Annotated in this window: 50 protein-coding genes, 1 tRNA gene and 1 pseudogene (1 of these 52 running past the window's edge); 31 read left to right on the top strand and 21 right to left on the bottom strand. The window is 66.5% G+C overall.

Annotated elements, in window-relative coordinates; all coding sequences use genetic code 11:
- The 4 genes from ileS to ndk all read left to right on the top strand — a co-directional run.
- Positions 1-2368 carry the 3' portion of an isoleucine--tRNA ligase gene (gene ileS, locus RTM68_RS02080; RefSeq protein ID WP_312167831.1) on the top strand. The gene continues 1016 nt to the left of window position 1, outside the view, so the window shows 2368 of its 3384 coding nt (coding positions 1017-3384); its start codon lies beyond the left edge, outside the window; the stop codon is at positions 2366-2368.
- Complete coding sequence (locus RTM68_RS02075) at positions 2368-3720, top strand: folylpolyglutamate synthase/dihydrofolate synthase family protein (RefSeq protein ID WP_312167830.1); 1353 nt, start codon at positions 2368-2370, stop codon at positions 3718-3720. The genes ileS and RTM68_RS02075 overlap by 1 nt, the downstream gene beginning before the upstream one ends.
- A gap of 77 nt (positions 3721-3797) precedes the next feature.
- Entirely contained in the window at positions 3798-4139 is a 342-nt protein-coding gene (locus tag RTM68_RS02070) for a DUF4233 domain-containing protein (protein WP_312167829.1), read from the top strand.
- Between the two features lies 1 nt (position 4140).
- Entirely contained in the window at positions 4141-4557 is a 417-nt protein-coding gene (gene ndk / locus RTM68_RS02065; RefSeq protein WP_194763357.1) for a nucleoside-diphosphate kinase, read from the top strand.
- Positions 4558-4644: 87 nt separating this feature from the next.
- Here the strand turns inward: ndk and RTM68_RS02060 are convergent, their stop codons facing one another.
- A complete protein-coding gene (locus tag RTM68_RS02060) occupies positions 4645-5262 on the bottom strand; it encodes a vitamin K epoxide reductase family protein (protein WP_312167826.1) in 618 nt (205 codons plus the stop codon).
- Positions 5263-5545: 283 nt separating this feature from the next.
- Between RTM68_RS02060 and RTM68_RS02055 the strand changes: the two genes are divergently transcribed.
- A complete protein-coding gene (locus RTM68_RS02055) occupies positions 5546-8035 on the top strand; it encodes an Rne/Rng family ribonuclease (protein WP_312167824.1) in 2490 nt (829 codons plus the stop codon).
- Here RTM68_RS02055 and RTM68_RS02050 read toward each other — a convergent pair.
- Complete coding sequence (locus RTM68_RS02050; RefSeq protein WP_194763354.1) at positions 8000-8266, bottom strand: DUF4031 domain-containing protein; 267 nt, start codon at positions 8264-8266, stop codon at positions 8000-8002. The genes RTM68_RS02055 and RTM68_RS02050 overlap by 36 nt on opposite strands.
- 212 nt (positions 8267-8478) lie before the next feature.
- On the opposite strand from RTM68_RS02050, the gene rplU reads away from it, so the two are divergent.
- The 11 genes from rplU (at position 8479) to RTM68_RS01995 (ending at position 16200) form a co-directional block, all read left to right on the top strand.
- Positions 8479-8787, top strand: a complete 309-nt coding sequence (gene rplU, locus RTM68_RS02045) for a 50S ribosomal protein L21 (RefSeq protein ID WP_028501602.1) — start codon at positions 8479-8481, stop codon at positions 8785-8787.
- A 19-nt stretch (positions 8788-8806) separates the two neighbouring features.
- The gene (gene rpmA / locus RTM68_RS02040) at positions 8807-9064 is read left to right on the top strand and encodes a 50S ribosomal protein L27 (protein WP_028501603.1); all 258 of its coding nucleotides are present in this window, start codon (positions 8807-8809) and stop codon (positions 9062-9064) included.
- A 110-nt stretch (positions 9065-9174) separates the two neighbouring features.
- Positions 9175-10677: a GTPase ObgE gene (gene obgE / locus RTM68_RS02035; protein WP_312167822.1), complete on the top strand. Its 1503-nt coding sequence runs from the start codon at positions 9175-9177 to the stop codon at positions 10675-10677.
- Positions 10674-11459: a glutamate 5-kinase gene (gene proB / locus RTM68_RS02030; protein ID WP_194763352.1), complete on the top strand. Its 786-nt coding sequence runs from the start codon at positions 10674-10676 to the stop codon at positions 11457-11459. Before obgE ends, proB begins: the two co-directional genes overlap by 4 nt.
- Before the next feature lie 9 nt (positions 11460-11468).
- On the top strand, positions 11469-12722 hold the full coding sequence (locus RTM68_RS02025; protein ID WP_312167820.1) for a glutamate-5-semialdehyde dehydrogenase: 1254 nt from the start codon (positions 11469-11471) through the stop codon (positions 12720-12722).
- A 65-nt stretch (positions 12723-12787) separates the two neighbouring features.
- The gene (locus tag RTM68_RS02020) at positions 12788-13012 is read left to right on the top strand and encodes a hypothetical protein (RefSeq protein ID WP_201470046.1); all 225 of its coding nucleotides are present in this window, start codon (positions 12788-12790) and stop codon (positions 13010-13012) included.
- A gap of 6 nt (positions 13013-13018) precedes the next feature.
- Positions 13019-13621: a nicotinate-nucleotide adenylyltransferase gene (nadD, locus tag RTM68_RS02015; protein WP_194763349.1), complete on the top strand. Its 603-nt coding sequence runs from the start codon at positions 13019-13021 to the stop codon at positions 13619-13621.
- Positions 13618-14733: a hypothetical protein gene (locus RTM68_RS02010; protein WP_312167816.1), complete on the top strand. Its 1116-nt coding sequence runs from the start codon at positions 13618-13620 to the stop codon at positions 14731-14733. The genes nadD and RTM68_RS02010 overlap by 4 nt, the downstream gene beginning before the upstream one ends.
- Positions 14734-14738: 5 nt before the next feature.
- Entirely contained in the window at positions 14739-15122 is a 384-nt protein-coding gene (gene rsfS / locus RTM68_RS02005; protein WP_312167815.1) for a ribosome silencing factor, read from the top strand.
- A gap of 1 nt (position 15123) precedes the next feature.
- Positions 15124-15813: an SDR family oxidoreductase gene (locus RTM68_RS02000; RefSeq protein ID WP_312167813.1), complete on the top strand. Its 690-nt coding sequence runs from the start codon at positions 15124-15126 to the stop codon at positions 15811-15813.
- Between the two features lie 129 nt (positions 15814-15942).
- Positions 15943-16200: a hypothetical protein gene (locus RTM68_RS01995; RefSeq protein ID WP_312167811.1), complete on the top strand. Its 258-nt coding sequence runs from the start codon at positions 15943-15945 to the stop codon at positions 16198-16200.
- 55 nt (positions 16201-16255) lie between these two features.
- On the opposite strand, the gene RTM68_RS01990 is transcribed toward RTM68_RS01995, so the two are convergent.
- From RTM68_RS01990 to RTM68_RS01965, 6 genes are all read right to left on the bottom strand, one after another.
- Positions 16256-16441 (bottom strand): hypothetical protein, encoded by a 186-nt coding sequence (locus tag RTM68_RS01990; protein WP_312167809.1) that lies wholly within the window; start codon positions 16439-16441, stop codon positions 16256-16258.
- Between the two features lie 123 nt (positions 16442-16564).
- Positions 16565-17695, bottom strand: coding sequence for an AI-2E family transporter (locus RTM68_RS01985; protein ID WP_312167807.1), 1131 nt, complete (start codon positions 17693-17695; stop codon positions 16565-16567).
- Between the two features lie 180 nt (positions 17696-17875).
- Positions 17876-18463: a hypothetical protein gene (locus RTM68_RS01980; protein ID WP_312167806.1), complete on the bottom strand. Its 588-nt coding sequence runs from the start codon at positions 18461-18463 to the stop codon at positions 17876-17878.
- Positions 18460-19320 carry an endonuclease/exonuclease/phosphatase family protein gene (locus RTM68_RS01975; protein ID WP_312167804.1) on the bottom strand — a complete coding sequence of 287 codons (861 nt, stop codon included), beginning with the start codon at positions 19318-19320 and terminating at the stop codon, positions 18460-18462. The genes RTM68_RS01980 and RTM68_RS01975 overlap by 4 nt, the downstream gene beginning before the upstream one ends.
- Complete coding sequence (locus tag RTM68_RS01970; protein ID WP_312167802.1) at positions 19317-20129, bottom strand: glycosyltransferase family A protein; 813 nt, start codon at positions 20127-20129, stop codon at positions 19317-19319. The genes RTM68_RS01975 and RTM68_RS01970 overlap by 4 nt, the downstream gene beginning before the upstream one ends.
- A 221-nt stretch (positions 20130-20350) precedes the next feature.
- Positions 20351-20423: transfer RNA gene (locus RTM68_RS01965), tRNA-Ala, on the bottom strand.
- A 120-nt stretch (positions 20424-20543) separates the two neighbouring features.
- Between RTM68_RS01965 and RTM68_RS01960 the strand changes: the two genes are divergently transcribed.
- The 4 genes from RTM68_RS01960 to RTM68_RS01945 all read left to right on the top strand — a co-directional run bounded on the left by RTM68_RS01960 (position 20544) and on the right by RTM68_RS01945 (position 24092).
- On the top strand, positions 20544-20984 hold the full coding sequence (locus RTM68_RS01960) for a GNAT family N-acetyltransferase (protein ID WP_312167800.1): 441 nt from the start codon (positions 20544-20546) through the stop codon (positions 20982-20984).
- A gap of 61 nt (positions 20985-21045) precedes the next feature.
- Positions 21046-22116, top strand: a complete 1071-nt coding sequence (locus RTM68_RS01955) for an NAD(P)-binding domain-containing protein (RefSeq protein WP_312167798.1) — start codon at positions 21046-21048, stop codon at positions 22114-22116.
- A 114-nt stretch (positions 22117-22230) separates the two neighbouring features.
- Entirely contained in the window at positions 22231-22884 is a 654-nt protein-coding gene (locus tag RTM68_RS01950; protein ID WP_312167797.1) for an SDR family oxidoreductase, read from the top strand.
- Positions 22885-22889: 5 nt separating this feature from the next.
- On the top strand, positions 22890-24092 hold the full coding sequence (locus RTM68_RS01945; RefSeq protein WP_312167796.1) for a glycoside hydrolase family 3 N-terminal domain-containing protein: 1203 nt from the start codon (positions 22890-22892) through the stop codon (positions 24090-24092).
- A 36-nt stretch (positions 24093-24128) separates the two neighbouring features.
- On the opposite strand, the gene RTM68_RS01940 is transcribed toward RTM68_RS01945, so the two are convergent.
- From RTM68_RS01940 to RTM68_RS01930, 3 genes are read right to left on the bottom strand one after another with little or no spacing between them, the layout of a single operon-like run.
- Entirely contained in the window at positions 24129-25004 is an 876-nt protein-coding gene (locus RTM68_RS01940) for a 3-methyladenine DNA glycosylase (protein WP_312167794.1), read from the bottom strand.
- 1 nt (position 25005) lies between these two features.
- Complete coding sequence (locus tag RTM68_RS01935) at positions 25006-26031, bottom strand: App1 family protein (RefSeq protein ID WP_194763334.1); 1026 nt, start codon at positions 26029-26031, stop codon at positions 25006-25008.
- A gap of 4 nt (positions 26032-26035) precedes the next feature.
- Positions 26036-26713, bottom strand: a complete 678-nt coding sequence (locus RTM68_RS01930; RefSeq protein WP_194763333.1) for a DedA family protein — start codon at positions 26711-26713, stop codon at positions 26036-26038.
- 41 nt (positions 26714-26754) lie between these two features.
- Here RTM68_RS01930 and RTM68_RS01925 point away from each other — a divergent pair, with 41 nt between their 5' ends.
- The 3 genes from RTM68_RS01925 (at position 26755) to RTM68_RS01915 (ending at position 31376) form a co-directional block, all read left to right on the top strand.
- Positions 26755-28068 (top strand): anthranilate synthase component I family protein, encoded by a 1314-nt coding sequence (locus RTM68_RS01925; protein ID WP_312167791.1) that lies wholly within the window; start codon positions 26755-26757, stop codon positions 28066-28068.
- 33 nt (positions 28069-28101) lie between these two features.
- On the top strand, positions 28102-30678 hold the full coding sequence (gene leuS / locus RTM68_RS01920) for a leucine--tRNA ligase (protein ID WP_396654171.1): 2577 nt from the start codon (positions 28102-28104) through the stop codon (positions 30676-30678).
- A 92-nt stretch (positions 30679-30770) separates the two neighbouring features.
- A complete protein-coding gene (locus tag RTM68_RS01915; protein WP_312167788.1) occupies positions 30771-31376 on the top strand; it encodes a ComEA family DNA-binding protein in 606 nt (201 codons plus the stop codon).
- A gap of 89 nt (positions 31377-31465) precedes the next feature.
- Here RTM68_RS01915 and RTM68_RS01910 read toward each other — a convergent pair whose 3' ends face one another.
- Positions 31466-32716, bottom strand: a complete 1251-nt coding sequence (locus RTM68_RS01910) for an NAD(P)/FAD-dependent oxidoreductase (protein WP_312167787.1) — start codon at positions 32714-32716, stop codon at positions 31466-31468.
- Between the two features lie 233 nt (positions 32717-32949).
- Positions 32950-34191, bottom strand: coding sequence for a Fic family protein (locus tag RTM68_RS01905; RefSeq protein ID WP_312167786.1), 1242 nt, complete (start codon positions 34189-34191; stop codon positions 32950-32952).
- A 498-nt stretch (positions 34192-34689) separates the two neighbouring features.
- On the opposite strand from RTM68_RS01905, the gene RTM68_RS01900 reads away from it, so the two are divergent.
- Positions 34690-34947 carry a hypothetical protein gene (locus RTM68_RS01900; RefSeq protein ID WP_312167784.1) on the top strand — a complete coding sequence of 86 codons (258 nt, stop codon included), beginning with the start codon at positions 34690-34692 and terminating at the stop codon, positions 34945-34947.
- 199 nt (positions 34948-35146) lie between these two features.
- Here RTM68_RS01900 and RTM68_RS01895 read toward each other — a convergent pair whose 3' ends face one another.
- A complete protein-coding gene (locus RTM68_RS01895; RefSeq protein ID WP_312167782.1) occupies positions 35147-35683 on the bottom strand; it encodes a hypothetical protein in 537 nt (178 codons plus the stop codon).
- Positions 35684-35945: 262 nt separating this feature from the next.
- On the opposite strand from RTM68_RS01895, the gene RTM68_RS01890 reads away from it, so the two are divergent.
- Complete coding sequence (locus RTM68_RS01890) at positions 35946-39722, top strand: hypothetical protein (RefSeq protein WP_312167781.1); 3777 nt, start codon at positions 35946-35948, stop codon at positions 39720-39722.
- A gap of 498 nt (positions 39723-40220) precedes the next feature.
- The gene (locus RTM68_RS01885; protein ID WP_312167779.1) at positions 40221-42461 is read left to right on the top strand and encodes a P-loop NTPase fold protein; all 2241 of its coding nucleotides are present in this window, start codon (positions 40221-40223) and stop codon (positions 42459-42461) included.
- A 285-nt stretch (positions 42462-42746) separates the two neighbouring features.
- On the opposite strand, the gene RTM68_RS01880 is transcribed toward RTM68_RS01885, so the two are convergent.
- The 4 genes from RTM68_RS01880 to RTM68_RS18960 form a co-directional block, all read right to left on the bottom strand.
- Complete coding sequence (locus tag RTM68_RS01880; protein WP_312167778.1) at positions 42747-44552, bottom strand: hypothetical protein; 1806 nt, start codon at positions 44550-44552, stop codon at positions 42747-42749.
- Positions 44553-44781: 229 nt separating this feature from the next.
- Positions 44782-45387: a hypothetical protein gene (locus tag RTM68_RS01875; protein WP_312167776.1), complete on the bottom strand. Its 606-nt coding sequence runs from the start codon at positions 45385-45387 to the stop codon at positions 44782-44784.
- A complete protein-coding gene (locus tag RTM68_RS01870) occupies positions 45387-45584 on the bottom strand; it encodes a hypothetical protein (protein ID WP_312167775.1) in 198 nt (65 codons plus the stop codon). The genes RTM68_RS01875 and RTM68_RS01870 overlap by 1 nt, the downstream gene beginning before the upstream one ends.
- A gap of 63 nt (positions 45585-45647) precedes the next feature.
- The gene (locus RTM68_RS18960) at positions 45648-46178 is read right to left on the bottom strand and encodes an HNH endonuclease (protein ID WP_396654172.1); all 531 of its coding nucleotides are present in this window, start codon (positions 46176-46178) and stop codon (positions 45648-45650) included.
- Between the two features lie 779 nt (positions 46179-46957).
- Here RTM68_RS18960 and RTM68_RS01865 point away from each other — a divergent pair.
- The gene (locus RTM68_RS01865) at positions 46958-50176 is read left to right on the top strand and encodes a hypothetical protein (protein WP_312167773.1); all 3219 of its coding nucleotides are present in this window, start codon (positions 46958-46960) and stop codon (positions 50174-50176) included.
- Here RTM68_RS01865 and RTM68_RS01860 read toward each other — a convergent pair.
- Both RTM68_RS01860 and RTM68_RS01855 read right to left on the bottom strand, forming a co-directional pair.
- Positions 50135-51418, bottom strand: coding sequence for a hypothetical protein (locus tag RTM68_RS01860; RefSeq protein ID WP_312167771.1), 1284 nt, complete (start codon positions 51416-51418; stop codon positions 50135-50137). The two genes, RTM68_RS01865 and RTM68_RS01860, sit on opposite strands and share 42 nt — an antisense overlap.
- A 446-nt stretch (positions 51419-51864) precedes the next feature.
- On the bottom strand, positions 51865-52173 hold the full coding sequence (locus RTM68_RS01855; RefSeq protein ID WP_312167770.1) for a hypothetical protein: 309 nt from the start codon (positions 52171-52173) through the stop codon (positions 51865-51867).
- A 377-nt stretch (positions 52174-52550) separates the two neighbouring features.
- On the opposite strand from RTM68_RS01855, the pseudogene RTM68_RS01850 reads away from it, so the two are divergent.
- The 3 genes and pseudogenes from RTM68_RS01850 to holA all read left to right on the top strand — a co-directional run.
- Positions 52551-53744, top strand: a pseudogene (locus RTM68_RS01850) (ComEC/Rec2 family competence protein); the annotation flags it as partial.
- Positions 53745-53829: 85 nt separating this feature from the next.
- A complete protein-coding gene (locus RTM68_RS01845) occupies positions 53830-54732 on the top strand; it encodes an MBL fold metallo-hydrolase (protein WP_312167768.1) in 903 nt (300 codons plus the stop codon).
- An 83-nt stretch (positions 54733-54815) separates the two neighbouring features.
- Positions 54816-55853 (top strand): DNA polymerase III subunit delta, encoded by a 1038-nt coding sequence (gene holA / locus RTM68_RS01840; protein WP_312167766.1) that lies wholly within the window; start codon positions 54816-54818, stop codon positions 55851-55853.
- Between the two features lie 113 nt (positions 55854-55966).
- On the opposite strand, the gene rpsT is transcribed toward holA, so the two are convergent.
- Positions 55967-56227, bottom strand: coding sequence for a 30S ribosomal protein S20 (gene rpsT / locus RTM68_RS01835; protein WP_312167765.1), 261 nt, complete (start codon positions 56225-56227; stop codon positions 55967-55969).
- Positions 56228-56399: 172 nt separating this feature from the next.
- Here rpsT and RTM68_RS01830 point away from each other — a divergent pair.
- The coding region (locus RTM68_RS01830) for an MFS transporter (RefSeq protein WP_312167763.1) at positions 56400-57671 on the top strand (1272 nt) is incomplete at its 3' end.

Raw genomic sequence — 57671 nt, 5'->3', positions numbered from 1 at the left:
CCGGCTCTTCGACTACTACGCCGACACCGAGACCTACGGCACCGAGAACGCCTGGCGCATCCTCGTCGACGACTACGTCACCGTCAGCGACGGCACCGGCATCGTCCACCAGGCTCCGGCCTACGGTGAGGACGACCAGCGGGTGGCAGGGGCCGCCGGCATCCCGACGATCCTGTCGCTCGACGACGGCGGAAAGTTCCTCCCGAACGTCACCGACGTCGCCGGCCAGCTCTGGATGGACGCCAACACGCCTCTCATCCGCCTGCTGCGCACCGAGGGCCGCCTGCTGCGTGAGCAGAGCTACGTGCACTCGTACCCGCACTGCTGGCGGTGCAGGAACCCCCTGATCTACAAGGCCGTGTCGAGCTGGTTCATCCGCGTCACCGACATCAAGGACGACCTGCTCGCGAACAACGAACAGATCACCTGGGTGCCCGAGAACGTCAAGCACGGCCAGTTCGGCAAGTGGCTCGAGGGCGCACGCGACTGGTCGATCAGCCGCAACCGCTACTGGGGCTCGCCGATCCCGATCTGGAAGAGCGACGACCCCGAGTACCCGCGCGTCGATGCGTACGGTTCGCTCGAGGAGCTGGAGCGCGACTTCGGCACGCTGCCGCGCAACCCCGAGGGCGAGATCGACCTGCACCGCCCGTACATCGACGACCTGACGCGTCCGAACCCCGACGACCCGACCGGCAACAGCACCATGCGCCGCATCGAGGACGTCTTCGACGTGTGGTTCGACTCAGGGTCGATGCCGTACGCGCAGGTGCACTACCCGTTCGAGAACCAGGAGTGGTTCGACACGCATGCACCCGCCGACTTCATCGTCGAGTACATCGGGCAGACCCGCGGATGGTTCTACGTCATGCACGTGCTGTCGACCGCGCTGTTCGACCGCCCGGCGTTCACCGGAGTGAGCTGCCACGGCATCGTCCTCGGCAACGACGGCTACAAGATGTCGAAGTCGCTGCGCAACTACCCGGACGTCTCCGAGGTGCTCGACCGTGACGGTTCCGACGCGATGCGCTGGTTCCTCATGTCGAGCTCCGTGCTCCGCGGAGGCAACCTCGCGGTGACCGAGGAGGGCATCCGTTCGGGCGTGCGCGAATTCCTGCTTCCGCTGTGGAACTCGTGGTACTTCTTCGCGACGTATGCGAACGCGGCGAAGCCCGGCGGATACGAGGCGAAGTGGAGCACGGATTCCACCGATGTTCTCGACCGCTACATCCTGGCCCGCCTCGGCGACCTCGTGCGCGAGGTGCGCGCCGACCTCGAGGGGCTCGACTCCACCACGGCCTCCGCGCGGCTGCGCGACTTCGCCGAGGTGCTCACCAACTGGTACATCCGCCGCTCGCGCGACCGGTTCTGGGAAGGGTCCAGCACCGAGGCGTTCGACACGCTCTACACCGTGCTCGAGACCTCGACCCGCGTCGCGGCTCCGCTCGTGCCGCTCATCAGCGAGCGCGTGTGGCAGGGGCTCACGGGCGGACGCAGCGTGCACCTGCAGGACTGGCCGGATGCCTCGGCATTCCCCGCGGCGGACGAGATCCGCGATGCGATGGATGCCGTGCGCGAGCTGTCGAGCGTCGGCAACGCCCTGCGCAAGAAGGAGAAGCTGCGCGTGCGTCTGCCGCTCGCGCGTCTCACGGTCGTGTCGCCGCTGGCGGCGACGCTCGGCCAGTTCGAGGACATCCTGCGCGAGGAGCTCAACGTCAAGTCCGTGGAGCTCGTGCAGCAGTCGGAGACGACGGCAGGGGAGTACGGCATCAGCCACCGCCTGAGCGTCAACGCCCGCGCTGCAGGTCCGCGCCTCGGCAAGAACGTGCAGACGGTGATCAAGGCCGCGAAGGCAGGCGACTGGTCGGAGTCCGACGGGGTCGTGACCGCCGGCGGGATCGCGCTCGAGCCCGCCGAGTACGAGCTCGCGTTCGAGACGACCGGGCGGCCGGAGGGCGAGGCGCTCGCCCTGGTGCCGACGGGCGGATTCGTGCTGCTCGACACGCAGACGACGCCCGAACTCGAGGCCGAAGGACTCGCCCGTGACGCGATCCGAGTCGTGCAGGAGGCGCGCAAGAACGCCGGTCTCGACGTAAGCGATCGCATCGTGCTGGCCCTCAACGCGACCCCGGAGGACGCTGCGGCGCTGACGGCCCACGCGGACCTCATCTCTCGTGAGACCCTGGCGATCGCCTTCGCCGCGCAGCCGACGGACGGACTGGACGCGGTCGTCGACGACGTCGCGAGCCCGGGCGACGGCGTGTTCCGCTCCGGCGCCCGCGCGCTCGGATCGGCGAAGGGACCGGTCATCGTCACGATCGACGCCACCGCTGTGGTGCGGGAAGCGACGAAGGGGGGAGCGGCCTGATGAGTGCACGGGACAGGGCGGATGCCGTCTACGAGACCCTTCTGAGCCGCGCAGGCGAGCGCTGGGTGCAGCCCCGCAAGGAGCGCACCGCGCGCATCCTCGCCTTCCTCGACGATCCGCAGCGCACCTATCGCGTGGTGCACATCACCGGTACCAACGGCAAGACGTCGACGGCGCGCATGATCGAGAGCCTGCTCCGGGCTCACGGACTGCGCACGGGGCTCTTCACCAGCCCGCACCTCGAGCGCTTCACCGAGCGCATCATGATCGACGGTGAGCCGATCGAGGACGCCGCGGTCGCTGACGCCTGGGACGAGATCGAGCCCTTCGTCGAGATCGTCGACGGCGAGCTCGAGGCCGCGGGAGAGGAGCCGCTCACGTTCTTCGAGCTGCTCACGGTGCTCGCCTTCGTCGCGGTGGCCGACGCGCCCGTCGACGTGCTCGTGCTCGAGGTCGGGATGGGGGGCGAGTGGGACTCGACGAACACGGCTGACGGCGATGTCGCGGTCTTCGCACCCATCGACATCGATCACGCCGACCGCCTGGGGAACACGATCACCGAGATCGCGACGGTCAAGGCGGGGATCATCAAGCAGGGTGCGGCCGTCGTCTCGGCGCAGCAGCCGGCCGAGGCGGCGGAGGTGCTTCGCCGCGTCGCCGCGGAGAAGAGCGCGACGATCGCCTTCGAGGGCGACGAGTTCGGTCTGACCGATCAGAAGCTCGCGGTGGGTGGCCAGCTCATCTCCATTCGCGGACTCGCGGGCGAGTACCTCGAGGAGTACCTGCCGCAGTACGGCGCACATCAGGGGCACAACGCGGCCCTCGCTGTCGCAGCCGTCGAGTCGCTCATCGGCGGGGCGGAGCAGCGGATCGCCGACGACATCATCTCCGAGGGTCTGCAGGGCGCGACCTCTCCGGGACGACTTCAACTGCTCGGCATCTCACCCACGGTGATCGTCGACGCCGCGCACAATCCGCACGGTGCCGCGGCGCTCGCGCAGGCGATGGACGACAGCTTCGACTTCGACGAATGGGGGGTCGTGCTCGGCATCCTCGCCGACAAGGACGCCGCAGGCATCGTCGCGAAGCTCGCTCCGGCTGCTGCGCACGTGTTCGCGACCGCGCCGGATTCGGATCGCGCGAGCGATGCGGATGCCATCGCCGACCTCGTCGAGGCAGCCGGTCACCGTGCGACCGTGCACCCCACGCTCGCGGATGCCGCGGATGCGGCACGCGAATGGGCGGCCTCGACGGACCGTCGCGCGGTCGTGATCGCCGGTTCGGTCGTGCTGGCCGGTGAGGCGATCGCCCTCTCGGAAGACGAGGACTGGAAGTCCGGGTGGCGCGCGTGAGCGACGGATCCGCACCCGCTCGGGCGCCTCGCCCGCCGCGTCCTCCGCGCACGCTGGTTCAGAAACTGGCCCCGATCGTGCTCGGCTTCGAGTCGATCGTCGTGTTCCTCGCCGGTCTGACGGTCTTCGGGCTGAAGGCGCTGCCTGCCGGAGTCCCGCCGTGGTGGGGGATCGTCGGCGGTGGCATCGTCGGTCTCGCATGCATCGCGGTCGCCGGCATGATCACGAAGCCCTGGGCGATCACTGCGGGGTGGGTGATCCAGGTGATCATCGCCCTCTCCGCGATCCTCGTTCCCGCGATCCTGCTGGTCGTCGTGATTTTCGGCGGCATGTGGGCGTATGCGACGATCATGGGGGCTCGATTGGACGCACGACGTCCCGCCGCGCCCGCCACCGAGACTCAGACAGAGAGTGAATGACATGGCCACTGAAGAAACCCTCGTCCTCGTCAAGCCCGATGGTGTCGCCCGCGGCCTCACCGGAGCGATCCTGGCGCGCATCGAGTCGAAGGGCTATGCGCTCGTCGACATCCGCCTGGTCGAGCCCGACCGCGACCTGCTCGCCGCCCACTACGCCGAGCACGAGGGCAAGCCCTTCTACGAGCCGCTCCTCGAGTTCATGCTCTCCGGGCCCTCGGTCGCGATCCGTCTTGCGGGCAACCGCGTGATCGAAGGCTTCCGCTCGCTTGCCGGTACGACCGATCCGACCACCGCCGCGCCCGGCACGATCCGCGGCGACTTCGGCCGTGACTGGGGTCTCAAGGTGCAGCAGAACCTCGTGCATGGCTCCGACAGCGTCGAGTCGGCCGAGCGCGAACTGGCGATCTGGTTCGACTGACCTGAAGAACGCCGCGCGCACCGCGCAGACGACGAAGCCCGCCCCACAGATTCGTGGGGCGGGCTTCGTCGTCGATCGACGATGCGATCAGAAGATCATGCCGACGACCTCGCCGAGCAGGTCGAGCCCGCGCAGCTGCGCGAGCAGGATCACGAGCGCATAGGCGAGGATCGTCGCGAGCGGCACCCAGGGCATCAGCTTCGCGCCCGCGTCCATGGCCTTGGGGTTGCGTGAGAATGTGCCGTTCCGCGCGAGATGCACCAGGGTGGCGAAGAAGGTCGGGATGGTCACCGCCCACGTGAGCATGCACCAGGGGCACAGCACGCCGAGGTTCGGGGCGTACAGGCTCTGCCAGATGAGCCAGCACACGAGGCCGAAGGCGAACGTGACGCCGACGCCGAACAGACCCCAGAACCAGCGCGGGAATCGCGCACCGGCCAGGATCGCGACGCCGATGACGAGCGGCGCCGTCCAGAGCGTGAGCCCGATCAGCGGGTTGGGGAACCCGAAGATCTCGCCCTGCCAGGAGCCGAGGTTCTTTCCGCACTGGATCATCACGCTGACATTGCAGCTCAGATCGGCGTCGGGATTCTCGAGCTGGATGAACTTGTCGATCGTCAGCTGGAAGGCGGCGAACCACCCGAGCACGCTGGCGATGATCAGCCAGACGGCGTAGACGACGGGGCGGGTGCGCTGCTCGCTCATATGTGGATTATCCCAGCGATCGCTATGGATCGGGCGAGAGCGCACCGGCAAAAATGAGGCGGAGACGGGGATGATGCCATGAACCGGGCCAGTTGGTGCGATAATGGCCTGTGATGCACCGCTCGACCCTGTCGAGGCCGGCATCGACGCAGACTTCGGGGCCGTATGCCCCTCGCGACCAGAGCCATGAGCCGGTCGCACACCGAGTGAGTTCGCAGCATCCACGGATGCCGCATGAGAATTCGCGGGGCACCAGGTGCACCGCGCGAGGAGTAAGCCAGAGATGGCCGATGAGAACAATGACTACGACGCCCCTACCCTCGACTTCCCTGCGGATGCTGACGCGCCCGCAGAGGTGACGACCGACGCTCCGCAGGAGCCCGGCACCGTCGAGGATTCGCCCGCTGAAGAGGCTCCTGCTGCTGAGGAGGCTCCTGCTGCTGAGGAGGCTCCTGCTGTCGAGGAGGCTCCTGCTGCTGAGGAGGCTCCTGCTGTCGAGGAGGCTCCTGCTGCTGAGGAGGCTCCTGCTGCTGAGGAGGCTCCTGCTGCTGAGGAGGCTCCCGCTGTCGAGGAGGCTCCCGCTGTCGAGGAGGCTCCCGCTGTCGAGGAAGCTCCTGCTGTCGAGGAAGTGAAGCCCGAGGTGCCTTCCGCTCCGGAGCCGCTGACCGCGGTGTCGCTCGGCCTGCTGCCTGAGGTGTTCGTGTCCCAGGTCTCGACCCAGCTGCACTTCTACGCACCCGAGATCGTTCCGCTTCCGGCACGTCCCGGGCGCGAACGCGTGTTCGATCGCATCGCCGAGCGCGAGCAGCAGGACGAGCCGGCATCCGGCCGTCGCGGCCGCCGCCGTCGCGGAGGATCCGACGAGGGCGAGCAGCGCGAACAGCGCGATGAACCCCGCCAGCCGCGTCAGCGCGTCGTCGAGTACATCACCGAGCCGAAGGCGATCAAGGGATCGACGAGACTCGAGGCCAAGAAGCAGCGTCGGCGTGACGGTCGCGATGCAGGGCGTCGCCGTCCGGTCGTGACCGAGGCCGAGTTCCTCGCCCGCCGCGAATCCGTCGACCGCAAGATGGTCGTGCGCTCGAAGAACGGACGCACGCAGATCGGCGTTCTGGAAGACGGTGTGCTCGTGGAGCACTACGTCGCACGCAACCAGGATGCATCGCTGATCGGCAACGTCTACCTCGGTCGCGTGCAGAACGTGCTGCCGAGCATGGAAGCCGCGTTCGTCGACATCGGTCGCGGACGCAACGCCGTGCTGTACTCGGGCGAGGTCGACTGGGACGGTGTCGAGACCGGCAACCAGCCGCGTCGCATCGAGCTCGCGCTCAAGGCGGGCGACCGCGTTCTCGTGCAGGTGACGAAGGACCCGGTGGGCCACAAGGGCGCTCGTCTGACCAGCCAGATCTCGCTCCCGGGCCGCTACCTCGTGTACGTGCCGGGCGGATCGATGAACGGCATCAGCCGCAAGCTGCCCGACAACGAGCGCGCGCGCCTCAAGCGGATCCTCAAGGAGGTGCTCCCGGAGTCGTCCGGCGTGATCGTCCGCACCGCCGCGGAGGGCGCCACGGAAGACCAGCTCACGCGTGACGTGCAGCGTCTCACGACCCAGTGGGAGCACATCCGCACCCAGGTCGAGAACCAGCAGGCGCCCGCGCTCCTGCATGCAGAGCCCGACCTTCTGGTGAAGATCGTCCGCGACGTCTTCAACGAGGACTTCACGAAGATGCTCATCCAGGGTGAGGAATCGCAGCGCACCATCCGCGCGTACCTCGAGAGCGTCGCCCCCGACCTTCTCGAGCGCGTCGAGTCCTACGAGGACGAGGCCGACCCCTTCGACGCGTTCCGCATCACCGAGCAGATCGAGAAGGCGCTCGACCGCAAGGTCTGGCTGCCTTCGGGCGGTTCGCTCGTGATCGACCGCACCGAGGCCATGACGGTCGTCGACGTCAACACCGGCAAGTTCGTCGGCTCCGGCGGAAACCTCGAGGAGACCGTCACCAAGAACAACCTCGAGGCTGCCGAGGAGATCGTCCGCCAGCTGCGTCTGCGCGACATCGGCGGCATCATCGTCGTCGACTTCATCGACATGGTGCTCGAGTCGAACCGCGATCTCGTGCTGCGTCGCCTCATCGAGTGCCTCAGCCGCGACCGCACGAAGCACCAGGTCGCCGAGGTCACCTCGCTCGGCCTCGTGCAGATGACCCGTAAGAAGCTCGGCCTCGGACTCCTCGAGACGTTCAGCGAGGCGTGCGAGGTGTGCGCCGGGCGTGGAGTCATCGTGCACCACGATCCCGTCGTGAAGCACCGTGCCAGCAACAACGGGAACGGCAACGGGAACGGCAACTCGTCGTCGAACCGTCGCCAGCGGGGCGGGAACAACCAGAGCCAGAATCAGGCTCCCGCATCCGTGACGACCCACAGCATCCCCGAAGGAGCCAAGTCGGCGCTCGCCCAGATCGCTGCGTCGACGCGCGCGCCGAGCGCGGACGATGCGGCGTCCGACGCCGTCGCGCCGGAGCAGTCTGTCGAGGCGCCGATCGTTCAGGAGCGCCCGAAGAAGCCTCGCAAGAAGCGCGGCTCCGATCGGAACTCTCCGAAGTCGCCCGCAGAAGCGCTTCTCGACTCGGTTCTCGACGCACTCCCGGAGCCGAAGGCGCCGGGTCAGGGGCGTGGCCGTCGCCGCGTCTCCACGGCGGCTCTGACGGGTACCCCGGTGTCCGTCAACTCCGAGCCGTCAGCGCCGGTCGCGGGCGGGGATTCGCAGTCCTGATGCGATGAGCCGCCGGACCAGCTCCTTGCCGTCGACGTGTTCCGCGCCGGCGGCGATGAGCCGGGGGATGAGCTCTTCGGGGACGTCGTAATGGTCGAGGTCGAAGGCGCGCGCAGGCACGTCGTGCGACCTCGCGAAGGCGTGCAGCTCGTCCAGGTTGTCGTCGCTCACGAGATGAGCCCAGAGTCGCCCGTGCGCGGGCCAGCGGGCGTCATCCACGAGAACGGTCATCCCGTCAGCCTACGGCCGGACACACCGGGCGGTACGTTTTGCCACAGTGTCCTGCATCCGGTAAAGTAGTCCCTTGGTGCGTATGCCGCGTCGTCCTGGACGGTCGAAGCGGAGAGTCTTGCGTTCGTGCCCGTCGCCCCCGCGATGCATGCAAGCAACAGTCTTCCCGTGAGATCTCGGAGCCGCGAGCTCCCCAACGAAACAGGTATGAAGTGGTTTACGCAGTAGTGCGCGCCGGTGGGCGGCAGGAGAAGGTCGAGGTCGGCACGATCGTTCAGCTCGACCGTGTCAAGGCTGCCCAGGGCGAGAAGATCGAGCTGGCCGCAGTGCTGCTCGTCGACGGCGCCACGGTGACCACCGACGCTGATTCGCTGGCGAAGGTCAAGGTCACGGCAGAGGTCATCGGCAACCTGCGCGGCCCGAAGATCATCATCCAGAAGTACAAGAACAAGACCGGCTACAAGAAGCGTCAGGGCCACCGCCAGGAGCTCACGCGCGTCAAGATCACCGGCATCAAGTAAAGACCGAGGAGACCAGGACATGGCACATAAAAAGGGCGCAAGCTCCACCCGTAACGGTCGTGACTCCAACGCTCAGCGACTTGGCGTCAAGCGCTTCGGTGGACAGCAGGTTCTCGCCGGCGAGATCATCGTCCGCCAGCGCGGCACGCACTTCCACCCCGGCGTGAACGTCGGCCGTGGAGGCGACGACACGCTGTTCGCTCTGGCCGCCGGCGCGGTCCAGTTCGGCGCGAAGGGCGGCCGCAAGGTCGTCAACATCGTCGCCGCTGCTGAGTGATCACAGCACGACAGTAGACATCCGATTCGGGGCGGGCTTCGGCCCGTCCCGAATTGCTGTATCAGGCCGAACCGCAGCGTCACGCGCGGTTCACTATCGAGGAGAGAGACATGGTCAGCTTCGTCGACACCGTGACGCTGCACCTGCGCGCGGGTAAGGGCGGCAACGGCTGTGTCTCGGTGCACCGAGAGAAGTTCAAGCCGCTCGGCGGACCCGACGGCGGCAACGGTGGTGACGGTGGCGACGTCGTCCTCGTGGCTGACACGCAGACGGGCACGCTTCTCTCGTACCACCACTCGCCGCACCGCAGCTCCGGCAACGGGGGCCCTGGAATGGGCGACCACCGCGCCGGCTTCATGGGCGAGGACCTCGAACTCCCGGTGCCCGTCGGAACCGTGGTGAAGAACACCGCCGGTGAAGTGCTGATCGACATGATCGAGCCCGGCGAGCGATTCGTCGTCGCGAAGGGCGGCCACGGTGGGCTCGGCAACGCCGCACTCGCCACGCCCAAGCGCAAGGCGCCCGGATTCGCGCTGCTCGGCACCCCCGGCTACGAGGGCGACGTCGTCCTCGAGCTCAAGACCGTCGCCGACGTCGCTCTGGTGGGCTATCCGTCCGCCGGCAAGTCGAGCCTCATCGGCGCGATCTCGGCGGCTCGGCCGAAGATCGCCGATTATCCGTTCACCACGCTGCACCCCAACCTGGGTGTCGTGCAGCAGGGTGACTTCCGCTTCACGGTCGCCGACGTCCCCGGTCTGATCGAAGGCGCCAGCGAGGGCCGTGGCCTCGGGCTCGAGTTCCTGCGCCACGTCGAGCGCTGCTCCGCACTGCTGCACGTGCTCGACTGTGCGACCCTCGAGCCCGGGCGCGACCCGATCTCCGACCTCGACGTGATCCTCGCCGAGCTCGCAGCGTACGAGGTTCCCGAGGGGCAGACCCCTCTGCTCGAGCGTCCGCAGCTCATCGCGCTTAACAAGGTCGATGTGCCCGAGGCCCGCGATCTCGCCGACCTCGTGCGCCCCGACCTCGAGGCGCGCGGCTTCCGGGTCTTCGACATCTCGACCATCTCGCACGAGGGGCTCCGTCCGCTCACGTTCGCGCTCGGCGAGATCGTCGACAAGTACCGTGCCGAGCTGGCGGCTGCAGAGCCCGTGCGCGAGCGCGTCGTCATCCGTCCTCGCGGATCGAAGAAGGAATTCACGATCCGTGTCGAGGGCGGCTCCTACGGCGACCTGTATCGGATCCTCGGTGAGAAGCCCGTCCGCTGGGTGCAGCAGACCGATTTCCAGAACGAAGAGGCCGTCGGCTACCTCGCGGACCGTCTTGAGAAGCTCGGTGTCGAGGATGAGCTGTTCCGCCTCGGTGCGGTACAGGGATCCACCGTCGTCATCGGCGAGGGCGACAGCATCGTCTTCGACTGGGAGCCGACCATGACCTCCGCGGCCGAGCTGATGACTGCTCCGCGAGGCACCGACCCGCGGCTCGCGCCGAACTCGCGTCGTACGACGTCCGAGCGTCGCGAGCAGTACTACGAGCGGATGGATGCCAAAGCCGAGGCGCGTGCCGAGGCCGAGACGCGTCGTCTCGCCACCCGCGACGAGGGCGAGGCGTGACGGCTCGCACGCGCGCGGACCTCGCGACCGCGTCGCGCATCGTCGTGAAGGTCGGCTCGTCGTCGATCAGCGGCGAGGCGTCGTGGCGCATCCCCGTGCTCGTGGAGGCTCTCGCGGCCGCGCATGCGCGTGGCGCAGAGGTGATCCTCGTCTCGTCGGGTGCGATCGCCAGCGGCATCCCCTTCCTCCGGCTCGATGCCCGACCGACGGATCTCGCGACGCAGCAGGCCGCCGCAGCCGTGGGCCAGAACATCCTGGTCTATCGCTATCAGGAGGCACTGCGGCCGTTCGACATCGTCGCGGGCCAGGTGCTGCTGACGACGGGGGATCTCGAGAATCCCACCTCCCGCAGCAACGCCCGTCGCGCCATGGAGCGTCTGCTGGGTCTGCGCGTGCTGCCGATCGTGAACGAGAACGACACGGTCGCGACGCAGGAGATCCGGTTCGGTGACAACGACAGACTCGGCGCTCTGGTCGCACAGCTCACACAGGCCGACGCGCTGGTGCTCCTGAGCGACATCGAGTCGCTCTACACGAAGCCGCCGTCGGACCCCACGGCCGAGCCGATCGATGTCGTGGCTCCGGATGCCGACCTCTCGGGCCTGGAGTTCGGCTCCACGGTCGTGAACAGCGTCGGCACCGGGGGAGCGGCCACCAAGGTCTCCGCCGCGCGCCTCGCCGCAGCATCCGGAATCGGCGTGCTCGTGACGAGCGCCGATCTCGTGGGCAAGGCCCTCGACGGGGCTGAAATAGGGACCTGGTTCGAGCCGGCCCTCTCCTAGACTGGGCGGATGACCGACCAGACTCCGCAGGTGCGCTTGGAGCGCGCGAAAGAGGCGTCCCGCGCCATCGCCGCGCTCACGAGCGACGACAAGGAACGCGCGCTCGAGGCCATCGCCGTGGCTCTGGAGCAGAACGCCACGTCGATCATCGAGGCCAACGGAATCGACATCGATCGGGGGCGGGCCGAAGGCATCGGCGAGTCGCTGATCGATCGTCTGCGTCTCGACGAGACGCGTGTCGCCGCTCTCGCCTCGGCGGTCCGTCAGGTCGCGACACTGGCCGATCCCGTGGGGCGGGTCGTGGGTGGCCACCGCATGCCCAACGGTGTGGCGCTCGAGCAGGTCCGTGTGCCGTTCGGCGTGGTCGGCGCGATCTACGAGGCTCGCCCCAATGTCACGGTCGACATCGCCGCTCTCGCTCTGCGATCCGGCAACGCCGTCGTCCTTCGCGGGGGCAGCGCGGCGAAGGAGTCGAACACCGTACTGGTCGAGGTGATGCGGAACGCACTCGAGGGCGCGGGCGTCACGGCGGAGGCCGTTCAGACCGTGGACGACTTCGGCCGCGACGGCGCGAAGGCGCTCATGCACGGACGCGGATTCATCGACGTGCTGGTGCCTCGCGGCAGTGCCGGACTCATCGAGACGGTCGTCACCGAATCGACCGTCCCCGTGATCGAGACCGGGGCGGGCAACGTCCACATCGTCCTCGACGAGAGTGCACCCGACGAGTGGGCGCGAGACATCGTCGTGAACGCCAAGGTTCAGCGCCCCAGCGTCTGCAACGCGGTGGAGACCGTGCTGGTGCTGCGCCAGGCCGCACCGCGTCTGATCCCGCTCGTCGCGAGCGCGCTGCAGAGCGAAGGCGTCGCGATCCACGGCGACGACATCGTCGCAGGTCTCGTCTCGAACGTGATCCCCGCGACCGAGGACGACTGGGCCACCGAGTACCTCAGCCTCGACATCGCGATGAAGGTCGTCGATTCGCTCGACGATGCGCTGGATCACATCCGCCGCTACAGCACGGGGCACACGGAGTCGATCATCACGACGGATGCGCGGAACGTGGAGCGATTCCTCGCAGAGGTGGACTCGGCCGTGGTGATGGCGAACACGTCGACCCGCTTCACCGACGGCGGCGAGTTCGGATTCGGCGCCGAGGTCGGCATCTCCACCCAGAAGCTGCACGCTCGGGGGCCGATGGGGCTTTCCGAGCTGACCAGCACGAAGTGGCTGGCGCGTGGAGCGGGGCAGACCCGCGGCTGAGGGCTAGACTAGGTGGCGCTGAGGCGTCATGCGCGCCCGCCCACCAGCCACGAAACGGAGTCAGGATGAACCTCGTCGCACAGATCGCGATGGTCGCCGCCGAGACCGAACACCACGGCAACGTCCAGGCAGAGACGCTGATCTTCGGGGTGATCGCCATCATCCTGTTCGCGTTCCTCGGTCTGGTCACGCTGTCGTACAAGAACGTCGCCAACCGCCACTCCGCGAAGGCCGAGGCATGGGCAGCGCAGCACGGCAAGGACGGTCACGAGGCAGGGCACGGCCACTAGGCCCCTATGAACGACACGACCTCGCGTCCGGCGCGCATCGGAGTGATGGGCGGCACCTTCGACCCCATCCACCACGGGCACCTGGTCGCCGCCAGCGAGGTCGCGCACTCCTTCGATCTCGACGAGGTCGTGTTCGTGCCGACGGGACGACCGTGGCAGAAGGCCGAAGTCACGCCGAGCGAGCACCGTTACCTGATGACGGTCATCGCCACCGCATCCAACCCGCAGTTCACGGTCAGCCGCGTCGATGTCGATCGTGAGGGACCGACGTACACGATCGACACGCTCCGTGACCTCAAGAAGGCTCGGCCCGATGCGGAGCTGTTCTTCATCACCGGAGCGGACGCCGTAGCGCAAATTCTCAGTTGGAGGGACCATGATGAGTTGTGGGAACTGGCCCACTTCGTCGCGGTCTCACGTCCAGGTCACATCCTGAGCACAGACGGCCTCCCGAGCGACAACGTCAGCCAGTTGGAGGTGCCGGCCCTGTCGATCTCGTCGACGGCGTGCCGCGCGCGGGTTCGCGAGGACGAGCCGGTCTGGTACCTGGTTCCCGACGGAGTCGTTCAATACATCGCGAAGCATCATCTGTATCGGAGCAAGGCATGAGTACATCGGATCGGCATGAGCAGGGTCCGCTGACGCGAAAGCAGCTGCGTGAGATCCGGCTGACCGGTTCCACGCCGGTGATCACGCCCGAGGAGGCCGCCGCGGCGGCTGCATCGGTGCCCCCGGCCCCACCTGAGCCGCGCGCCGCCGAGCCGGCCGATCCGACGCCTGTGCCCGCCCCGTCCGATGCCGGTGCCGGAGCTGCCACTCGGCTGACCCGTCGCCAGGTGCGCGAACTCGAGCGTTCGCGATCCGGCTCGGACTCAGAGTCCGACACCGATGCGGATGCGGATGCGGAGCCGAACTCGTCGAACGATGTGGACGGTGCGCATTCCGACGAGTCTCCTGCAGACGTCGCATCGACCGATGCTCACGCCGACGAACCGGCGGCTGAGCAGGACACGCATTCGGTGCCCGCGGATGACGTGGACGACGCCGATGACGACATCGACGAAGAGATCGTCGCCGCGCCCGTGAGCGCTGCAGCGCGTGCCGACCAGATCTCGGACGTCTCCGTGGTCCCTGAGCCGAACGACGGTTCGGACGAGTCCGATGCAGCCGTCTCTGACGCCGAGCCTGCCACCGAGGACGACGCCGAAGAGGCGCGTCCCGTGGTCAGCTCGACCTTCGGGCAGGGCGTTCTGGAAGACCAGGCTGAGCCTGCGAAGCCGTTCACCCCGTCGTTCGACGAGCTCCTCACGGTGGGCGATTCCACCGGGTCGCAGCATCGCGGCGGAAACACCCTGATCTTCAACCCCGCGCCCGGCGACGGTTCGCTCTCCGGACCCGTCGCGTCGACGGGTGAGATCCTCGTCACGGGCTCGTACGAGCTTCCCAAGGGTCTCGGCTCGCAAGGACACGCTCATGGAACGACCGACGGCAAGGAGGTGGACGCCGTCCTCATCGACGGCGAGCTTCCCCCCGCATCCTCGCCGACGCCGATCGCAGCGAGCGCCGCGGTCAGCACCATCAAGCCCGCCGGAGAGGTCATCCGCCCTCCGGCCCCCGAAAAGGGCAACAAACTCATGCTCATCCTCGCGATCGTGGCGGGTGGTCTCGCGCTCGCGCTGGGCGTCGCCCTGATCGTGGCCTTCACCGGAAATGTGTTCTGAATCTGATGCAGTCACCTGAAACCGCCGTAGAGATGCTGCAGCTCGCAGCCGACGCAGCCGTCTCGAAGGGCGGTGAAGACCTCGTCGCCCTGAACGTGTCGGAGCCTCTTCCGCTCGTCGACATCTTCCTGCTCGTCACCGGGAACAGCGAGCGCAACGTCGCCGCGATCGCCGATGAGATCGAAGACAAGCTCATCGAGTCGGGCCACAAGCGCGTGCGCCGCGAGGGCCGCGCGGAGGCTCGATGGGTGCTGCTGGACTTCGGCGACCTCATCGTCCACGTCTTCCACCAGGAGGAGCGGGTCTATTACGGTCTCGAGCGCCTCTGGAAGGACTGCCCCGTCGTTCCGTTCGAGACCGCTGACCCCGCCCCTGCGGATCACGCCTGACGTGCCGGTTCATCTGATCACCGGCGCCGGCTCCGGCATCGGGGCGGCTGTGGCTCGACGCCTGCTCGATCGCGGTGATCAGATCGTCCTGCTCGCGCGTGACGCCGGTCGGGCGCGGGAGATCGCAGGGTCCTTTCCCGGTGCCTCCACGATCGTGGGCGACCTGGCACAGCCGGGGCGTCTCTCCTGGGCGCTGTCGAAGCAGGCTCTGCCCGATCGCATCGACTCGATCGTGCACGCGGCGGGTGTCGTAGACCTCGGGCCCGTGGCTGATCTGCCCGCGACGCTCTGGGAGCGGCAGCTCGCCGTGAACCTCGTCGGTCCTGCCGAGCTCACGCGGCTCCTGCTTCCGCTCCTGCGGATGCAGAAGGGACGGGTCGTCTTCGTGAACTCGGGGGCAGGCCTGCACGCGCATGCCGACTGGTCGGCCTACGCGGCGTCGAAGCACGGTCTGAAGGCGCTGGCCGATTCCCTGCGCGCCGAAGAGGCGGAGCACGGCGTGCGGGTCACATCGATCTATCCGGGTCGCACGGCGACCCCGATGCAGGAGCGCGTCCACCAGCAGGAGGGACGCGACTACGACGCGTCCCGGTTCATCACGGCGGATTCCGTGGCGACGACGATCCTGACCGCGCTCGATCTGCCGGATGACGCGGCACTCACCGACCTCACGATCCGGCCCCGGGGCTGACGACTGCGGCACTGCCTGAGTGCCGCGAGCTGTCAAGGCCCTATCGGCATCCCCTCTTCTCGCCCAGTATTCGTGTGGGGGAGAGAGTCGTGGAGGTCATTAATGTCCGGAGATCCAGAGCCCAGATACGTGCTCAAACGCATCACGCCATCGGAGTGGGTCATCAACGATCTGCGCTACGCGGCGGATGATCCTCGCCACGTCGTCGCCTGCGTCTATGAGTATGCCGAGACCGAGGTCGAGGTCGTGTGGCTACGCGATCTGCCTCTCGCAGTCCGCTACGCGAACGCCTACGAGGTGTTGTCCGAGGTCGCGCGGGTGCAGGATCCGAGCCGCGCGACGCGGCCGATCGTCATCCCGCATCTGCCGCCGTTATTGGCGACATGACGAATCGCGGCAGGCTCCCTCGGAGCCTGCCGCGTCGTCGTTCACGCGTCGTCGTTCACTCGTCGTCCTGGTCGGCGTCGCCGTTCTCGGCGGCGATGCGATCGGCAGCGGCGCTGTCGATCGCATCGGGGTTGGCGTCGGCGTCGAGAACTCGTTCTCCGTCGACCTCCTGACGGGGAACGCTGTCGTGCGGATCACCGTCATCGGGCAGCGGCACCAGCGGGGGAATGGGTGTGGACATCGTCGTCTCCTCTCGTTTCGGTGTCGCCCACGATAGAGAGCCTCGGTCTCGGGCGGCAGATGCTTGACCGGAGAGAGCGAGAGGAGTATCGAGCGGTCGCCCCGGCAAGGGCGCCCGCTCGACTCAGACGGTCTCTTCTCGCTTCTTGCGGAAGGGTCGCGCAGCCGTGTGCGGACCGTCCCAGACGGTGATGATGCCCCACGCCACCGCGGCGATCGGCACCGACAGCACAGCGCCGACGATCCCGCCGAGGATGGTGCCCGTGGTCAGGGCGAGCAGGATCACGAGCGCGTGCAGCTTGAGGGACCGCGCCATGACGACCGGCTGCAGGAAGTTGCCCTCGAGCTGGTTGACGAGCACGACGATTCCGACGACGATCAGAGCGGCGAGGGGTCCGTGAGTCACGAGTGTGACGAGAGCGGCGAGGATGCCGGCCGCCGTCGCGCCGACGAGCGGGATGAACGCCGTCAGGAAGACGATGACCGCGAGGGGGAGAGCGAGCGGGATCTGGAGGATCGCCAGACCCACGCCGATACCGACCGCGTCCGCAGCGGCCACGATCGACGTTCCGCGGATGTACCCGCCGAAGACGTCGACCGTCTTGTCGCCGATGCGGCGGGCCCGCTCGTAGCTGGCCCCTGTGAACGGGCGCAGGAGGAACTCCCAGATGCGAGGACCGTCCTTGAGGAAGAAGAAGAGCACGACGATCATCAGAGCGAGTCCGGTGAAGAAGCTCGCCGTCGCCGAGACGCCGGCGAGCGCACCACGCCCGAACGACGCGCTGGTGAGGAAATCCCCGGCGCTGGCCCACAGGTCGTCGAGGTCGATCGCCGCGATGTCGAAGGGGAGTGTGTCGAGCCAGGCGGTCACCTGAGCGATGCCGTCAGTCGCAGACTCGACCAGGTCGTCCCACTGCGAGCGCACGGTCAGCACGATCACCCAGACGACCCCGCCCAGGATGGCGAGGATGCCGATCAGCGCGATCCAGGTCGCGAGGATCGACGGCACTCCGCGCCGGCGCATGAACGCCACGAGCGGATGGATGGCGGATGCGAGGATCAGCGCGATCGTCACCGGGATGAACACGAGTGAGAGCTGCGTGATGACCAGCACGCCCACCGCCACGAGGGCGAGGACGGCGAGGGTCTGCAGGCTGCGTGTGGCAGCGAGTCCCCACCCTCGGGCCCAGAGGCTGCTAGCGCCCGGGGTCGTCGAGTCTGCTGTCGTCGGCTCCGGTCGTCGGAACAGTCCCATCACGTGCGCCTCCTGCTGTACGCGCCGACGCCGGAATGACGAACGATCGCCCCGTCTTTCTATCCAGGCCCGACTCCGATAGCAAGCCCCTGGCGCGCGGGTCGCGGAAGCCGCACCGTTCGTGTATGCCGCCAGTGAGTCGGCGGGAGCGGTCGGGCGAACCGGCGGCGATGCAGCTCTCTATCGCCGCCCCACCGGGACGAGCGCGAGGAGGATACCGGCCGCGATGCCACCGAGCCCGCCCAGCACCATGTCACCGATCGTGTCCTGGTAAGTGACGAAGATGTCTTCGCTGAGATACCTCCAGCCGAGCCACTCGATCATCTCCCAGACCGCGCTGATCGCGAGCGCGACCAGCGGTACGAGGACGACCGGTGTGCGTCGCCGCAGCGAGGGCCCGCTCCCGTCGACTGCCGCCGCGAGGGAGACGACGCCCGTGCGGGTGAGAATGACGGCGGCGATGACCGCCAGCACTCCGGTGCAGAGGAAGTGCAGCACGAGGTTCCAGCCGGTGACGGTGCGGTAGAGGTCGAAGACGTTGCTCCACGCTGCGACGAGCACTGTCGCACAGGCGGTGACGTCGAACCAGGCTGCGAGGCCCAGAATCCGGGGGAGCATGAGCGCGGGCAGCGCGAGCGCGGCGATCCCGGCATCCGTGGGTTTCAGCCAGATCGCGGCGGCGATCAGCCCGAGCACGCCGATCAGGCGCAGCACATCGGCGAGCCAGTCGCCGAGCGTCGCCGGCGGTCGCAGGAAGTCGTCTTTCACGCGGTTCCCCCGATGCGCAGGATGCCGTGCACGGCCAGGTGATCGGACGGGGAGACTCCGTCGAAGCGCCGCGAGTCGATGGCCACTGATCGGACGTCGATGTCAGGCGTGGTGAGGATCCCGTCGATACGTCTCGCGCCGGTCCGTGGCCGCCGGTAGTTGGCGTGGGTGCCCCACTCCGGAGTGCGTCGCGTGTGCGCGGCCGTCCAAGCATCGACCAACGGCCCACCGTCGAGCATCCGTTGCAGAGTCTTCGAACGGGGTCCGGCGTTGAAGTCCCCGAGCACGATAGTCGGCAGCATCCGGTCCCGGAGCAGAGCGTGGGTGCGGGAGACCGACCGGTCGCGGGACCGGGCGGAGAGCGGATCGAGGTGCGCGTTGACCGCGAGGAACACCGACCCCGTGCGTCGGTCCTCGAACTCGGCCCACACGAGGATCCTCGGGAATGGGGTGCCCCGGTCTCGGGACCCCGCACGGTCCGGCTCGTCGGACAGGGCTTCCTGCCTCCACGTCCGCACGCTCAGCCTGGCGCTGTCGAACAGCAGTGGTGTGCCCTCGCCGCGTCCTTCGGGTCCGCGACCGCGACCGAGGCTGCGGTAGGCGGCGCCCAGGGCATCGCGGACGGTCGGCAGGGCGTGCGGCAACGCCTCCTGGAGGGCGAGCACGGCGGGACGACTGGTGCGCAGCAGTGCCGAGACCGCCGGAGCCCTGGTGCTCCACCGATCCGCTCGCCGCTGCAGGGCGCTGTCCGTCGGACGACGGAGATTGAAGGTCATCACGTGCAGATCGTCGGGATCGATCGCTCCCACGGGCGTCTCGCCGCTCCTCACGGGGCTCGCGGGGTCGGATGCCGTCACGCTGCGATCCCTGCCGATGCGCGAACGGGCGTCGCACGTCGATGTCGTGCGGCGAGACGACGGCGTGCGACGAGACGACGCCAGCGGCGGGGCGGGAAGTCCTCTGGCCAGTGCATCATCACGCTCCGGAACCCTCGACGCACGCGGCGGCCGAACGCGCCCTGAGTCAGCGGTCGCATCGACATGCCCATCGACGAACCGGGCAGTCGGGCGATCGTGAACGCGTCGCCGAGGTGGAACGCGAGGTCGAGGTCGTCGTGGACCTCGGCGTCTTCCCGGTGCACGTCGCCCTTGACCTGTTCCCAGGCTGAACGGCGGAAGGCGAGGTTCGACCCGAAGAGCGGCAGATGACCGAGCGCCACGCCGGTCATCGCTGCGTACGCGCCGAGATAGAGCAGCGAGAGCGGAGCGCGGAGAGCGCGCGGGCCGTCGGTGAAGTGCGCGCGTCCCGTGAACGCCGCGACCTGCTCTGCGCTCGAGAAGGCTTCGCGCACCTCTGCGACCCAGGTCGGTGCCGGCACGCAATCGGCGTCGAGGCGCAGCACGAGGGCTCCCCGCGCGGCGTCGTATCCGGCCGACGCTGCGGCAGGAATGCCCGGGACGGGGCACGGGATGACACGGGCGCCGGCGGCGAGCGCCATGGCAGCCGAGTCGTCGGTCGAGCCGTTGTCGACGACGATCACCTCATCGGGCGGAACGGTCTGCGCGGCGAGCGCGTCGAGGCAGCGGGCGAGCAGCGGGGCATCGTCCTTGACCGGGATGACCACCGAGGTTCGGAGGTGCTCCGCATCGACCGACAGCTCCGGCATCCGTGCGCCTCCCGTGACGTCGCCCGCACGGACGTTCGTCGGTGCTCTCCTCCCACCCTACGGAGCGTGCGGGATCCATGTGGCCGGGTTGACGACGGTCAGGCGCGCCGCTAGCGCTGCTGGGCGCCGTGGCTGCGCCGTCGTCGCGTCCGCGGGCGGCTCCTGCTCGGGGAAGCCGAGAAGAAAACAAGAAAACCCGCGATCTCTCGCGGGTTTCATTGTGGACCTGAGGGGACTCGAACCCCTGACCCCCTGCATGCCATGCAGGTGCGCTACCAGCTGCGCCACAGGCCCAGAATCGCTTCGTGAACTCCCGAAGCAACCTGATCAGAGTACTACACGGATCGCGCGCAGCACCAATCGGGGCTGGTCTCCCGGGCGCGTCGTCATGAGCGGATGAATAGTGTGGAGGACATGACCACGATCAGCCCCATCACTGAGAACGACTTCGATGAATGGTCCGGCCTCTGGGCCGGTTACCTCACGTTCTACGGGGCCGAGATCGAGGGTGAGGTCACTGCGGAGACCTTCGCCCGGATCGTCGTGGATGAGGAGCTGCACGGCGCCATCGCCCGTGATGATGACGGTCGAGCGGTAGGAGTCGTGCACTGGCTCACGCATCCGGCGACCTGGAGTCGCGGCGAGTACTGCTACCTGGAGGACCTCTTCGTCGATCCCGAGTCGCGCGGTGCGGGCGCAGGACGGATGCTGATCGCACACGTACGCGAATGGGCGGCCGCGCGCGGATGCGCGAAGGTGTACTGGCTGACGCAAGAGGGAAACGAGACCGCCCGAGCGCTGTACGACCGCGTCGCGACGCACACCGGATACACGCACTATCAGATCGCCCTCTGACGCGACCTGAGCGGGCTGAGGCGTGCGGAACAACGGTGCCGTCGCTCACGTTCAGTCCAGTGTGAATCTCCTCGACAGCATCGTCATCGGTGCAGGGCAGGCCGGACTCTCGGCCTCGTTCCACCTGACGCGTCTCGGCATCTCGCACGTCGTGCTCGACGGAGACAGCGAGCCGGGTGGGGCATGGCGGCATCGCTGGGATGCTCTCACGATGCGCGATGTCCATGGTGTCGCGGAGCTGCCGGGAGACACCCCGCCGCCCCGCGACGACCGGCGGGCGAACGAGGCCGTTCCCGAGTACTTCGCCGCGTACGAGCGCGAGCACCGGCTGCCGGTCATCCGCCCGGTCAGGGTCGACCGCGTCGACGACGAGGAGGGCATCCTCGTCGTGCGTGCGGGGGAGCGGCAGTGGCACGCGCGCACCGTGATCAACGCGACCGGCACGTGGACGCATCCGTTCCTGCCGCACTATCCCGGCATGGAGACGTTCCTGGGTGAGCAGCTGCACACCGTCGACTACCCCGGACCCCAGCACTTCCGCGGCAAGCGCGTGCTCGTCGTCGGCGGCGGCGCCTCGGCAGTGCAGTTCCTCGGCGCGCTCGCGCCGATCACCGACACTCTCTGGGCGACTCGCCGAGAGCCGGTCTGGCGCACCGACGACTTCACACCGGAGGCCGGCGCTGCGGCCGTCGCACTCGTCGAGCAGCGGGTCGCCCGAGGACTGCCACCCGAGAGCGTGGTCAGTGTCACCGGCCTCATGCTGCGGGATCAGGAGCGCGAGGCCGAGCGGCTGGGTGCCTACGCGGCTCGCCGACCGATGTTCGCCCGCATCGAACCGGACGGGGTGCGCTGGGCGGATGGCACCTTCGAACGGGTGGACGTGATCCTCTGGGCGACGGGGTTCCGGCCTGCGATCGCCCATCTGGCCTCCCTGCACCTCCGTAGTGAGGCGGGCGGGATTCAGCTCGATCGGGACGGGCGGGGAACCACGGCCGTGAGGGACCATCGCATCCAGCTCGTCGGCTATGGCCCCTCCGCGAGCACGATAGGCGCGAACCGGGCCGGACGTTCGGCGGCGACGGGCGTGCAGAGGGCACTTCGCGAGGCATCCGCGCGCAGCCGGTCCGTCTGAGCATCGCGATGCTGCACTGATGGCGACGACCTCGAGAGACGTCGCCATGGCACGATCGGAGTGGGACCGCAACCCCCGGACCCGGTGTCGGTGACGGCGCGTAGGGTGGATGACATGTCGCGCATCATCGTCTTCGGCGGCCACGGCCGCATCGCACTGCTGCTCGCTCCGATTCTCGTCGCCCGGGGCGACGAGGTCACGGCGGTCATCCGCAATCCTGATCATGTCGCAGAGGTCGAGCAGGGCGGCGCGCACGCGCTGGTCGCCGACATCGAGAAGCTCGGCACGGACGAGCTCGCCGACATCATCCGCGGGCATGACGCCGTGGTCTGGTCGGCCGGAGCCGGTGGCGGCTCGGCGGAGCGCACGTACGCGGTCGACCGAGACGCCGCCATCCGCACGATGGATGCCGCGGCGAACGCGGGCGTCACGCGGTACGTCATGGTCTCCTGGATCGGTTCGAAAGCCGACCACGGCGTGCCCGAGGACGCCGACTTCTTCCCCTATGCCGACGCCAAGTGGGCGGCTGACGAGCACCTGCGCGGCACCGACCTCGACGGCACGATCCTCGGACCGGGCACACTCACCTTCGACGAGCCGACCGGCCGCATCCTGCTCGACGCCGAGGGCAAGGCCGAGGTGTCTCGCGCCGACGTCGCCGCGGTGATCGCCGAGTCTCTCGGAAACCCCTCGACCTTCGGCCGCACGATCCGTTTCGGCAACGGCGGCGACGACTCGACGCCGATCGCCGACGCGCTCAGCGCCTGAGCTCCATGTCGCGTCGCCGCGCGTGGACTGCGGGAGCGGTGGCGCTCATCGCGTTCTCGGTGGCGGTCGTTCCCGCGGCCGCGGCGGCAGGTTCCGGCCTGAGCCGCGCGACGACGGCCGGGAGCATCGAGAGCGCGAATGCCCCGACATCCGGCCCGAGCGATCGGGCAGCCGAGATGGTGGCGGACATGACGACCGCAGAGCAGGCCGCGAGCGTCGTGATGGGACACATCTCGACGACCGACCCGGTCGCGCTGCGCGCCTACATGGCGCAGGGGCTGGGCGGCTTCATCCTGATGGGCGGGAACATCCCGGCGCCCGGCGCGGAGTTGAAGACGATCACGGCCGCGCTGGCGCCCGATCCCGACCTGCCGCCGCTCATCGCGATCGATCAGGAGGGAGGGATCGTCTCCCGACTCTCCGGCGACGGATATGCGTCATCGACGACGCTGAAGACACTGCCCGTCGAACAGACATCGGCGGCGTTCTCCGCCCGCGCATCGCTCGTCGCGCAGGCCGACATCACCGTCAACTTCGGGACGGTGGCGGACGTCACGGCCGACCCGTCGTCGTTCATCCACGGGCGAGCCCTGGGGACGGATCCGCGATCGTCCGCCGACCGCGTCGCCGCTGCCACTGACGCGCAGGAGCAGTTCCTCGCCTCGACCCTCAAGCACTTTCCCGGCCACGGCGCGGCCCCCGGCGACTCGCACCACGCCATCCCCAGCACGACGGAGACTCTCGAGCAGTGGCGAGCATCCGATGCGATTCCCTTCGCCGCCGGCATCGACGCGGGCGCCTCGGTGCTCATGTTCGGCCACCTCGCCTACACCGCGATAGATCCTGCGCCGGCATCGCTGTCGCCGCGCTGGCATGAGATCGCGCGAGATGAGCTCGGTTTCGACGGAGTGATCGTGAGCGACGACCTCGGCATGCTCCAGTCCTCCGGAGTCGCCGACTACGCGGATCCGGTGCAGAACGCGGTCTCCGCCCTTGCGGCGGGCACCGACCTGGTGCTCATGATCGCCGGTTCGACCGATCAGACGGCCGGGCAGATCGTCAGCGGAGTGACCACGGCCGTGGAGTCCGGTGCTCTGCCCGCCGAACGGCTCGCCGATGCCGCGACACGCGTCATGGCGCTGCGGTTGGAATCCAGCGCATCGAGCGCGGACTGGGCACTCTGCGGCGACTGCGCTCCGGTCGACTGACGGCTGGGGGTGAACCGGGGCAGTACCGGGCAGGCGTCAGACGGCGACGCGGAGAGCGATCGGTCGATCGGCACCGAGCCAGGACTCCAGTAGGGCGGCTCGCAACGCTGCACCGCGGTCGGCGAACGCACGCTGGCGGCGCACGTACTCGGCCTTGCCCTCGGCGGTCTCGATGCGCACGGGAACGACGCCCCAGTCAGCGAGGTCGTAGGGGGCGGCCTGCATGTCGAGCAGACGGATGTCGCGTGCGTGCTCGAAGGCATCGAGCAGCAGCTCGCCCGGCACGAGCGGCCCCAGCTTCAGAGCCCATTTGTACAGATCCATTCCGGCGTGCAGGCAGCCGGGCTGTTCGAACAGCGGCTGCTCGTCGCGGGTCAAGGCCGCACGGTTGAGGGGAACCGCCTCGGGAGTGAAGAAGCGGAAGGCGTCGAAGTGCGTGCATCGCAGGTCGTGGCTCTCGACGACGGCGTCTGTGGCGGACTGACCGAGCCGCAGCGACACGGGGTGGCGGTGCTCATCCGCGCGATAGACCATGGCCCACTCGTGGAGTCCGAAGCATCCGAACTGTCCGGGACGAGAGGCGGTGCGCCGCAGCATCCGCTCGACCAGCCCGGCGAGCTCCGGCTTCTCGTGCGCGAACGCGGCGGCATCCGGAACCACCCCGTCGGGCGTCGTGCCTCGGGAGTACCAGCGCCAGCTCGCTCGGTCTGGGGCGTCTTCGAGCTCGACTCCCGCACCGGGGTGCCACCGACGCAGCTGCGACGGCTTGTAGGAGTAGTAGGTGAAGAGGAAGTCCCAGACCGGATGCTTCTCGCCGCGTGCCGCTCGTTCGCGATGCGCGGCGGTGAGCGCGTCCGCCCGTTCGTGGTGAGCGGCCTCGCGGCGCTGCCACTCGGTCCGGGAGAGGATCATCTCAGCGCAGGATGCCGGCTTCGCCGAGCAGATCGCGCAGGCCCGCACCGTCTTCGGCGCTGACCCACGGGGCGACGTCCTCAGAGTGCGGCTCGCGTCCCGCACGACCACCGGCGAGCACGGCCTCGGCGGGAAGCAGACGCCGGATGGCGACGCCGGCCACGGAGTCGGGGTGCTCGTCCATGAACTGGGAGTAGATCGCCTCGTCGTGCTGACCGTCGTCGCCGATGAGCAGCCACTTCATGTCGGGGAACTCGGTGGCCAGACGCCGCAGGTTCGTCAGCTTGTGCTCGCGGCCGCTGCGGAACCAGCGGTCGTGGGTCGGGCCCCAGTCGGTCAACAGCATCGAGCCGGCGGGGAAGAGGTGACGTCCGAGGAAGCGTGTCAGCGTCGGTGCCACGTTCCATGCACCCGTCGACAGATAGATCATCGGGGCGCCGGGATGCTCGCGCAGAACCTGATCGAGCAGAACGGCCATGCCGGGCACGGGGAGGCGGGCGTGCTCGTCGACGACGAAGGAGTTCCACGCCGCGATGAAGGGGCGGGGGAGAGCGGTGACCATCACGGTGTCGTCGACGTCGGACACGATGCCGAATCGGGTGGACTCAGAGACGATGAACGCTGTCGTCTCCACGGGCTCCTGACCCTCGACGGAGAACGTGAAGGTCTGCCATCCGGGCTCGAGCGTCGACTCGACCACGGAGTCGATCACTCCGCCGCGGTCGGCGATGACGTGGTGCACGGAGTCGCCGATCCGCACAGTGACCTTCGCGAAGCTCACCGGGATCCCGACGAAGCTCCGCCAGCCGCGCACGCTGGCCGGCTCACCGTTCTTCGTCCGGCGCTGGGGAGGAACGATCAGGACACGTCCGACGACGCGAACCCATCCGGGACCGCCGTATCCAGGGAAGGGGAGGATGGTCGCCGTGCGACCGTTGCGGCGCGCTCGTCCCTCTCGCCACACGTGGAAGCGGTGTTCGAGACGCGCGAACCAGTGGATCCGGGGCGCCGGGGGTGCGGAAGCCATTGCTTCAGTCTTTCACGTCCGCGCTGCTCTGCGTGTCGGTGTCTCCGGTCTCGAGGTGGCGCGCTTCGAGGCGGGCGAGCACCTTCTTGCCCACGAAGGCGAGCACGAGGAACAGCGCGATGATTCCGACGAACACGTATCCGGCGAAATGGACCCGGTCGACGAGCTCGCGGAAGCTGCCTGCGGCGAGCGACGTGATGCTCACGTATGCGGTGGCCCAGAGCAGGCACGCGGGGGTGGTCCACGCGATGAAGCGGCGGTAGGAGTAGTGGCTCATGCCCACGGTGAGCGGCACCAGGGAGTGCAGCACGGGTAGGAAGCGTGAGAGGAAGATCGCGATACCGCCCCGGCGGGCGAGATAGTTCTCCGCCCGGACCCAGTTCGCCTCACCGACCCGGCGACCGATCCAGGAATGGCGGATGTGCGGTCCGACCCAGCGTCCGAGCCAGAATCCGATGCTCTCGCCGATCAGCGCGCCGATCACGACCGCGATGACCATGGCGATCGCCTCCACAAGTCCGGAGACTCCCATGGAGGCGATGATGACGATCGTGTCGCCGGGGACGACGAGTCCGATCAGGATGCTCGTCTCGAGCATGACCGCGACGCCGGCGATGAGCGTGCGCGCGACCGGGTCGATCGACTGGATCAGGTCGAACAGCCACAGCAGCAGGTCATCCACTCCTTGAGAATACGGGAGCAGGAGAGGCCTAGGCTGAGAACGTGCCCGACCGTCTGACCGCTCGCGTCCTGCCCCACGCGGTCGATCCCGACGCCCTCTTCGTCGCCCTGGAGGCCGACGCCGAGGACCTGTTCTGGCTCGATGCCGGAGCCGGGGCGTCCGAGGGGTGGAGCTACATCGGCACGGGTGACATCGCCGCCGCGCCCGATGACATCCGGCTCGACATCGCTGCGCCGTCGGCGGACCCGACGGGGCCCCCTCTGCGCGGTGGCTGGGTCGGCTGGTTCGACTACGAGAGCGGGGCGCAATCCGCGGGGGCACCGGTCGCGCGCACCACTGGCGAGCCCGTCACCACGGGGCTGCGCATCACCCGGATGGCCGCGTTCGACCATGCGACGGGACGCGTGTGGGCGCTGACCGATGAAGGGAGCCAGCACGACTGGGCACGTTACGTCGCATCCGTGGGCACAGCACCTGACATGCCCTCCGCTCCCTCGAGCGCTGCAGCCGTCGCCCGCCATACGCCGGAGGAGTACGCGCATCTCATCGAACGCTGCCGTGAGCTGATCCGAGCGGGGACCGCCTACCAGCTCTGCCTCACCACGCGCTTCACCGTTCCTGGCGTTCACGACGGCGTGGCTGTGTACCGGCGTCTGCGCTCAGCCACCCCGGCTCACCATGGCGGCTTCCTCCGGATGGCGGGGGAGTCACTGCTCAGTGCGAGTCCCGAGCAGTTCCTGCAGGCCGAGAACGGTGTGATCCTCACCCGCCCCATCAAGGGCACGCGTCCGCGCGGGCGGAATGCCGCCGAGGACGTCGCACTCGCCGCGGAGCTCGCGGCGGATCCGAAGGAGCGCGCCGAGAACGTCATGATCGTCGATCTCATGCGCAACGATCTCTCGCGGGTGTGCGTGCCGGGGTCGATCCGTGTCGACGCGCTCTGGGCCGTCGAGACCTACCCGGCGGTGCATCAGCTGGTCAGCACGGTCAGCGGCACAGCGGCCGAGGGCACGACTGTCGGCGACCTGCTCGCGGCGGCGTTCCCCGCGGGGAGCATGACCGGTGCGCCCAAGCTGTCGGCCATGACCGAGCTGCACACGCTCGAGGGCGGGCCGCGCGGGGTGTACTCCGGATGCTTCGGTTACATCGGCGACGACGGGACGCTCGACCTGGCCATGGTGATCCGCAGCATCGTGCTCGATCGCTCCCGTGCGCGGGTCGGTGCGGGCGGGGGGATCACGTGGCGGTCGGTCGCGGCCTCCGAGCTGGCGGAGGTGGCGACCAAGGCGCGAGCGCCGCTGACCGCTCTCGGGGCGGAAATGCCCGGCGCCTGGGCTTCCGATATCCTGAACTGATCCCCTTTTCCTTCCAGATTGGTCGTGCGTTCGTTGTCTGAGAACCTGTCCACCTCTCCCGTCGACGAGGAGTCCTCCTCGGCGCACGCCATCCAGGCCAAGTGGCAGAAGTACTGGGCGGAGAACGGCACGTTCCTCACCGGCGGCGATGAGGACACCCGGCCGCGTCGGTACGTCCTCGCGATGTTCCCGTACCCGTCCGGTGACCTGCACATGGGGCACGCCGAGAACTACCTCTACTCCGACATCGTCGCCCGTTTCTGGCGCCACCGCGGTCACAACGTTCTGAACCCGATCGGGTGGGACTCGTTCGGTCTGCCGGCCGAGAATGCGGCGATCCGCCAGGGGGCGGACCCGCGCGAGTGGACCTACCAGAACATCGCACAGCAGAAGGTCGGCTTCGAGGCCTACGGCGTCTCGTTCGACTGGAGCCGGGTGCTGCACACCTCCGACCCCGAGTACTACCGCTGGAACCAGTGGCTGTTCCTCAAGATGTCCGAGCGCGGTCTGGCGTACCGCAAGAAGAGTCCGGTCAACTGGTGCCCCAACGACCAGACCGTGCTGGCGAACGAGCAGGTCGTCGACGGCCGTTGTGAGCGGTGCGGCTACGAGGTCGTCAAGAAGAAGCTGACTCAGTGGTACTTCCGCATCACCGATTACGCGGACCGTCTGCTCGACGACCTCAACCAGCTCGAGGGGCGCTGGCCGCACAAGGTGCTGCAGATGCAGCGCAACTGGATCGGCCGCTCGGTCGGTGCCGACGTCGACTTCCGCATCGAGGGACGCGAGGAGCCGGTCACGGTCTTCTCGACCCGCCCCGACACTCTGCACGGCGCGACGTTCTTCGTCGTCGCTCCTGATGGAGATCTCGCCGCCGAGCTGGCTGCCGAGGCTCCGGTCGAGGTGCGCGAGCGCTTCGAGAAGTACCTGGGCGACGTGCAGAAGACCACCGACATCGATCGTCAGTCGACGGATCGTCCGAAGACGGGCGTCTTCCTCGAGCGCTACGCCATCAACCCGGTCAACGGCGAGAAGCTGCCGATCTGGGCTGCCGACTACGTGCTGGCCGACTACGGCCACGGCGCGGTCATGGCCGTGCCCGCGCACGACCAGCGCGACCTCGACTTCGCTCGCGCCTTCGACCTGCCCGTCAAGGTCGTGGTCGACACGACCGCTCCGATCACCGGCGCCATGCCCGTGATTGAGGTCGATGACGAGGGCGTGCCGATCGACACCGGCGCCGCCATCGACGAGCAGAACCCGGCATCGACCGGCATCGCGCTCACCGGTGAGGGTCGCATGATCAACTCGGGCGCCCTCAACGGGCTCTCGAAGCGCAACGCGATCGCGCGCGCCATCGAGCAGCTCGAGGCGTCCGGCACCGGCCGCGCAGCGAAGAACTACCGTCTGCGTGACTGGCTGATCTCGCGTCAGCGCTTCTGGGGCACCCCGATCCCGATGCTGCACGCCGAAGACGGCAGCATCATCCCGGTGCCCGAAGACAAGCTGCCGGTGAAGCTGCCGAGCGTCGAGGGCCTCGACCTGAAGCCGAAGGGCACCTCGCCGCTGGGCGGCGCGGAGAGCTGGGTGCGCACCGTCGATCCCGTGTCCGGGGAACCGGTGCTGCGCGATCCCGACACGATGGACACGTTCGTCGACAGCTCGTGGTACTTCCTGCGGTTCCTGTCGCCGAACAGCGACACCGTGGCGTTCGATCCCGCTCAGGCGGCTCGCTGGGCGCCGGTCGACTCGTACATCGGCGGCGTCGAGCACGCGATCCTGCACCTGCTCTATGCGCGTTTCATCACCAAGGTGCTGTTCGACATGGGGCTGATCGACTTCACCGAGCCGTTCTCGAACCTGATCAACCAGGGCATGGTCCTGCTCGACGGGCAGAAGATGTCGAAGAGCAAGGGCAACCTCGTTCTCTTCCAGGAGGAGCTCGACGCCCACGGCGCCGACGCGCTGCGAGTGGGCCTCGCGTTCGCCGGCCCCGTCGAAGACGACAAGGACTGGGCCGACGTCTCGACGACCGGAGCTCAGAAGTTCCTCTCCCGGTCGCTGCGCATCGCGCACGAGGTCTCCAGCCCTGTCGACGTCGTGTTCGCGGGAGGCGACGCGGCACTGCGTCGCGCGACGCACAAGCTGCTGTCCGAGGCGCCCGGCCTCGTGGAGCAGACGAAGTTCAACGTGCTCGTCGCCCGCCTCATGGAGCTCGTGAACATCACGCGCAAGACCATCGACGGCGCCGGCGGAGCTGGAGACCCGGCTGTCCGTGAAGCCGCCGAGACGGTCGCCGTGATGCTCGATCTCATCGCTCCGCACACTGCGGAGGAGATGTGGGAGGCGCTCGGTCACGAGCCGTCGGTCGGACTGGTCACGTGGCGGTCCGCAGACCCGGTGCTCCTGGTCGAAGACACCGTCACCGCGGTCGTACAGGTCGGTGGCAAGGTGCGTGCGCAGCTCGAGGTGTCCGCTCGCATCGGCGAGGCCGAGCTCGAAGCGCTCGCCCGTGCCGACGAGCGCGTGATCCGATCGATCGGCGACCGTGAGATCGTCAAGGTCGTGGTGCGCGCGCCGAAGATCGTCAGCATCGTCGTCAAGAACTGAACAGTCCTGCACAGCGTGCCGCTGCCCGTGATTCTCCACGGTCAGCGGCACGCGGCGTTCTGCGGGTGATCGAGAGCCCCTAGCGTGGCGGGATGCCCGAGACGCTGCCGCCGCCCCCGCCGAGGCCACGCCGGTTGCAGCTGAGTGTCGGCGCGGCCGTGGTCGTCGGGCTCGTCGTTCTGTCGGGAGCAGTGGGCCTCGGACTCCTCAAGGGGCAGGCGGCGCCGACCGAATCGGTGGCCATCGCCGCGGATGCCGATGAGTCGGGGTCGTCGGGAGAGCTCTATGTCCACGTGCTCGGCGCAGTCGAGCATCCCGGACTCTACGTCCTCGACCTCGACTCCCGCATGGTCGACGCCGTGGCAGCGGCCGGGGGCACCACCGATGACGCCGACCTGGCGGGCATCAACCTCGCCCGAACCCTCGAAGACGGGGAGCAGATCATCGTGCCTGTCGCGGGGGTGGCGGGCGGCGGGGGAGATGCGGTGGCAGCCCAGCCTGCGGACGACAGGGTCGACCTCAACGCCGCCGACCAGGCCGCCCTCGAGACGCTGCCCCGCATCGGGCCCGCATTGGCCGAGCGGATCATCGCGTGGCGCGAGGAGAACGGCGGCTTCCAGTCGGTCGACGACCTGCTCGCGGTGCCCGGGATCGGCGAGAAGCTGCTCGCGGGCATTCGTGAGGCGGTGCGGGTGTGACTGGTGATCGGCGCCTCGCCGTCGATCACCCGCCGGTGAGATCACTACCGCTGAAGGCATCCTCAGCTGTGCCGGAATGTGGAGCGCTTTCACGAACCCATGTCAGCCAGGATCGCGCGCGCGGCCCTTTCACCTGACGCGAGGGCGCCCTGGATCGACGCGGTGTCGCGATGATCGCCGGCGATGTATGACCGATCGGCGTAGCGCGGTGATCGCGGAGCGCTCAGGGGTGCCGGCTGGGCCGGGAGCGCGTCGGCGATGTCGTCGCGCCGGATGAGCTCCCACGCGCTGATGTCGGTGCCCCAGATCTCACCCAGGTGGCGACGGACATCTTTCTCGTCGGCGGGAGCACTGTCACTCGGCAACAGACATGTCGCGGCGATGAGGTGGCGTCCGGCCGGAGCATACGAGGGCACTGTGTGCGTCATCACGACGGTGTTCACGACGGGGCCGCGTCCGACGCGGCCGTCGACGGTGAGCAGCGCAGACCTGGCGGGCGGTTCGGTAGCGGCGAACCACCATGTCTGCAGGCCGTTCGTCGCTGGCGCGGCCAGCCCGGTGAGGCCGGCGACGGCATCGGGGCCGACCGCGACGACCACGCGAGAAGCGCCGACGGAGTCGCCGTCGATCAGGTCCACCCGAATGCCTTCCCCCTGCGAAGACACCCGATCGGCGCGGGCATCGAGTCGGATATCCGCGCCCGCCGTGCGCGCGTGAGCGGCGAGCTGCTCGGGGACCGCAGCGATTCCCTGAGCGGGCACACCCGGGCGACCGAAAGCGAAGTACCGCACGAGCAACCGGGCGAACGCGTTCGACGTCTCACCGTCGCTCTCGGCCAGCACCCCGGCGAGGAAAGGCTCGAGCACAGCGGTGCGGAGCGGGCCGCGGAGCCCCGCGGCATCCCATCCCTCACCGAGGGTGAGGTCGTGTCGGGCGAGACGTGAGAGCGGACGCACCATAGCCGGACCGGCCCAGCGTGCCAGCGCGACAGCGTCTCGAGAGCTCACCAGACCGCTGCGCAGCGAGGTGGCGATCGACAGCGGATGCCGCAGGGGATGACGCAGTTCAGACACCCCGTCCGTTGTGCGTACCCGCACACCGACGGGGAAGCTCCCCAGCGCGAGCGCGTCGAGGTCGACACTGCGGCGGAGCGCCGGGTACGCCGGGTTGAGCACCTGGAAGCCGCGATCCAGCCGGAAGCCGTCGATGATGTCGGTGCGCTGGCGTCCTCCGACGGCATCCGCGCCTTCGAGGACGACCACATCGAGCCCGCGTGCGGCGAGCAGTCCGGCGCAGCGGAGGCCTGCGAGCCCGGCTCCGACCACAACGACGTCATGCATTCGCGACCACTTCCCCTCGACGGATCGCCGACGCGCGCCGGCCGATCGTCGACGTGAGGTGGAGCACGCGGTCGAGAAGCATGCACCTCAGTCTGCCAGTGAGTCGAGTTCGTGGCTGCGATTCGTGCCGCCGGGCACCGCGTCGCAAAGCGCTCGCATGAGTGCAGAACTTCGATCGAGCTTAGAAACGGTGATCTCCTAGCGGGGTGTATGACCCTGCCAGTCCGCTCGCGTCAGTCTGGAGCGGTCATCCGTCGGATCTTCTCGGCGTAGCCGTCGAGGACGTCGAGGATGCCGCGGTGCTGCCAGACTCGGTTGCGTCCCTGGCCGGTCATCTCGGTGAGCACCCCGCGGTCGGTGAGTGTGTCCAGCGCACGCAATGCCGCCATCTCGCCGAGGCCGAGCGCGCTCTTGAGGTACTTCGCGTTCACGGCCGGCTGCCCGACGAGTGCAGGGAGGATCTTCCAGACGGCAGCATCGGAGCGGATGCCGTGCAGCAGAGCGCGGGACTCGTCCAGCTGCGCGACGAGGTCGTCGACGAGCCGCGTCCCCGTCGAGGCGGCGATCCGACTCGCCATGGCGAACTCTCGAATGATCGGTCCGGCGTCGCCGGCGCGGAAGGCGGTGAGCGCTGCGAAGTAGCGCCCGGTGTTCACGAGGAGACCTGCGGAGATGGGCACGGCCGTCGAACGGACCAGACCCTTGTTGCGCAGGATCGACTGCGCAAGGGCGCGCCCGGTGCGCCCGTTGCCGTCTACGAACGGGTGGATGGTCTCGAACTGAGCGTGCGCGACCGCGACCTGGACGAGCACGGACACGTCTTGCCGCTTCACGAAGCGAACGAGGTCTGCCATCGCACCGGGGACCCGGTGGTGGTGGGGCGCTACGAACTCTGCCTGCCGGGGGCCGGCGTTGCCGGGGCCGATCCACACCTGTTCCTGGCGGTACAGTCCGGCTTCGTGTTCGAGCCCGGTCTGGTGGCGCATCAGCGCCTCGTGCATCTGGAGAATCGAGCCCTCGGAGATCTCATCCGCGAGGGCGAGGGCTGCCTCCATGGCGCGAACGTTGCCGATGACGGTGAGAGCGTCGGTCTTGTCGCCCTCATCGATCTCGGCGAGAGCAAGCTGCTTCGCCGAGGTGGTGAGCTGCTCGATCTGGGAGCTGGACGCGGACTCGGTGCGCAGCAGGATCGCGGTCATCGGGCCCAGCGCCGGATTGTCGGTGCCCAGGGTGCTCCGCGCGTGCTCATTGAACATGACCAGCTGACGGGTGGCATCTTCGATGTCAGCGGTGTCCTCGCTGGACACCCGTGGGCTCCAGTCCGCGATCGGCTGAGCGATCGTCGCTTCGTACGGCCCGGTCTGACGCGTAACCTCTGCGCGGGAGAACATCTCCGGCGCGCGCGGTGCCCAATCGAGTGTTTCGCTCGACACCGCATCGATCGCGATGCGGGTGCCTAGGGGAGGTGTGGACATCACACCATTATGCCAACACTTAGATAGCTATCTGTGGGTAAGTTGCGACAGGCTGAGCAGATGTGGGAATGCGGTATCGGCCGGCTGACGCGTTGGTCCGTCGCGTCGAACTCGAGCTCCACAATCCTGATTCTCAGGGGCCCGTAGGAGCAACCAGCTCGCCGATGTCGTGCCGTAGAAGAGCCATCGGCGTCTCCGCGAGGTCGCGGGTGAGTCGGACGCGTATCGGTGGTTCTGCACATCGCAGTGGTGCCAGCCGACGGGTTCGATCTCCGCTCAGGCCGCCGCAGCGCGCGCACCTCGCCGGGCGACCAAGGGGACTGTACCCACTGGTCATGCACGAGCCTGTTCCGTTCTCGATGAGCGTCCCGTGCGGCTTGCGCGACCGGTATAGCCACCTCGCGAAACTCAGTCGGCGTGCTCGGACCCTCCATGGCGGGCTTGTGTGCCGAGCACTCCTCAAGTCGAGCTCGAGGTAGGCAGACCTAGAATCGCGGGATGGATCCGTTCGAGGTTGTTGTCCAGGGCGAGCTGTTTCGCGTCAGCCAGCGAACCCAACCAGGCGGCGGTATGAGTTATGACTTTGCGTGGCTCAACGGCCCAGCGGGCGGCACCTATGGGTTCACCGTGGCTCTGCCGTCTGGTCAGATTACAGCGGCGGAACTCACTGCACAGGCGCGCCAGTTCGTCGACGTCTTCTATGGACCCGGCGGCATCGGGGAGACGGACTTCCCGGATCACATCCCGGCCAACTGACCGTTGACGGTCCAGCCAGCCGAAAACGATCGTTTACGGCGCGAACGTCCGCGGCGCCGGGGAAGAACCCCGCAAACGTCCGCCATAACGCCTCTCGGAGGCAGGTTGTTGGCGGCTGGTGAGATCACAGCGGAGCACGGGGCCCATGGCTTGCGAGAGTATGCGGCGGCGGATGCGGTCATTCACCCCCGCAGGTGGCTCATCGTCTCGCGTTCGTGCTTCCTCTGCCCGACGCGGCGCTCGCGATGAGCAGAACGGCTGCACCGGCAACGATTCCGATGGTGGCGCCGGGGACATTTGTGGCCTGGATGATTATGCCTGCCAGGGCACTGCCGAGTGACGCTCCGATGTTGTGGCTGGTGTTGACCCAGGTCGTTGCCGAGTTCTGGCGGTGTTCGCCGCCCGCCTGGTGGGCGGCGAAGTAGGCCACGATCATCACCGGTGAGAAGAACAGGCCTGCAGTGGCCAGCACGATCGTCACGGACACCGCCCCGGTCACCAGGGCGATGAGCGAGCTGATCGTGACGAGCGCTGTGGTCAGAACGAGAAGCTGCCGGATGGGAGATTCGGGAACCCGAAGCGCTCCGTAGACGAGCCCGCCGAGGGCACTTCCTCCGGCGAAGATCCCCAGGGCGATGCCCGCGGCCGCAGGGCCGCCTGCTCCGGAGACGACCACCGGGACGCTGATGCTGATGACAGGAGCCGCAAAGTCGCCGCCGTTTCTGCACACCGCCACGTCATTGACGCTTGTTCACGGTGGCCGGTCTATGCCGACGCGGCCACGGTGGGAGACCGTAGGTTCTTCTGATGCGAGGACCCGCGAAGAGCGTGAGCAACCGAGGCATGCGCGCCGTCATCCTTGACGTCGTGCGGGCATGAGGCGCGATGTTCGGCTACTGCCTGTCGCCGGAGCGGTGTGGGCGGCCGCGCTTCTCTGCGTATTCGTGCCTGCTGCGGCAGGATGGTGCGCACTGGCGGGTGGATTCGGCGCGGTCGCAGTGCTGGGAATCGCGCTGAAGCGCCGCGAACGCACTGCGTCACGGGCTGGACTGATTGTGACGCTCCTTGCCGCCGCTGCGGCTGTGTCCGTCACGGCCCTGACTGCGCTTCCGGCCCGTGATAGCGCGGCCTCGTGGGACGGCCGGGTGGTCGAGGCCACGGGCGAGGTAACCTCGTCCGCGTCGGTTGGCCGAGACGGGCGTCTGTGGATGGAGATCCAGCTCGTGGCCATCGGGTCGCCGGGATCGGTGTGCGCGGCATCCGCCCCGGCGCGGGTCGGGATCGACCCGGCCGACGGCTTCGATCTCGGCGCGAGAGTCAGCGTCATCGGTGAGGCGGCGGCGACAGGCCCGGGGGAGCGCGCGGCGCTCGTGGTGTTCGCGAGCTCTGCGTCGGTGGAGCGGCCGGCATCCGGGGTCTTCGCTGTCGCGGCTGAACTGCGCAGCATCTTCATCGATCGAGCGCAGCGGCTGCCCGAGCCCGGAGCGGGCCTGCTCCCCGGCCTCGCCGTCGGCGACACGCGCGCGGTGTCTCAGGAACTCACCGAGCAGATGAAGGCCAGCGGCCTCAGCCATCTGACGGCGGTCTCCGGTGCAAATGTTAAACCGAGGGATGAGTGCGGCGGGATAGCATGGACGATACGGCTGACCCCGCAGACTGAGAACCCATCAGGTAAGCCGTGGAGTCCTCAACACCCATGGGTGACCAGACGGGGCGAGTGCGTAGGGGACCACGATACCCACCGCCTTCTCATGACGAGGAAGCGCGATGACGACTGGCGGTTCTCTCTGCCAGCCCGGGGAACCGACCGAGCCTCGGGCTGCGATCTGGATTCGCGATTCTCCTCATCGCAATCTTCTGTCCTTGCTTTCGGCCTTTTGAGCAGGCGACAGGAGTCGCGCCTCGGGTTAGCGACTTCTGCCTGCCAAGATGCTGGGATGGACTACTCGTTTGCGAATCTCGGCACCGAAGCCTTCGAGCGCCTAGCGCAGGCGCTTTCTATCGCCGAACTGGGCAACAACGTTCAGCCGACAGGCGTTGGGCGCGACCGCGGCCGTGACGCGTTCTTCAACGGTCGAGTCTCGTACGGTCGTCGCGGCGGATCAGGGGATTGGGACGGGTACGGTGTAATCCAGGCGAAGCACTTAGCTCGAGATCGCGATACGAGTGCGAATCCTGCTTGGGTAAAGGCGCGCATGCGTGAGGAACTACGCAAGTGGATGCCCGGCGAGCATGGTGAAGATCCCGTTCGAGTCGATCCTCCGCAGTACTATCTTTTCCTAACGAGCGCCACGCTCTCGCCTGAGGGCTACGACGAGTGTGTTGATGAGCTCGCGCATCTCTGCAAGCAACTTGGGTCGGTGGACTGGGACCTGTGGGATCGAGAACGCATTTCGCGACTCCTCGACGGTCAGACGCATGTTCGCCGAACATACCTTCACTTGATTGTTCCTGGCGATGTTCTCGCGGCTCTGGAAGATGGCTATCGCGCCGAGCCAGTTCTCGACGTCGGCAAGCAACTCGTCGCTCAAGCAGCCACTGACCTCAGTCAGCGGCAGTGGGCCCGCATGGGGGATTCAGGGGTGGAGAGCGAGGAGAAGTTCAAGCTTGCGTCTGTTGTGGTGGACGTTCCAGCAGTGAGCGGAGGATGGATCGAGCCCGATGATCCGACTGAATCGAACGCTGTGGGCGCCCTGGATTTCGTGTTGCGACTGGGTGACGAAAGCCTTCGTCCTAAGCTCGAGCCCGAGCACCGCGGCGTCTTACTGGTAGGTGGCCCTGGGCAGGGGAAGAGCACCATTGCTCAAGTGCTCTGCCAGATTTACCGAGCGTCGTTCATCGATCAATCGAGCGCACTCTCGAAGCCGCAGCAAGAGCTTGTGAGCCAGCTGAAGACAGCAATGCGCAGGATGGGCGTGACGCCTCCGAATATTAGACGGTGGCCGGTCTTCGTCGATCTCTCTGCGTTTGGTGATGCACTCTCAGCCGATGAGAATTACTCGTTGCTTCGCTACATTGCAGAATCATCTCGCATTCACGGTGAGCGGATGGATACGGCTGACATCGTGCGCTGGCGTTCTGCTTGGCCGTGGATGCTTGTGCTCGACGGGCTCGACGAGGTCGTTCACCCCGTCATTCGACAGCGAGTTAGCGCTGCGCTGGACGAGTTCCTCACCGATTGCAGCGTGAACGACGCGGACGTGCTCCTTGTCGCGACGACCCGTCCTCAGGGCTATCGGGGAGAGCTCTCTGACTTTGGACTCCAGCAACTCGATCTCGCGTATCTGTCGACTGAAGAGGCGTTGCGGTACGGGGAGCTACTGGCAGCGGAACGAAATGGCGGCGACACGATTGCGTTCGATCGAGTGGTTGAGCGCCTTCGGGAGGCCGCATCGAACTCAACGACTAGCCGACTGATGACTACACCGCTTCAGATCACCATCATGTCGACCCTGCTGGAACGCCTTAGCCAAGTCCCAGACACCCGTCATGCGCTCTTCGACGCCTATTACAGGGCCATATACACGAGAGAACGGACGCGAGCTTCATCACTTGGGAAGATTCTCACTGCACATGAACGAGTGATCGACTACCTGCATGAACAGGTTGCTTTGTTCCTGCATGCGCGGGCCGCCGAAGGCGGCATCTCCGAGCCTTTGATCGAAGGTAATGCACTTCGCCCGTTGATCTTCGCACGGCTGAAAGCTGACGAGTACGACGATTCCGAGGCAGATCGACTTGCTGCGGAGATCATCCGGGCTGTTCACGACCGAGTCGTGCTGATCACGGGGATCCGGGACGGGTTGGTGGGCTTCGAAGTTCGGATTCTTCAGGAGTACTTTGCTGCTCGCGCCATAACTCGAGGACCGGAGGCCCAGATTGTTGATCTGATGGCGCGGATCGGTCCAGCGCTCCATTGGCGCCAAACCTTCCTGCTCGCTGCGGGGCGGCTCCAGAATCATGCCAATCCGCAGATCATTGATGCGCTTCTCCTACGGCTGGAAGAGCTTGACACTACCTCCGAGATAGCGATGGAAGTCGCTTCGGGCGAGCGGATTGCGCTTGATCTGCTCGATGACGCTTTCGCCGAGCGGATTCCCAGGGTGAGGCGCGTGCTCTTGAGACGGGCGCTCGGGATACTCGATCACTGGGGCGACGACAAGCTGGTTCAGTTGGCCCACGTTGCCGAGCGCGAGATTGAATTGAGCACGGAAACCTACAAGATGGTACAGAACGCTGTCGAGAGCCGCCTCGGATCTCCCGGCGCACCTCGTTCTTCCACCGCGGGTTTTCTCACCGTTTGGCAGCGGCGGGAAGGGAAACCGGGCACTCTTGCCAATTACGTTCTGGGAAAGGCACATGGTTGGAGGCCCGCCCAGCATGAGGTACATCCGCGAGCGGTGCTTGCCAAACTGATTGAGCCCCTGGTCGACCGGACGATCTTGGACGCGGACTCTCAACGGGCGCTGAACCGAGCGCTCGGGGAATCACGTCGCTCATACGTGCTTCAGGGCACATCCGCGGCCGAGGTCGGCACGTACGCTCGGCGGGGCGAGCGCACCATCCTTCCCGGTCTTCTCTCTGCGTTGGGGCTGAGACAGATTCAATGCCAGATAATCGCCGCTCTTCCAGAGATCGATGAGGCTTCTGGTGGATTGGGTGTGGTCCTGCGAGAACACATGGTTGTCCTAGTCGAAGCTGATGCTGCTGGAGCCCAAGAGTTGGTTAGCCGAGAAGTCCTCGACCTATTGGGCAACGCATCAGAAGCTGACTGATGTAGGGCGCGGTGTAGGAACTGGCGTGCAGCTCAGCGAGACGGTAGCGCGTACTTCGTTGCAACAAACGGAAGTCGCAGCTGTGCGGCGCGATCAACCCTGCGCTGACGCGTGTGAGTCGAACCATGCAGCGCGCCCGACGTTGCACTTGGAGACCTCCATCCAACTCAGCAGCGAGTGTCGGCGGACTCCATGTCGCCGCAGTCAGCGCGCGAAGCGCCAAGCTGCCGTCGGTAGTGATGCGGCGAGTTACGCATCCTTCGACAGGGCCTGTCAGGTTCGGCTCCTGCGGGCTGACGAGATCTAGGTGTCGCGGGGGAAGCCTGGCGTTGTCGTTGCCGCCGACCTGGATCAGATCCGCATATCAACGTCCTCGACCTCCAGCGGCCAGTGCCAGCATAAGACGCTCGCGTGTCGCCGGCGGGAGCCTGTGATCGAGGACCTCCCTATGTCGCTTAGGTTCGTCGCGAACTGAGCGTTGTACGTTTGGGGCACTGCATGAGTTGGGTGGGCAGCACAAACGCGCGCAACGCTGTCAAGATCGGAATGGACAATATGAGTATCCTGGCCTCCGAGAACTGGTACGCCGATGACCCGATCTCGTCATTGGACGATGACAATCTTGACCGTGCGAAGTTCCTCAGTGGCCTCGAGTCGGTACTCCTCAAAGTGCACGGCAGCGAGCAGTCGTCGGTCTTAGCGCTCATCGGTGCTTGGGGGTCGGGCAAGTCAAGCGTTCTCGCTCAACTGACCTCGATGATCGAGGTGCCGTCAGGCAGTGCGGATCAGAATCGTGAGCGGACGTGGGTCACCATCGCTTTCAATCCTTGGTACTTCCAGGATCTTGCCTCTCTGCAGACGGGCTTCTTCGGTGAGCTGCGAGACGCGCTACCTTCGCGTGCGTCGTGGGACAAAGCGCGCGATTCCATCGCCGGCCTGGGGCGAGCTGTTGCGCCCTTCGGCGCGCTTCTCGGCCTCGTGGGGCTCGATGCGACTGGGCCGCTGAATGGGTTGGCGAATGCCATCGCCACCGACCAGGGGGTTGCTAGCAAACGGCGAGTGGCCGAAGAAGCGTTGCGCAAGGCAGATTCTCCGGTTCTCGTGGTCATCGACGATGTTGATCGACTCGATCCGCCGGAACTGCTCTTGCTTTTCAAGCTGATACGTCTGATTGGGCGCCTGCCCAACGTGCATTACCTCCTCGCCTACGACGAAACTACGCTTCTTGATGCGCTGAGCAGGACCGGTCTGGTGGGGAACCAAGATCCACGCCGCGCAATCGACTACTTGGAGAAGATCGTTCAGATAAGGCTCGATATGCCTCCGGTGCGGGACGAACAGTTATCGAGTTGGGTGAACTCCGCTCTTGAGCGATTGGCAGATGAGCACGGCTTTAGTCTCGATGACGAGGTGAGTCGGCGTTTCAGTAGCGCTTACTTCGGTCATCTCCGTCAACGTCTGGCCACCCCGCGTGGGGTGAAGCGATACTTCGCACAGGTGGATGTCTTCTTAGCGGGGTTGCTGCAGGAGGTCGATCTTGTCGACTTCCTGCTGATCAGTTGGATCAGATCGGCTGAGCCGCTCCTGTACCGCGCCATCGTCAATCATCGAGGTCGTCTTCTCGGTGACTTCTCGACGATCAGTTCTGAGTGGGTCGCAGGGAAGCGGGACGCTTCAGCGGAGCGTGCCTTCTGGGAAGAAGTTCTTGTCGATGCCCGTGTCGCCCCAGAGCACCGCGCAGGTGTGGCGCAGCTAGTTGGGCAGCTATTCCCGAGGTTCGAACATCAATGGTCGGCGAGGAACTATGCATACGGCGGCGACAAAGTGGCATCGACTCGCATCGCTCATCCTCACTATTTTGATCGTTACTTCGCTTTCGCGGTGCCCGCTGAAGATCTCTCTGATCTTGTCGTGGCCGCGGCCTTCGATCAGATTCGATCGCGGACGCGGGGCGCGGAGCTCGACTTGGTCGAATCGTCATTCAGCACGCGAACGGAGTTGATCCTCGGCAAGCTCGAGTCGCTTTGCGCACCTGGAGCAGCAAACAGTGTCGAGGTGTTGAAGTGGCTGGTGCGCCACTATCATTGTGTCCCCGAGCACACTGACATCGCAGATGCGCATCAGCGGACAAGGTGGTTCGGTGGAGGGCTCTATGTGGGCATGAACGAGACTCAGCGAGTGGAGGTCCTCGAAGAGGCCAAACTAACGCAGCCGGGCCTGTTCTTCTTCTCCTATCTAAGCCACGCTGCTCGTTCCGGGTCAGGCGACGAGGCGAACAAGCTTGGGCCGACCGTGCCTGATCTTGCTGATCAAGCCTTCTCAGCAGCAATCCACGACAGTCTCTGGGCACACATCACGACTCCGCCGCTCGACATGGATCGACTGCTCTGGGGGCTTGTATGGGACTGGGCTCGTATCGACATCAAAGCTGCGCGGGAGTGGGTACGCTCGGGTCTCGACGAGCACAACTGGGATCCTCTCGATCTGGCTGCTCGCTTCGTGACCGTGATGATCGCACTTGGCGTGAAGAATCCGACGGGTCGTACCGGGGACTTTGACTTGGACTTCCTGGGACAACTGGTTGATTGGGGAGAGTTCGAGGAGCGACTTCAACTTGATGCTGAAGACGCGAACATCGAGCTCGGGTACGAGCGCCCGGCTACTGTAGAGAATCGTCGTCTCGTCGCTCGTAAGTCTCTGGCGCAGTTCTTCTCAGAGCGGAGAAAGCAGAGCGAGTAAAGAGTTTGGGTCCGCGCACAAAGCATCGAAGGATGCTGCTTCCGGGCTACTCGTCTTCCGCCAGGAGCGCCATCGGATCGACCCGAGCTGCTCGGCGAGGTTAGACAGCGTGTCCAGCGAGAGGTCTCTTTCGCCACGCTCTATACCGGGGCGAACTCTGAGAGGAGGGGTGGGTCTTGGTCATAGTCAGGCGGGCAGATAGCGAATCGTAAATCCATTCACTGGCGCGCCGAGATTGCTTTCGCGAAGCAAGGTTTTGACACCGACTCGTCGGCTGGGGATCGGCTACTGGTGCCTGCTGGCTGCCGTGCCCTCTCGGAGCGTCCATATCGGCCAGCTGCGCATCTCTGCGAGCGTGTCATCCGCCATCTGCTCGCTGAGGAAATCGACCTCCTCGTGCTCCCCGAGGAGCAACGAGGCCGCGAGCTCTCGTTGCGATGCGCGCGCGTCCGACTCCCGCGCCGCACGGCGTCGGAGCACACGGATCTCGTGACGTTCCGCATCGGAGAGGCCGCCCAGTCGCCACGTGATCTGCCAGCGATTCAGCAGATGCGGATCCACGTCTTCATCGTGCATGATGATCCACTCATTGAGTCGCTGCGCTGCGTCGAGGAAGTCGTTCCGGCGTGGACTCTCCGGATCCGCGTCGACGCAGAGCAGGAGGTCTCGGACGCGCTGGTTGGCGAGGCCGACGGCTTCGGGAGCGTCGACGATCCGCTCGTACGCATCGGTGATCAGGTCCAGTCGTATGTTGAGGATTTTCGGCAGTACGTCGCGGTCGATCATGTCGTATGCCGTGATTGGAATCGTCAGCGTCTCGAGTTCGTCTCTCCATCGGAGCATCTGCGCAGACGACGGGTTGAAAGGGTCGATGAAGCGCCATGTACCGGGCGCGTCGCCCTCGAGCGCAAGGATGAGGACACCCCAGGTGCCGAAGTTGACGAACATGCGTCCGGGCTCGTCGCTCAAGTTTCCCGCTGACTCTCCACGGACGAAGATGTCGTAGAGTCCGCGAAGCTGCGCGTAGTGCTCGTCGGTCAGCTCATCGAGATCGACGAGCGCCCCATCGACCGACAGCTTGGTGAACAGTTCGTCGAGGCGTGTAAGGAAGGCGAGATGATCGCGGAGCTCTTCTGTCTCGGCGATCTTTTCCGCGGAGAGACCATGATGGCGTAGCACGCGGTCTCCGATGTGCAGCTCGTCGCTGTCGACGAGGCCGACGAGGAACTCGATGGTGCGCTTGCGCGCGGCGAAGTTGCTTGAGAACTCGACAGTGACCTCAAGATCGGGGTTCGCTGACGTTTCTCCCAGTTCCAGCGAGAGACCTCCGTCGAGAGTGATGCGCGAGGTGACAGGCGTGAGGCGCTGTACGGTCGCCCTTTCGAAGACAGCGGCTCCTGACGAGATCCTGACGCGGCCGTCGCGGGGCAGATAGTCCTGCGGCACCACTTCGATGCCTCCGTCGACAGGCACTCGGTCACCGGTTTCTGTAGTGATTTCCATCGCGAAGACGGTGTCGCCTGGAGTGAGGCTCGTGGGCTCGCGGAAGGTAGGCTCCTCGACCGTAAATAGCGTGATCTTCTTCATCGTCTCGAAGACTCGCATAGTGTTGCGCTGCAGTGGATTCTGACGGGTTCCGGCCACCGCGACATCGACGATGCGCTCGACCTCTTTGGGAAGCCTGGGAAGTTTCGTGAGCGCGATTGACACGGTCTTTTGATCCTCGGGCACAGGGTCCAGAATCCGTCGGATCTCGAACGGTGTGAGGACTGCGTACTTCGGGTCGTTCTTTCCGCTTCGCGGGTCGATGTCGACGACGAAGAGTAGGACCCCGTTGTTGTTCTGGTGTGCGCGGAGCACGTGAGTCTGCAACGGGTAGGACAAGGGTGCTCGGCGCTTGGCGACTCGACCCTTCACCTGGACCGGGACACGTGCGCGCCAGTTCGCGTTCGCCTTTCTCGCCGAGTCATACACATCGATGTGCCCGTCGGTCAGCGGCACACGGTCGAAGCTCTCGATGATCGCCTCGAGGCGACTGCAGCGGTTCATGATCTTCGTGATCTCGGCGACGGCCTCAGACTCTGTGCTCATCGGCCCTGCCCGCCGCTCGCTGCCCCTGAGACGCGTGTCCGCTGGAAGCGAGCCTCCTGACGGAGTAGGTGCAGGAAGATGTTGGAGACCACGCCATCAGAGTAGCGCCGGCGAGCTACGCCGGGGGCCTCACATCACTTAGAGTGCCGCCCCGGCGCCCCCTCACGCGGATGTGCGACGTCAGGTGCTCGGGATGAGCGCAAGCCCGCTAACTAGATCCTGGTCATCGTCAGAGCTTGCGGTTCCAGTCCTCGAGAACGAAGTCTGAGCATGCGGGCCGTGCCTCCTTCTCGTAGCAGTGCGAGAAAATGAAACCGGCCTTGATTTTCTCGCGACTCATCGACTCAACGTCAACGAGCGCCCAATCGGCATCCTCTCGGTGAGCGAAACCTCCTGCATACAAGTCCTCAACTCCGGAGCATGCGTCATAGATCGGATCGATCAGCGCAACGAATCGTGCTTCTTCGTCGGCGAGCATCGCGTCGAGGGCTACTTGCTCTTCGTCAGTGACGGCGCCGTCGGCATAGATCGCGTCGTACTCCGGACCAAACAGGGGATGCGTGGCGTAGTGCTGGTTCATTGCGCTGCTGGCCGCAGCGAATGCGTCGTCACACTTCGGGGTGGTAGCTTCCGGTGCTAACTCCTGGTTCAGGTTCACGATCAGGATGACACCGACGACTGCTGCCGCCAAACCAACGATGCTGAACAGCGGCGCCATGACGCGCTTCTTCGCTTGAAGGGGAGGAGCTTCATCCGAGGTGGCCAAGGAAGGTGAAGGCGGCGGCTGCAACGGTCGAGCAGCCGGACGTTGGTCGTAAGGGCGCTCTTCGACCATCAGACCGTCTCCACGACCGCAGTCAGCGAATAGCCGTGCAAATTCCCTGACCCTGTCACACTCACAATCCGGCAGGGCGGATAGTTCGAAATGGCTTCCTGCAGCTTCTCCGCCGCAGCCTGCACCGGCTCCTGACCCCGCTTGAGGTCGTACGGGCCCGTCACGACGACGATGGTCTGTTGTGGGATAAGTGGCACAGTTGAGCTCCTTCGGGCGGTCACCCTCATCTAACACCAGGGCAACCCGAGTCCGATGACGCTCTAGATGATGCCTGCGGCATCAGCCAGTCGACCGAAGCGACGTAGCCAGGCTCGATGGTAGCCAGGTGCGGAATGTCGACGCCCCGCAGTCTCACCCGCGACGACAATATCGGCATAGCGCGAGAGAAGACCATCCCACCTGACGTCATGCGGACGACGCGTAATCACTGGGAGAGCATCAGCAGCGAGGCTCGACTTTCGCGTGTTGCACATCGCGTGCACGGTTGCGAGGTTCCCCGCCTCGCTCGACCCGCCACTGGAGTGGGCGACAACATGATCAGCCTCCGGCGCAAGCTCCCAATAGACGGGAGGGACGCTGCCGCGACGATAGTGGGGGTGGTACGGCAACTCGTCAGGGAACACGTCGCTGATCGCGACAAGGATGCAGCGAGGGATCGTCCGGCCACCACAATACGAGCAGACGAAGCCGTCGCGAAGGAAGACTTCCGCCCGTGTGCGATCGGAGACCTGACGTGAGCTCACCCCAGTGCCGGCAACGCTACTCCCAGCGTGGAGGGACAACCTCCCCATCCACACTTCGCCAGCGATTGGCTCCAGAAGCCGACGAGCGTAGTCGACTGACTCTGGCAGCGCTGCCGTAGCCGAGGTCAATACACTGCTATACAGCACGCCCGCACTGACGCTGAGTTCGTGGATTTCCCGCCTCACCCACCCCTCCTCCATGAACGTCCGCCACCTTCTCTCGGGAGCCACGACCGCGCATCACTGCGGAGACCCCGAGATGTGGCGAAGCATGCCACGCCCTGACCATTGTTCGGCTCGAAAGGGACTACGCCCGGACCCAGATGCCCGGCTTCGACGAACTCGCAAGGCGGCTTCCCGGCTGCGTCAGCTGCCAGGGCCCATGCATGCTTCTCCCGCGGCTTAGTCGGGATCTTGAGCTCCATGATGGCAAGGATCTCACGAGCCCCAGAGCGACGTTCGCGTGGGCTCGTGATCTGCTGGTGATGTGCGCTGACCGTGAGTCATTTCCCCTGCGGCTCAGCCCTCAGCCGGTATGAGCCCAGCAACGAAACGCGCGACGTGGCAGTGGATGACACCCGCGGAACTCCTTCGTAGCGGCAACGCCTCCGCCCACCCCTCAACGGAAGCTGCTCTCGCGCAACGCGACCTGTCCGTGACAAGTCACCACATGGATGCGAGCGCAGCGCGTTCAACCGCGAGAATCACTACCTCCATGCGCGCTCCTCTCGTGGCAGTCCCTCACAACACAAAAGTGCGTACGCTGAAAAAGCTGACGCGACGTGTCGCATCGGTATGGTTCTAGCGAGCCGAGAACTGGGGGAACAGTGAGCCTCACGAAACTTCTGGACGACCCTGACTCACCGCTTCGTGAGTATCTCGACGGGGCGTCGCCGCGAATCGCGGGTATCCAGAGGCAGGGGATTGGTGCGCGCAGCGTCGCGGATGCGTTGGGTCTAACGACGCTCGCCGGAGCCCCTGCGCTGGTGCCCGCGCGTCCGGGTCTCCCGAACCAGCTGGTTGGCACTGCGTTCGATTTCCGTGCCCGCATCGCTCTCGGAGGGTTCGATCCAACTGACTCGGCGGCAGCAATCGGCCGAATCCTTCTACCCGCGTACGTGGACAGCGTCAAGAATGGCGCCCATCGCGCAGCAGTGCTGAGCGGCGCATTCGACGTCGCGCAGCGCCTCCTCGTGAACCCACGGGATCACACTGACCTTGACCGGGCGTCCGTCGTGCTCGGCTATTTGGAGCCCGTCTACCGGGTGGGCGCGAAAGGGCTGATCGGATCAGTCGGTGACGCGTGTGACCGTGCCGCGGACGGTCAGGAATTCGTCGACGCGATCGACCCGTCCATCGTCTTCGAAATCGGTTCCCTGGAAGCTGTGGGACGACATCAGGTGACAGCGTGGCGTGAGCAGATCACCGCAGGCAAACGTTTCGCGCCCAACCCTACGTTCTCCGGAGCGGCACTCGTGGGAGGCGCTGACGCCGACTGGCTCGTCGGAGAGACACTCATCGACTGCAAGGTTTACGGTTCGCTGAGCGTTCCAAAGCTCCGCGACTTCCTCCGTCAACTCCTCGGGTATGTTCTCCTTGACCTCAACGATGAGTTGCATATCCGCTCGGTCGGTGTCTGGCTCCCGCGTCAGGGCCTCACACCGGTATGGTCGCTGACGGAGCTGCTCAGCGGAGACCCTGACGAGCTTCTGCCATCGCTGCGAGAAGGATTCGCGCGGGCCTTGAAAGGCAGCGCACTGGCCGCGTCCGTCCCGATTGCGGAGCGTCGTCGTCACCAACTTCTCGCCGAGAATCGGCACACCCCGTTCGTGATGCTCACTGAGCTCGCTCGGAGTGCGGACCCCGATATTCGGTTCCGTGTGGGCCGCAACGTTGTCACGCCCGAACAGACGGTTCGCATCCTCGCGCATGATCGGCTCGCGCGTGTCAGGGAAGGCGTCGCTCGGAATGAGGCGGCCCCAGCGGATGTGCTCGCGGTGCTCGAGAACGACTCAAGCGTTGGCGTGCGTCGGGCCGTTGCCTCGAACCCGGGAGCACCGGTTTCGGCCGTCCCATCGGCTATCGGTTCGGCCTGGGGTGGTGGTGTCACTGCCACTGCGCAACAGGCCGTTGTTCGGGATGAGTGTGCCGCGTCAATCGAGGTCGTGCCGCGTCGGTCTGACGAAGCACTGGACTCTGCGTGGCTGTACGACGTCGTCGCGAAGCTGGCGAGTGGTGGTCGGACGACGGACAACCTGACAGCGTTCGATGATCGCGCGTGGCGTTTGTCACTTCCGGTGCCGAGCCAGGTGTGGGCGTTCCGTCAAGGCCGGTCGGTCTGCATTCCCGCGGCGTTGAGGTACGGTCTGCCGCCCGAGATCACCACGGATTTGTTGCGACATGATCGCCCGCCTTACCTACGTACGTTGGCGGCGGGTAGCCTGCCTGTCGATGATGAAGCGATCCTTCGAATGCTCCTCGAAGATCCGGATCCAGAGATTCGTCTGCGCACTCTTGAACGGTCCTACAGTGTTCTCCCCGACACTGCTTCAGGGGCACATGTTCGTGTTCTTCTCAGCGAAATGGCGGCCTCTCGCGACCGTCGCATGATCTTTCTAGGCGGCGGTAATACCGTCCGTGGGTCACAAAATAATGCAGCTGAGCGCGACCGCGTCATACTCGAACTCATCGCGGGCCACCCTCTGACAGCGCCGGAGTCACTCGCTTCGATCATCGACGAGGCATCCCCGAGAGCACTGACCGTTCTGCTGGTCAACGGCTCACTCCCGGCATCCTCGAGAGCGACGGTGGAGGAGCGCATGCAGACCTCTCGGTCTGTGGAAGCACGCGAATGGTTCGCGATGTCCTCAGCGACCCCCGCCGCAGTGCTGGATGCGCTCGCATCTGACCGCCTCACCGCCGTGCGCCTTGATGTCGCCCTCAACCCAAGCGCATCGGCCGACGCACTCCGCCGTCTCGGGCGCGATCGATCTCCCGACGTCAGACGTGCTGTCGTGGACAACCCGTCGACGTTGTCGGCCGACGCGCTCGACATCGCCCGAACCCTGCTGGGACGCAGCAAAGAGGACAACCTCCAAGAATCGATAGCAACGATCTCCCGGCGTGAAGACCTGTCCTCCCTCAGCGGCATGGTGGAAGCAGCTCTAGACCGGCTATCGAGGGGGCGCACGGAAGACCGAGTCTTCGCTGCTGGACACCCGAGAACGGCAGGTGCCACGATCCTTCGACTCTCAAAGAGCACATCCGCGGCTGTGCGCCAAGCATGCGCGGAGAACCCTAACGCACCCTCGGCCGCCTTGAAACGACTGGTCAGCGACGTGGAGGAGGACGTGCGGCTGGCCATCGCCCAACACCTGCGAGCACCCCTTGCCAGCTTGGACCTGCTCGCGCGGGATGACGACGCACGCGTCCGTGCGAGCGTGGCGCGAAACGAGAACACGCCCGCTGAGCTGTTGACGATGCTGCTCGCTGACGGCGACCAGCGCGTCCGGGACGCCGCCGCGAAGAACCCGTCGATCGAGCCACCGAAGGCTGAGCGTGCTCGTGAGGACAGACCACAGCCGGCATCCCTCACCCCAGAGCAGATTCATCAGATGGCAGCGAGCAAGCATGCGAAGGTGCGCATGGACGCTGCTTACAGCCCTGCTGCAACACCGGACGTGCTTGCCTTCCTCGGTGGTGAGCGACGGAGCGTTCAGGTGCGGCGAGTGGTAGCTGCGAACCCGAAAACTCCACCCGAGGTTCTGGCATCACTCGCCTCTGAGGCTGACGCGGACGTCTTGAAGTCGATCGGCTTCAACGAAGGAACCCCCGTCGATACGCTCAAGGATCTTGCCAATCGAAGCCTCGACCTCGCCTTATTGGTCAGCCTGAATCCCGCGACGCCAGACAGCCTTCTCGAAGAACTCGGTGGAGACCCTGACCCTCTCGTCAGATACGTCGCGCAAACGGTGAGTCATACACGAGGGGCAGTGATCGACCGCTCAGACTTCGATATAGACCGTCAACCTCTCGGTCCAACGTGAGGCTTCGTCCAGGCCGACAGTCACCGCAGTGCCGCCGGCGTTGTTGATCGCTAATAGCACGTCACCGCTCGGATGGAGCACCGCCTTGTCCCGCCGCGATCTATATGCACCTGACGCGGCAAACACATAAGTGGGCATGCGCTCGGCATCATCGAACCCCGCCATCAGGCTGTCGTTCCAGTCCAGCACCGAGCCATGATGAGAGGGAGCGAAGGTCCCAACCAGTGGTTTGCGAGTGGCAAACACGTCGTTGGCTTCCGTCACACGCTTTCGAGCTCGAAGGTTGGCGTCCCCGAGTCCCAACCAGCCCGGCTTCGGATTCCATGCTCCGATCTCCGGTCGCTCGAAATCGTCACTCGCGGTTCGATAAGCCCGGTGGCGGGCACCTTCGACGGGTCCTGAGTACAACATCAGGGAAGTGAGGTTGCGATTGAATGACTTCCCTGCAGCGCGCGACGCCTGGTCGTACGCATCGGCAAGGTCAGACGGGTGGTTCCGTACGAGGTTCTCAATGATCCCGCGGTCGCCGAGGTCTTTCCTTCGAGCAATCAGCCCCGCGTCTTTCAGCGCCTTGGCGAAAGCAGCAATTCCCTTCGAAGCAAGCTCGCCGACGTACGGATACCACTCCCAGACGACGTCGCCGTTGCTTGTCTGGACCTGCGTCGTGTCCCCGCTGCGCGCGATCTGGAGGGTTACGCCCGCATCGGCTGGCGAGACCTTGGCGGGGGCGATTCGCTGAATCTCAGGTACGGCCGGGTCGGAGGGCGGTGGCTCCGAGGCAGGGACGAGGAACAGGACCTCAACGTTGGGTGAGAGACCTAACGCTGCTTCGCGCAGTGTCGTTTCGGGATTCGTGATGAAGTCTGCGTAGAAGCCCGCGCCGAGGGCATCTCGAAGTGCGGGTGGTTCATTGGCGACGTGCGCGGCGAAGTAGAACAGACGCTCAGCATCTGGGATGAGGGGAAGAATGAATCTGTTGATCGGCAGCCGGGAAGCAAGGTTGGCGACGCCCGAAACGTGGTCGTAGTCGTAGTGCGAGATGAACATCAGGTCCAGACGGTTCGCCCGACCGCTGAACGTTTCGACCTCTCGTCTCAGCGCGTCCTGACTTCGTCTGGCACTCAGCGCTCCGCAGTCGTATACGTAGGTGATGGAGTCGGAGTCATTCGAAATCCTCCCACTGTGGAAGAACCCGTTCCCCACTGCCCACTGCGTGCGGACGATGTCCAGCTTGACGATCACTTTTTTCCCCCTAGTGCCGTACCGGCGTTGTGCTCAGAGTAGCTGGCGTGAATCGCGAAGCCAGTCGAGACCGAGTCTGCACCCAGCCGACTGATCAACTTTCAGCGGGCGGTTTCCAACACCGTGTGCGTTCCGATCGGTCTACAGTGTTTCGTCGTTCCCGCGGTCCACGAGTGCTGCGATTCTCCCGGCAACAGCCCCCAGGAACTCAGTCGCCGGGGCAAATCCGGTTCGGGGCCTATCGGTCGATGACCTGGCTCGGCAGGCACCCATTCTCTGTGAGAACTGCACGAACATGCTTCTTCTGAGCGGCCTCCGACATGGCTCCGGTAGCGGTCGAGATCAGGTCACCTCACACGGTCATCACGTCACCGACGGTTCCCTAATTAGGGATCTGGCAAGACGGAACCTACACCCGAGATAAGGGGACAATGACTATGAGTCAATCACAAGCCAAAATCCGCGCATCCAAGTACGCGCTCGGCGGGGCAAAGGCCGCTGTAGCGGGTGTTGTGATGGCCGTCGTCTTCGCGCTTCAGCCGTGGCGGGAGTGCCCCGAGGACGACGTTGCTGCAGGGTGCGTTGCGCTTCCCCAGGATATGGCGGGAATGATGCTGGGGCTGGTTATCCTCGGTGTAGGACTGGTGCTGCTGTTCGTCGGCGCGCGGCGACGCCGACAAGAGTGACCCGCCGCCGCACGGCGTAAAGTTCTTGTTATCGAGAGACTTGATCGCGATGGCATCCGTCACGCTCACGCGACGGCGGCTCTTATAGTGTGTCTACAAGCTGCTGACGGCGCTGCTGGATCACCGCGGAATCGCGGGGTCCGGTGCAGCCAATGATGCCCTTGGGGGTCGGTCGCTTCGACAGCCAGCTCGGTGACGCAGCTCGCCGACCGCCGGTTTCGCGTCCGGGCTTTTCGGCGGCTTTGCGCGTCTCCTCGCGATCGTGCAGGAGCCGTAAAGTCGCAAGCCGCTTCTGCACACCGCAACATCGTTGACGCTTGTGCACAGTGATCGGGCCGACGTCAACGAGGCCGCGTCGGGGGACCGTAGGTTCTTCTCATGCGAGGATCCGCGAAGAGCGTGAGCAACCGACAGATGCTCGCTGTCATCCGTGACGTCGTGCCGGCATGAGGCGCGATCTGCGGATGCTGCCCATCGCGGTGGCTGTGTGGATGGTCGCGCTCCTCTGCGTATTCGTCCCTGCTGCAGCAGGATGGTGCGCATGCGGCAGCGCGCTCGGAGCGGGCGCGGTGCTCGGAGTCGTGCTGAAGCGCCGCGAACGCACCGCGACCGCGTCGAGGGCCGGACTGATCGTGGTGCTTCTTGCCGCCGCTGCGGCTGTGTCCATCGCAGCCATGACCGCGATGCCGGCTCGCGACAGCGCGGCGTCGTGGGATGGGCGTGTGGTCGAGGCGACGGGGGAGGTCACGTCGTCGGCGTCTGTCGGTCGCGACGGGCGTCTGTGGATGGAGGTGCATCTCACGGGCATCGGATCACCGGGGTCGGTGCGGGCGGCATCGGCCCCGGTGCGGGTCGGCATCGATCCGGCTGATGGGTTCGATCTCGGTGCGACAGTCAGGGTGAAGGGCGAGGCAGCGTCGACGGCTCCTAGGGAGAGGTCGGCCCTCGTGGTGTTCGCGAGTACCGCTTCGGTCGAGGTGCCGGCATCCGGGGTGTTCGCGGTGGCGGCCGACGTCCGCAGTGCCTTCGTCGAGCGGTCCACAGGCCTTCCCGAGCCCGGAGCCGGTCTTCTCCCCGGGCTCGCGGTCGGCGATACCCGTGCGGTGTCGACCGAGCTGAGCGACGACATGCGCACGAGCGGGCTCAGCCATCTCACCGCGGTGAGCGGTGCGAACTGCGCGATCGTCGTCGGTGCCATGTTCTGGCTGACCGCGCTGTGCGGTGGGGGACGGCGCACCCGAGTGGTCGTCGCCGCTCTCGGATTGAGTGGCTTCATCGTCCTCGTCACTCCCGAGCCGAGCGTCATCCGCGCGGGCGTGATGGCCGGTGTCGCGATGCTTGCCGTGCTGCTCGGGCGTCCGAGCGCCGGTGCCGGAATGCTCGCGCTGAGCGCGACGGGCATCCTGCTCGTGGATCCGTGGCTGGCGGCGAGTGCCGGATTCGCGCTCTCGGTCGCGGCATCCGGCGCGCTGATCCTGCTCGCGCCGCATCTGGCGCGGGGCATGCGACGCTGGATGCCGGGTCCGCTGGCCCTCGCGATCACCGTTCCCCTGGCCGCTCAGCTCGCGTGCGGACCGATCATCGCTCTGTTCGCCGATCAGCAGTCGTTGGTGGGTCTCGCCGCGAATCTGCTGGCCGCTCCGGCCGCGCCCATCGCCACCGTGATCGGGATGCTGGCATGCCTCGCCGCCCCGATTCATCCTGAGCGCCGCGGCGGTCGGCGCGGTGAGCGCTGCGATCGCGATCGTGCTGATCGGTGGTTCTCCGAGCGCTGGTGGTCGCCGCCTCAGCGCCCTCGCAGGCCTGGTCGTCGCGGTCGTCGTGGCGGTGTTCGGTGCCCGGATGCTGCTCGACGGACCCTTGGCCAGCTCGACAACCCCCGACGGCTGGTCGATCGCCGCGTGCGACGTGGGCCAGGGCGATGCGCTGCTCGTGCGCTCCGCAGGGGAGGTGGCGTTGATCGACACGGGGCCGGAGCCCGAGCCGCTGGCCGAGTGCCTGAGGTCGCTGGGCATCGACAGGATCGATCTTCTCGTGCTCACGCACTTCGATCTCGACCACGCAGGCGGCGTGGAGGCGCTTCAGGGCCGTGTCGACGACGTCGTGCACGGACCGATCGGAGAGCGCGGCGATGAGAGGACGCTGGACCGACTGGCAGACGGAGGCGCGACGGTCACGCTGGCCGTGGCGGGCATGCGGGGCGAGGTCGGAGGGGCGGAGTGGAAGGTGCTGTGGCCGCAGCGTGCGGTGGCGGCGTTCCCGCCCGGCAACGACCTCAGTGTGGTGGTGGAGTTCGGAGGGGGAGCGGTGCCGCGGTCTGTATTCTTGGGAGACCTGTCGGCCGAAGCCCAGCGCATGCTGCTGCGCACCGCACACATCCGCGGCGCGTTCGACGTGGTCAAGGTCGCGCACCACGGCAGCGCGGATCAGGATGCCGGGCTGTACGAGGCTCTGAGTCCCGCCGCCGCGCTCATCAGCGTCGGGGAGGGCAACGACTACGGGCATCCGCGGACCGAGATTCTCGCGATCCTCGATGCGGTCGGAGCCCACGTACTGCGGACGGACCTGCAGGGTCGCGTCCTGCTCGCCGAACGTGAGGGCGAGTTGCAGGTCTGGACCGAGGAGTAGGAGAACAGTGACTGAATAGACGTTCAGTCGTGCGCTACCGCGACGGACGGGGCGGTGTCCGACCTCGCCGGTAGGCTGGAGGAATGGCAGCTTCGCGTACTCCGTCCCGTGGTGGCGCGAAGGCGACCAAGATCGCACAGGTCTCGTGGCGCGAGCCCCGACCCGCACCCCTGGTGCTCGTCTTCGGCCCCGAAGAGGTCTGCGCCGAGCGGGCCATCGCCGGGGTGCGCGACTATCTCCGCGCGGAGGACCCGGCCCTCGAGGTGACCGATGTCCGTGCTGACGACTACGCGCCTGGCACCCTTCTGGCGCTCACGTCGCCGTCGCTCTTCGGCGAGCCGCGACTCGTGCGCGTGTCCGGAGTCGAGAAGTGCTCCGATGCGTTCCTGCAGGAGGCCGTGTCGTATCTCGACCACCCGCAGGACGGGGCGACCGTCATCCTGCGCCACACCGGCGCGAGCGTCCGCGGCAAGAAGCTGCTCGATGCTCTCAGGGCCGGCACCGGTGGGGGGATCGAGATCGCGACGCCGGCGATCAAGCGCGACGGTGACCGGGTCGATTTCGCCGCAGGGGAGTTCAAGGCGGCCAAGAAGCGCATCGCCCCACCCGCGCTGCGGGCACTCGTCTCGGCGTTCGCCGACGACCTGACCGAACTCGCCGCTGCCTGTCAGCAGCTGATCGGTGATGTCGAGGGCGACATCACCGAAGAGGTGGTCACGAAGTACTACGGCGGCCGCGTCGAGGTCTCGGCGTTCGTCGTCGCCGACACGGCGATCGCAGGTCGTTACGGCGAAGCGCTCGTGGCGCTGCGCCACGCGCTGGCGTCGGGCGCCGATCCGGTGCCGATGGTCGCGGCCTTCGCCATGAAGCTGCGCACGATGGCGCGTGTGGCCGGCAACCGCGAACCCAGTCGTCAGCTCGCGCAGCGGCTCGGCATGAAGGACTGGCAGGTCGATCGCGCGCGACGCGACCTCGCAGGTTGGAACGAGCGCTCGCTGGGGCTGGCTATCCAGGCGACCGCACGAGCGGACGCCGAGGTCAAGGGCGCCGCTCGTGACCCGATCTTCGCGCTCGAGCGGATGCTGACCGTGATCGCGACCCGCCGACCGTTCGGCGAGTAGCGACGCCGCCTCGCGCCTCGATCCCGACCCCGCGGGTGCGGGTCTTGGTGCAGACGCGAAAGAGCCCGCCCCGCGAACGGGACGGGCTCTTCACACCCTTGCGGGGTCTGAGCTCAGAGAGCGGAGACCTGCTTGGCGATGGCCGACTTGCGGTTGGCAGCCTGGTTCTGGTGGATGACACCCTTGCTGACGGCCTTGTCGAGCTTGCGGGCGGCGGTCTTCAGCGCGGCCTCAGCCGCAGCCTTGTCACCGGAGACCACAGCGGCGCGGGTCGCGCGGATGTGCGTCTTCAGCTCGCTCTTCACGGCCTTGTTGCGCTCGTGAGCCTTGTCGTTGGTCTTGTTGCGCTTGATCTGCGACTTGATGTTTGCCACGTGTGGACGCTTTCTGTACAGGATTTGATGGGAGTGCCGGCAGAAGAAGAGGGCTTCCACACGGCGGTCGTGAGGGAAGAACCCACACGCAAGCCAAGAACCAACTCTACCAGCACTCGGGTCGTTCGCCCTAAACGGCTTCAGAGGTGCACAATCGTCTCAGCCGGAGCGTGTGCGGCCGACCGTGAGCGACGACATCGAGGAGTCCCATGATCCGCTGTCCCGACACCGCAGGCCCCCGATGACCGCGCGCGGGCGGGTCGGCGCGCGGTGGATGACCCTGTTCACCCTCGCCTGGCTCGCGGTGTGGACGGTGCAGCTCACCCCCGTGCAGCTTCTTCTTCCTCTGCAGCTCGACACGCCTCAGGACGATTGGATCAGGGGAGTGGTGTCGTCGGGCCTCGTGCTCGGCATCGGCGGGCTCGCCGGCATCATCGCGGGCCCTGTGGCGGGCGCTCTCTCGGACCGCACTCCTGCCGGCCGCCGTCGGCGACGACCGTGGGCGCTCGGTGCGGTGTGGTTCACGGCCGTGTGCTTGGTCGTCACCGGTGTCGCCGAGGGGCCGTGGGCCGTGGGGGTGTCGTGGGTGGGCGTCTCGATCGGTGTGGCCGTCGCCTCTGCGGCCTTCGGCGCACTGATCGCCGACCAGCTTCCCCCTCGCCAACGCGGCGCGGCCTCGGCCGCCGTCGGATCGAGCCAGGCGGTCGGGATCGTCCTGGGAGTCGGCCTCGTGGTGCTGCTCGGGCTCGGCATCCGTGACGGCTACCTTCTGCTGGCCGCTCTGATCGCCGTGGTCGGATCCGGGGCAGCTCTCCTCCTGCCGGACGAGCCCGCTCTCGATGCGCAGCGACCTTCTCGCCCGGCGCGCCACGTGCTCGCGTCACTGCACGACAGAGACTTCGCCTGGATGCTGTCCGGGCGCCTGGTGACGAACATCGGTAACGCGCTCGGCACGTCGCTGTTCCTCTTCTTCCTTCTGCACGGACTGCAGCAGGGCTCCGTCGAGGCGCAGGACAACCTTCTGCTGCTGATCGTCGTCTACACCGTGTTCGTCGTGATCGCGTCGGTCGTCACCGGCATCGTGTCGGATCGCACGGGTCGTCGCCGGAGGCTGGCGGTCGCCGCGACCCTGGTGCAGGCGTGCTCGGGCGTCGTCATCGCCCTCGTGCCGACGTTCGAGGCGACGATGGTCGCTGCTGCGCTCATGGGTCTCGGCTATGGGGCGTTCTCGACGGTGGGCCTGGCCTTCGCCGCCGATCTGCTCCCCGACGAACAGGACCACGCCCGCGACCTCGGTGTGGTGAACGTCACCGCGGCGCTCGGTCAGCTCATCGGACCCGTGCTCGGCGCCGGGCTGGTCGCCCTCGTGGGCGGCTTCTGGCTGGTGTTCGTTGCGGCCGCGGTGCTCTCGGTCGTCGGCGGGGTGCTCACGGCTCGCGCGCGT

It is taken from the genome of Microbacterium sp. (genome assembly GCF_031988965.1).
GTDB lineage: Bacteria > Actinomycetota > Actinomycetes > Actinomycetales > Microbacteriaceae > Microbacterium.
The sequence above is the reverse complement of the archived record's forward strand: the minus strand, read 5'-3'. Positions and strand labels throughout refer to the sequence as shown.

What these genes read in the sequence shown, in the direction of transcription:
- RTM68_RS02010 (WP_312167816.1), top strand. Translation starts at nt 13,618, where the DNA reads ATGAGTACATCGGATCGGCATGAGCAGGGTCCGCTGACGCGAAAGCAG.
- RTM68_RS02050 (WP_194763354.1), bottom strand. Translation starts at nt 8,266, where the DNA reads ATGACCGTTCTCGTGGATGACGCCCGCTGGCCCGCGCACGGGCGACTC.
- RTM68_RS01950 (WP_312167797.1), top strand. Translation starts at nt 22,231, where the DNA reads ATGTCGCGCATCATCGTCTTCGGCGGCCACGGCCGCATCGCACTGCTG.
- RTM68_RS01875 (WP_312167776.1), bottom strand. Translation starts at nt 45,387, where the DNA reads ATGGTCGAAGAGCGCCCTTACGACCAACGTCCGGCTGCTCGACCGTTG.
- ndk (WP_194763357.1), top strand. Translation starts at nt 4,141, where the DNA reads ATGGCCACTGAAGAAACCCTCGTCCTCGTCAAGCCCGATGGTGTCGCC.
- holA (WP_312167766.1), top strand. Translation starts at nt 54,816, where the DNA reads ATGGCAGCTTCGCGTACTCCGTCCCGTGGTGGCGCGAAGGCGACCAAG.
- RTM68_RS01905 (WP_312167786.1), bottom strand. Translation starts at nt 34,191, where the DNA reads ATGTCCACACCTCCCCTAGGCACCCGCATCGCGATCGATGCGGTGTCG.
- RTM68_RS18960 (WP_396654172.1), bottom strand. Translation starts at nt 46,178, where the DNA reads ATGGGGAGGTTGTCCCTCCACGCTGGGAGTAGCGTTGCCGGCACTGGG.
- RTM68_RS01900 (WP_312167784.1), top strand. Translation starts at nt 34,690, where the DNA reads ATGGATCCGTTCGAGGTTGTTGTCCAGGGCGAGCTGTTTCGCGTCAGC.
- RTM68_RS01970 (WP_312167802.1), bottom strand. Translation starts at nt 20,129, where the DNA reads ATGCCGGAGCTGTCGGTCGATGCGGAGCACCTCCGAACCTCGGTGGTC.
- rpmA (WP_028501603.1), top strand. Translation starts at nt 8,807, where the DNA reads ATGGCACATAAAAAGGGCGCAAGCTCCACCCGTAACGGTCGTGACTCC.
- RTM68_RS01985 (WP_312167807.1), bottom strand. Translation starts at nt 17,695, where the DNA reads ATGGGACTGTTCCGACGACCGGAGCCGACGACAGCAGACTCGACGACC.
- RTM68_RS02075 (WP_312167830.1), top strand. Translation starts at nt 2,368, where the DNA reads ATGAGTGCACGGGACAGGGCGGATGCCGTCTACGAGACCCTTCTGAGC.
- RTM68_RS01945 (WP_312167796.1), top strand. Translation starts at nt 22,890, where the DNA reads ATGTCGCGTCGCCGCGCGTGGACTGCGGGAGCGGTGGCGCTCATCGCG.
- RTM68_RS01885 (WP_312167779.1), top strand. Translation starts at nt 40,221, where the DNA reads ATGAGTTGGGTGGGCAGCACAAACGCGCGCAACGCTGTCAAGATCGGA.
- RTM68_RS01910 (WP_312167787.1), bottom strand. Translation starts at nt 32,716, where the DNA reads ATGCATGACGTCGTTGTGGTCGGAGCCGGGCTCGCAGGCCTCCGCTGC.
- obgE (WP_312167822.1), top strand. Translation starts at nt 9,175, where the DNA reads ATGGTCAGCTTCGTCGACACCGTGACGCTGCACCTGCGCGCGGGTAAG.
- RTM68_RS01960 (WP_312167800.1), top strand. Translation starts at nt 20,544, where the DNA reads ATGACCACGATCAGCCCCATCACTGAGAACGACTTCGATGAATGGTCC.
- RTM68_RS02020 (WP_201470046.1), top strand. Translation starts at nt 12,788, where the DNA reads ATGAACCTCGTCGCACAGATCGCGATGGTCGCCGCCGAGACCGAACAC.
- RTM68_RS02060 (WP_312167826.1), bottom strand. Translation starts at nt 5,262, where the DNA reads ATGAGCGAGCAGCGCACCCGCCCCGTCGTCTACGCCGTCTGGCTGATC.
- nadD (WP_194763349.1), top strand. Translation starts at nt 13,019, where the DNA reads ATGAACGACACGACCTCGCGTCCGGCGCGCATCGGAGTGATGGGCGGC.
- RTM68_RS01915 (WP_312167788.1), top strand. Translation starts at nt 30,771, where the DNA reads ATGCCCGAGACGCTGCCGCCGCCCCCGCCGAGGCCACGCCGGTTGCAG.
- RTM68_RS01935 (WP_194763334.1), bottom strand. Translation starts at nt 26,031, where the DNA reads ATGGCTTCCGCACCCCCGGCGCCCCGGATCCACTGGTTCGCGCGTCTC.
- RTM68_RS01880 (WP_312167778.1), bottom strand. Translation starts at nt 44,552, where the DNA reads ATGAGCACAGAGTCTGAGGCCGTCGCCGAGATCACGAAGATCATGAAC.
- RTM68_RS01940 (WP_312167794.1), bottom strand. Translation starts at nt 25,004, where the DNA reads ATGATCCTCTCCCGGACCGAGTGGCAGCGCCGCGAGGCCGCTCACCAC.
- rsfS (WP_312167815.1), top strand. Translation starts at nt 14,739, where the DNA reads ATGCAGTCACCTGAAACCGCCGTAGAGATGCTGCAGCTCGCAGCCGAC.
- RTM68_RS01990 (WP_312167809.1), bottom strand. Translation starts at nt 16,441, where the DNA reads ATGTCCACACCCATTCCCCCGCTGGTGCCGCTGCCCGATGACGGTGAT.
- RTM68_RS02055 (WP_312167824.1), top strand. Translation starts at nt 5,546, where the DNA reads ATGGCCGATGAGAACAATGACTACGACGCCCCTACCCTCGACTTCCCT.
- RTM68_RS02025 (WP_312167820.1), top strand. Translation starts at nt 11,469, where the DNA reads ATGACCGACCAGACTCCGCAGGTGCGCTTGGAGCGCGCGAAAGAGGCG.